Origin of the sequence: Caballeronia cordobensis (assembly GCF_001544575.2) — a bacterium.
Taxonomy (GTDB): domain Bacteria; phylum Pseudomonadota; class Gammaproteobacteria; order Burkholderiales; family Burkholderiaceae; genus Caballeronia; species Caballeronia cordobensis.
On record NZ_FCNY02000026.1, the window covers coordinates 1 to 55,749 of the forward strand.

A 55,749-nucleotide genomic window follows, 5' to 3' on the forward strand; every position below is an offset into this window, starting at 1 on the left:
CACGAAATGCAGAAGCGCGACGCGAAGAAGGGCCTGGCGTCGCTGTGCATCGGCGGCGGCATGGGTGTCGCGCTGGCACTCGAGCGTCCGTAACGAAAGCAGTACGCCGGCGCGGCGCAAATACGGCTCGACGCGACATCAAAACATAACGAGCGTCGAGGCAACATGGCAGCGCCGGTGGCATTCCGAGCTTCATTAACCTGAGAGAAACAACGAGGAGTATCAGCATGACTAAGCGAATCGCAGTGGTGACGGGCGGCATGGGCGGACTGGGCGAAGCGATCAGCATGAAGCTGCACGACGCCGGTTACGCGGTCGTCGTGACGCATTCGCCGGGCAACGCGAAAGCCGGCGAATGGCTCGCGGAACTGGACCGCAAGGGCTACAACTTCCGCGCGTATGCCGTGGACGTCGCCGATTACGATTCCGCACAGCACTGCGTGGCGAAAATTCGCGCCGAAGTCGGCCCGATTGATATCCTCGTGAACAACGCCGGCATCACGCAGGACACGACCTTCAAGAAGATGACCAAGGTGAACTGGGACGCCGTGCTGCGCACGAATCTCGACTCGGTCTTCAACATGACGAAGCCCGTGTGCGAAGAAATGGTGTCGCGCGGCTGGGGCCGCATCATCAACATTTCGTCGGTGAACGGCTCGAAAGGTCAGATCGGCCAGACGAACTACGCGGCGGCAAAGGCCGGCATGCACGGTTTCACGAAATCGCTCGCGCTCGAAGTGGCGAAGAAGGGGGTGACGGTGAACACGATCTCGCCGGGATACCTCGCGACCAAGATGGTGACGGCGATTCCGCAGGAGATCCTCGACACGAAGATCATTCCGCAGATTCCGGCAGGCCGTCTCGGCAAGCCCGAGGAAGTCGCGGCGCTCGTCGCGTTCCTGTGCTCCGAAGATGCGGGCTTCGTCACCGGCTCGAACATCGCGATCAACGGCGGCCAGCACATGTGCTGACGCTGGCGTAACGTCGCGCGGGCGCGGGTGAACCGTCGCCCGCGTGCGCCGAGCCTGACGCGCGGGACATCGCGCTCCCGCGTATCGATCCAATCCTCATTCGACATATCGCTTTCCAGACGGACCGTGCCATGAACAACCTCGGCGCAGGCACACATTTCTATAGCATCCGCCACCTCGACTCGGCGATCGAACATTTCGAACAAGTGCTGAGCCTCGAAGGCGCGAATTCGCTCTTCTCCAAGACCTACTGGCGCGGACGCGTCGTGCAGGCACTCTCCACGCCCGGCCTCGCACCGGCGCAGCATTCGCGCTTGCAGCGCCTCCTGGACCGCATCGCGCAGGCCTGAGCGGGAACACCGGAACACCCATGCGGTCGATCGTGACATGGCGCGCAGCATAGCCTCGCCGCCGCCCGAAACGGACCCGAAACACAGCGCCTTTCCTCTGATCCGTGAAGGATTTTGCTGGCGCTTGTACTATTCGGCCGTATCTCGAAATATTCACGGTTCACACGCATGTTCGAATTCCTACGATCATTCTTTTCCCTGCGGCGCGCGCCCGTTGCGTTCGCGTTCGCATCGTCCGTGTTGCTTGCAGCGTGCGGCACGACCAATGGCGTCACGGCCGGCGCGCAGCCCGACACCTACACCGTCACCGGCAAGGCGACCGGCACACGCATGTCGTGGGTGACTGCGCGCAACGCGGCGATGGACGCCGCCAACGACTACTGCAAGCAGCGCTCGCAACGTGTCGCGGTCCGGTCCGAAGCGACGCGCGGCGTGCGCTCGCTCGAAGAACAGACGTCGACGGTGTCCTTCAGTTGCGTGTCGGAGAACGACGCGCGCGGCTGAGCACTTCATCCGACGGAATCACTGCGGCGTACTTCTGCGCCATATCGAAGAGGCTCGCGTCGTGCGGTCCGAGCGCGCGATCGCCGACGCAATCGGACGCCACGACAGGCCGGAAACCGTACTGCATCGCATCGACGACACTCGCGCGCACACATCCGCTCGTCACCGCGCCCGCGACGACGAGCGTCTGCACGCCGCGCATCGCGAGCCACGCCGCGAGCGGTGTGCCGAAGAACGCCGATGGCACGTTCTTGCGCACGACGAGCTCGCCCTGTTCCGGCGCGAGCTGCGGCACGGTCGCGCTGCTGTGCGCGTGTTCCTTCAGCGTGAGCATGCCCGGAACTTTCAGCGAGAAGATGTTCGCGTCGGCGTCGTCGTCGGCATAGACGATGCGGCTGTGCGCGACCGGCCACCTCGACGCGCGCGCGGCGCGCAGCAGCGGCACCGTGCATTCGATCGCCTCCGCGATATTGCCGCCGCCGAACACGTCCGGATCGGCGAAACCGTTCACGAAATCGACGATGAGAAGTCCGATCCGGCCTTCGATATCGAGCGCGTTGCCAAAGCCCTGGCGCGTGTAGATTGCTTCGTTCATGGTGTGGCCTCGATGGTTTTGCCTTCGCGCACGACGTCCACGCCGTCGAGCGAAACGGTGCAGCGACGCAAGGGAATGTCGATGTGGCATGCCGTCGTGCGCGTGCCGCCGCCTTCGTTGTTCGGTCCGAGCGAGAACAGGAAGTTGCCGTCGAAGGCGCGCGCGTCCATGCCGAGCGTGGCTTCGCGATCGTAGAGACCGAGCGTCGACCAGTGCGCGCGCTTTTGCAGACCCCAGCCGATATGCGAGATCGCGAACGCTTCGGGATCGTCGAAGGACAGCATGTATTCGCGCAGCAGATCGGCATCGACGCCGCCTTCGATCTCGCGCGCATAGCCGCTTTCGACGCGCAGCACGATCGGCTCCGCGCAATAGCTTTTCTGCGGCAAAAGGATGTCGCCGCGATCGATCACGATGCGGCCGTTCGCGCCGCCTTCGTTCGGGAACGTGAGGGCGAACCCGCTTGGCCAGTGATCCCAGCGGCCGGGTTCATCGACGAAACCGTATTCGGAAATCGCGGGAAACTCGCCGAGCGGGCAACGCAGATCCGTGCCGGCGCGCGATGTCACGCGCATCTCGCGCGCGCCCTGAACACGCTGGGCGGCGGCGAGCACGCGCGCTTTATCGTCGAGTGTCGGTGTCATGCGCACGAGCACTTCGGGCGGCTCGACGGCGAGCAGGATCTTTGTGCCCGAGGCCAGGATCTCGTGCTGCTCGGGCGAGAAGAGCAGGGTCATCAGATCGAGCACGAGATCGCTCGCCTTCAACGCGGCGATGGCCGCGCGGTTGCCGGTGAGCGGCGTTTCGCCGAGATAGGCGAGGGCGTCGCGGGAGAGCGCGCGTTCGCCGTTGACGGGCGGCAGGTCGAGCCGGTTGACGATCGCGCCCATCGACTGCGTCGCGATCAGCGCGCACGCGAGCGTCTGCGGATGCGTGGCCGCGCCCGTGAGTACGGTGACGGTCTGGCCGGGTTCGAGGCGCGAGAGCGTGAGCACCGTTTTCCAGGCTTCGACCAGTTGATAGTCGCTGATAGGCATGTTGGTTCGCGTCGGTAATCAGTTGAGCGGTGCGCCGAAGAACGAACCGAGCGCGCGATAGAAGCCTGCTTCGTCGTCCCACGGAATCATGTGGCCTGCGCCGGGCACTTTGACGACTTCGAGTTGCGGCATCAGATCGCGCATTTCGGCGATATCTTCATCGCGGATCACGTCGCCGCGGCCTGCTGCCATCAGCAACGCGGGTTGCCGGACGTGCGGCATGTCGGCGTGAATGTCGTCGGTATGGAAGCCTTCGAAGCTCGTGCGGATCGCGCGTTCGTCGCAGGTGTGCAGCCATTGCGCGCGCAGTTGCAATTGCGCGTCGGTCCAGGTGGGGCAGAAGCGGCGCATGCCTTCCTTGTCGATGCCTTTGCGCGCGAGCGCGATCGAATCGATGTACCACGCGAGTTGCGCGGGATAGGCGCGGCGGTTTGGACCCGACATGGGCGGGTCGATGAGCGCGATTCGCGCGATGGATTGCGTTTGCCGCGCGGCGCGGATGGCGATGCGGGCGCCCATCGAGTGGCCCAGGATGCTGGCTTTCTTTATGCCGATGGCTTCGATGAATGCGATGACATCGGCGGCTTGTGCGTCGAGGCTGTAGTCGAGGGTGTCCGATGCTTCGGATAGGCCGCGGCCGCGGACATCGAGTACGTAAGTGTCGAATTGCTGGCTCAGGGTTTGGGCTACAAAGCCCCAGGTTATGGCTGGGCTGGTTATGCCCGGGATTAGCACGATGGGATCGTGGAGGCGGTTGTTTTCTCCATAGCGGAGGTAGTGGTGGCGGATGCCGTTGGCGTTGATGTTTGCTGCGTAGGGTTGGTGGGGTGATTGCATCGGCCTTCCTTTTGTTTGTGTGGAATCCTGAATTGTTGTCGGTTTATTAGCACTGCCCCTCCCCGGGGCGGGGGTAACTTTCTTTGCTGCTGCAAAGAAAGTCACCAAAGAAAGCAGCTTTCTCACCGCCCGCGGTCACACGCAGTTTGGCCACTCTTCTCCTCGGGGAACGGTCCTCGCCTAAAGAGTGCCCTCATAGGCCCAATCGGGCTTGGATCGCGCACGGTCCGTCACATCGCGCCGCTTAATGTACGGGTACAGCCATTTCAAGTTCCAGCCCGCTTCGCGGCCGATGGGTTAATCGGGTATGCGGGTGCATTCGTGTTCGCTGGTTTCCCTTGCATACCCCACGGCAGCGCGTAGCGCTGTGCCGAAGCTATTTCGTGCTGAACCAGCTCCCTTTGAGTACTAGCTTGTCAGACCGTGCGCGATCCAAGTCCAGTGCGGCAATGAGAACACTCGCTACTCTGGGTTCCATTCAGCCAATCGCCTGTGCCGCGGCCGGCGTGAAGTGCTTAGGCTGGGGATAGCTGCTTTCTTTGCCTACTTTCTTTGCAGCAGCAAAGAAAGTAGGTGCCGCCCCGCACAGGGGCAGTGCTAATAGACCGACGCGAAACCAAGCTCCACAAAAAAAACCTAAAAAACCCCCGACAACAACGCCCCCGCCCCCGGCACAACACACCGAAGATCCAACTCCCGCAACATCGCAAACGTAGTAGCAACAGCAGCAGTCAAAACCGGCTTCCCGGTCAAAGCCTCGACCATCGCCACAACGGGCAAGGAGGGCATCTGCACGCAGGCAGAAAGCACGATCACATCCGCCTCGTGATACTTGAGCGACCGCACGATCGCAGGCAACAACCGCGGATCATGCCGCGCAACATCGAGATTATCGGGAATCTCCAACGCACGAAAATCGACAACCTCAAACCCTTCACTAGAAATGTAATCAACGACAAGCTCAGTCAGCGGCTTCATATAAGGCGCCACCACCACGACGCGCTTCGCGTTCATCACTTTCAGCGCATCGATCAAAGCGCCCGCACTGGTCACGACCGGCGCAGCGCCGCCATTCGCCGCGGTATGCCGCGTCAATCGCTCCTGCGACACACGGTGATAACCACGCCCCATCGCCATGATCGCAACGAGGCACGCGTAACCGAGCACATCGACGCGCGCATCGGAAAGCTCGAGCGCGCATCGGTCGGACTCGGCATCCATCGCCGCAAGCTCCTCCTTCACGACCTTCTTCATGCGCATGCGGCTCGAATGAAACGTGAAACGCTCCGGCTCGATGGCTTGCCGCGCCATCAACATCGCGGGAATCTCGGTTTCCATCGTCGTGTTCGAACTCGGGACGATCTGCCCGATGCGATAAATCCTGCCCGTCATATCAAACCTCCAGGGAAACGTTGGACACCGCCGCGCGCGGCGCGAAATCGGTCGCGTTGTACGCATAGACCCAGTTGGCCTGGATGCCCGAAGCCTGCGGATTCAGATACGACTTGAACTTGTAGATGAGATCGCGCTTTCTCTGCGCGAACGCGCTCGGCAAGTGATACGTCTTGCCACGCTCGCGCGATTCGAGCTGCACACGGCTCGTGCGCGGCAAGCGCTCGGCTTCGTAATCGCGCAACGCACTCGCGATATCTCCGCCATGCGCGCCCAGCGAACGCGCGAGCACGTAGCCATCCTCGATCGCCATCGCCGCGCCTTGCGAGAGAAACGGCAACATCGGATGCGCGGCATCGCCGAGCAGCGTGACGTTGCCGCGCGACCAGGTGCGCATGGGATCGCGGTCGAACAAGCCCCATTTGAAGACCGAATCCGCGCGCTCGAACAGTCGCTGCAGATTCGGATGCCAGCCCTCGAACGTCGCGAGCAGTTCATCGCGGCTGCTTTTCGCATTCCACGATTCCTCGACCCAGCTTTGCGTCTCCGCCACCGCGACGATATTCACCGCCGCGCCGCCGCGCACGTAATACGTGACGACATGCGCATGCGGCCCGAGCCAGAACGACGAATCCGGACTGACGAACGCCGGCATCTCGTCGAAGGGCACGACCGCGCGAAAGCACATGTTGCCGGTGAAGCGCGGCGCCTCCTCGCCGAACAACGTCGTGCGCACGATGGAGCGCACGCCGTCCGCACCGACGATCAGATCCGCCTCGAACTCGCTGCCGTCGTCGAACACGGCGACAGCCGAGCCCGCTTCCTGCCGCACGTCGATGCAGCTCGTCGAAAGACGCGCGGCGCCGGCGGGGACGAGCGTCGTCAGAATGCGATGCAGGTCCGCGCGATGCACGTGATAAAACGGCGCGCCATACAGCGCCTGGCATTCCGATGCGAGCGGGATGCGGAAGTTCTCGCGCGCCGTCTCCCAGTTGCGCCCGACGATCGCCTGCGGCACGAACGCGGCTTCGCGCAATGCCTCGCCGGCGCCCAGGGCGTTCAGCACCTTCACCGCATTGGGCGTCATCTGAATGCCCGCGCCGACATCGCCGAACACGCTCGCGCGCTCGAAAAGACGCACCTCGATGCCTTGCCGCGCAAGCGCGCCCGTCAATGCCACGCCGCCGATTCCGCCGCCGATCACGCCGACGCGAAGTGTTCTGCTCATGATCTCGTCCCTTCCGAAAGTAAAGCCGTGTGGATTCGGAACATATATTATATGGCCGTATAAATAAATGCAACGGCGGATCGCGGCGCGGGCATTCCGGCTTACCATATCGAGACGCAGTTCGGACGAGCGGAAGCAAGGAGCGGCCATGATGCGGATACGAAGTGCAAGCCCGGGACGGCGCGATTTTCTCCGCAAGTCCTGCGCGGTGCCGTCGACGTTGCTGCTGCTGGCCTTCGGGCGCGCGAATGGCGCGGAGGCCAACGCCATGCCGCCGACACCCGCGTGCATCGACGGACACGAACCGACGCGGCGTCAGACGGCTGGCCCGTTCTTTCTGCCGAACTCGCCGCAGCGCGTATCGCTGCTGGAGCCGGGCATTGGCGGAACGAAGATTGTCCTGAGCGGACGCGTGTGGTCGTCAGGATGCAAGGCGGTGGCGGGCGCCATGCTCGATTTCTGGCACGCCGACGACGCCGGCGACTACGACGTCGACGGGTTCCGGCTGCGCGGGCATCAATTCGCGGACAGCGAGGGACGCTATCGGCTGGAAACCATCGTGCCGGGGCCTTATCCGGGCCGCACGCGCCACTTTCATGTCACGGTGCAGCCGCCCAACGGGGCGGTCCTGACCACGCAACTGTATTTTCCCGGCGAGCAGCGCAATGCGCGCGACGGGCTGTTCGATCGCCGCTTGCTGATGACGATCGACGAGGGCGGCGACCTGAAGGCCGCGCGCTTCGATTTCGTGCTCGCGCGGGCTTAGCGCGGGCGGCGTTGCGGCTTCAGTGCCGGTTGGCATCGCACCATTTGAGCGCCCATTGCCGGGCGGCTTCGACTGCATCGGCGTCGCTGCGATAGTCGCCGATGTCGCCGGACCATTTCACTTCGCTGGGCGTGTCGTCCTCCGAAAGTCGCCGGAAGATTTTCGCGCGGGCGTAGTAATGCCCGCCTTCCTCGAGACAGGATGCGTCGATGCGAAACTGCTGGTACTCGAATTCCATGATCCTCTCCAGTTTCATCCGCGAGTCGTAGTCTGCGTAGAATCGAATGGTCCTGCCCTTTGCGGAGCCCGACGATCATGACGACACGCGCGCGGTGGCTCTTCGTGGTCCTGGCGGCGGGGATTGTCGTCGTGGCCGTGCTCTTCGTTCCGTTGCCGCGCGGCACGTTGCCGGATACGCGAATCGTGAGCGTCGTCGTGATCCAGCGCGCGCCCGCGGCCGTGTTCGAATTCGTCACGACGCCGGCGCACTGGCCGCAATGGCATCCCTCGTCATTATCGGTTCAAGGAGAGACCGGTCATTCGCTCGGCGTGGGCGAGCAGGTCGTCGAAGAGTTCCGCGTGGCGAGCCGACGCGGGCGCGTCGTATGGACGGTCAGCGCCAGAACCTATCCCGCGAGATGGTCGATCGACGGCGTGATCGACGGGCGCCCCGCCGGCACCGTCACGTACACGCTCGCGCCGGAAGCGAACGGAACACGCTTCGTCCGCGAATTCACCTATCGCGCGTCTTCGCTGTGGTTCGCGCTCTTGAACCAGATTGCGCTGAAGGGCGCGATCCAGTCCGAATCGGACGAGGCGGTGACGCGCTTGAAGCGTCTGCTCGAGACCGGACCCTAATGCTCCTGCGCGTACGGATCGGATCGTTGAAACGGCGCGGCGGGGAGGGGGCGATCGTCGACGAAGGCCATCCCTGAGCGGATCGCGAACTGCACGGCCGCGGCCCGGCTCGCGAAGATGCCAAGGTTGCCCAGCGAGTTGACCTCGCCCTCTTTCCGCCGAACGATCACGCGCGCGACAAACGCGTTCCCGATCCGCACCGCGGACGGATGCACAGCGGCTCCATGATGGTAGAAAAGCATGACGGTATCGGATGCATCTCGGACACTTACGACTTTAGTCCGACGCAGGCGAGTCGCAAGGCCTTTTACGATTTGCACGTAACTGCTTCGTCGCGCGTGCCGGGAGGCTCGCGCAAGGCTCTCGTGTCAGGAGTTGCGTGAAGAACGCGCACGCGCGTTCGCTCTCGCCAGCTCACGTGCGCGCAGGTGTTCCGGCGAGCGCTTCGCGCCCAGGATCTTCGCCGGGCGCGGCAGGAAGATATCCAGCACCGCCACCAAAGCGAGCGATACGACAGCGACAAATACCAGCGTGCCGATGAATTCGAGGAAAGACATGTGCGTGGTCCGGTCGGAGAGGCGTTGCGTGGAACAATCTGCCGGACTTGAGTATGCGCAGCGCGCGCCAGAATCAATGCCGCAAGAAGCCGCCGAAACAGCCGTCTGTTCGACGCTTGAGCGCAGCGGCGGATCGAGAAACGCTATCGGTCGGCGAATTCCACGCGGTTGCGTCCGCCTCGCTTGGCGCGATACAGCGCCGCATCGGCCAGGCCATACGCCGCGTCGAAGCCGGTTCCGGCTACGTTGTTGCTGACGCCGAAGCTGGCCGTGATGCTTCGATCGACCGGCGGCACGACCAGCGATTCGGCGATGGCTTCCCGCATGCGTTCGGCGAGCAGTGCTGCGCTCGCCGGATCATGGCCCGGCAGCATCACCGTGAACTCCTCGCCGCCCACGCGCCCGATGAAGCCCCGTTCGCCGACGATGCGCCGCAGGCAATCGACGACGCCGAGAATGACCGCATCCCCCGTCGGATGGCCGAAGTCGTCGTTGATGCGCTTGAACTCGTCGATGTCGAGGACAATCATCGCCGCGTTCGTGCTGCGCAGCGTCTTGCTGGCCCGCTCGATGACCGCGCTGCGGTTCAGCACGCCCGTCAGCGCATCGTGCGACGCCCGATGCGCCAGTTGATGCGCAAGCGCCTGCATCTCGCGTTCGGCCCGGTCGCTGCGGCCGATCAGCCGCCGTGTTTCGCGCATGAGACGCTCGAAATGATCGATGAGCTCCCCCAGCGAATGACGATAGTGCGCGGCGTTCGCGTCGGCGCTCGCGTGCATGGCGCGCGCCTTGCGCAGCGCCGCGCTCTCGTTCTCGAACAGATCCGGCGCGGCGTCCGGCCCTACGTCTCGGGAGAATGTCGAAGGCACTTTACCGTCCCTGATGAGCGACAGGACGATCCGTGAACTCGATGGCGTCGAAATCGGCTTTCAGTTCCTCGCCGAATTCCGCGATGGTCTCGTCTTCCTCGTCGTGATACCAGTTCAAGAGCACGCGGCTGCCCGACTGCGCCGCCTCGTCGAGCGCGTCGAAGATGCTGAAGAGCATCTTGGTGCTGGAGCTGTTGAAGTACGTCAAAGCGACGTCGATGGTGATGACCGCGCCCGCGCTGCCTTCGAGATACTTGCGCAACTGCTCGATGACGGGCGCGTAAAACGCCGCCGCATTCTCGGGATACGACTCGCCCTTGATCAGCAGCGCATGTTCGTCGAAGCGAAAATCGACCTCAGGCGATGTCGTCGTGGCGGCAATGTGAAGGTTATCCATGATTCGTGCCTTCCTGCTTAGATGATGGCCATGAGGCAAAACAGCGTGGTGGCGGGTTCGTCCGCACGCGGATGAAAAGCGAATTCGAGCGGCGCGCTCGCATCGCGCGCCATCGTCAGAAAGCCGAGGCCCGCGCCCTTGCTGTCCTCCGGCGCGTCGGCGCGCAACGAGTGCTTGTACGCCTGCCTGATTTCTTCGAGCGACATGTTGCGCAGCGGTTCGAGCTTGTTGCGCAGGCTCTCGACTTCGGAAGTCGCCATGGGATTGACGCACAGCATGACGTGACGCTCGCCATCCTTCGAGATGCACACGGCGCCTTCGCGTATGGCGCCGGACCCCTCGCCGCCGGGCTGTAACGCATTCGACGAGTAATGAACGATGTTCTGCGACAGTTCGACGAACGACGAAAAGAGCTTGCGCCGCGTGGGGCCGCTCACGCCGGCGACTTCGAGTTGCAGTTTCACGACCTCGCCCATCGCCGCGACGATGTTGTTCGAGAAATAGCCCTTGTGATAGAAGAGCACGTTGCGTCGCTGCGCCAGATCGAAAAAGGCGCTGTCTTGATCGAGTAGTTGAGGCATGTGAGGTGACTAGATACGGGCACAAAAGAACGTGACGTCATCGCGGCGCGGCTGCACGCTTTGCCACTCGGCGAGCGTCAGCCGGAGCCGCTCGCAGATCGTCGAGGCGGCTTCCGCGCGATGCTCGCGAATCACGTCGAGCGCGCGGCGGCGGCCGAAGGAAATGCTGCGCGGGCCGCCGATCTGATCGGTCAGCCCGTCGGTGCAAATGAAGATCAGGCTGCCCGGCGGCAGCGCCACCGTGTGCAGGTTCCACGTGTAGTCCGCGCGGCTGTCGATATAACCCACGCCCATGCGATCGGCCGCGATGGTGTCGAACTGCTCCGCGCCGGGCAAAAGGACATGCAGCGCGATTCGTGCGCCGGCGAAATGCAACGCATTCTCCGACGCATCGAACCAGAAGAACGCGGTGTCCAGACCGTCGTTGGACTGAGGGCCGCCCGCCGCATTGTTCACCTGGCCCAGCAGGCCCTTGACGTTGCGATTGACGGCCGCAAGCAGCGCGGCCGGATCGCGCGGACCCATCTGTTCGAGCGCCTTCGAGAGCGACGCCGAAGCAAGCAAGGTCATGAACGCGCCGGGCACGCCGTGGCCCGTGCAATCGGCGAGCGCGCCGAACCAGCCCTGTGCGAAAGCGGCGAAATGATAGAAGTCGCCGCCGACCACGTCGCGCGGCTCCCAGACCATCGCGGCGCCCTGCAGCCGCGCCGAGAGGGTTTCGTCGGAAGCGCGCAGCATTGCACGCTGAATCACGCTGGCGTACTCGATGCTCTGCATGATCTGGCGGTTCTTCTCCGCCTGCATCTCGGCCACGGCGCCCACGAGTTCGAGGCCGCTGCCTACGCCGGAGAAGCGTCCGTCGCGCGTCACGATGAAACCATCGACGAGCGCCTTCTCGCCCGCCTCCACCGTTCTGAATGCGAGCGATTCGATGCTCACGTCCGCATCCACGATCAGCGGCTCCTTGTCCATGAATGCGATGCAGCTTTTCTTGTCGTAGAGTTCGCGATGAAACGGCTTGCTCATTTCCGACATGAAGATATCGCGATTGATGAGACCGATGGGTCGAAGTCCTTCGATGACCGCGAGGCTGCCCATGTCGCGACGCGCCGAGAAGAGCTCCATCACCAACGAGTTGGAATCTTCCGCATCGACGAACGGCACCTCCTGGCACAGGTCTGCCGCGGTACGTAGATCTCTTTGACCGGGGGAACGGCGGAAACGCGAAAAAGCTGGCTGCATGGCGACGCGGGTCGAGGTATGAAGAAACAGAGGAAGCTAAGGTTTCTGTATGTACCTTTTGTGACAACGCGCACTTCACTTCGCTATCCGATGCGAAAACGACGAACACATAGGATCGCAAACGTTTGCTCGTTTCCAGGCGACGTCGGTGGCTATTCGACCGACATGCCGTGAAATGAATTGAATCTCGACTCGTTCCTGGTTTCGCCTATCCTTAGTTTGGCTTTCGCGACAGGCCTTCCAATAAAAAAAACGACCGGTCGATGGTTTTGACCGGCTCAACCGCCGATGTCGAAAAAGCCGCAATTTAAAAAGAGTCCCCCACTCAATTTACTTAGGATAGCAAATCATGGACAGACGAGCGTTCATCAAGAAGACATCGGCGGTCGGCGCGGCGCTGGCAGCACCTCATGTCACGGCGCAAGGCGCCGAGAGCGGCAAACCCAATATCCTTTTCATCCTTCTCGACGAAATGCGGTTTCCCCGGGTCTTTCCGGACGGCATCACCGATGTGCGCGGTTTTCTCAAGACGTATATGCCGAACACGTTCGACCTCTGGCGCAAGGGCGTCAAGTTCTCGGGGCACTACACTGCAGCCTCCGCATGCAGCCCGGCGCGCGCGACGCTCGTCACGGGTCTTTATACGCATCAGAACTGGCTGCTCACGACGATCCTCGATTCGCCCGATACACGCGTCTCGATACAGCCTGTGCTCAACCGTGCTTTTCCGACTTACGGCAAGATCCTTCAGTCGCTCGGTTATGTCACGCCATACATCGGCAAATGGCATTTGTCGATCGTGCATAAAGGCCAGCGCCCGCTGTCGCTCTATGGCTTCGAGGGCATGACGTATCCCGACCCGACCGGCAGCAACCTGCAAGGCACGATCGGCGATCCGGGCGACGGTTATCTCAGCGACACGAATATCGCGGCGCAGGCGGTCCATTACCTTCAGCAACGCAAGCCGGGCGATACGCCCTGGTGCCTCACGGTGGGCTTCATCAATCCGCACGACAAGGAGTTCTTTCCCGCGGGCACGGAGTTCAAGCGTTTTACCGCGCTGTTCGGCTCGAATCGATACAACCCGAACGGCTATAGCCAGTGGATCGATTACACCGCCGGGCCGCCAGCCTATAACTGGGAATTCAATCCGCTGCGCAATCCGCCGCCGCTCAGCTATCCGTCGACTGCGCCGAACTGGGAATCCGGTTCGACACTCGCCGCGAACAAGCCGCCGATGCAAACCTTCAACCGCACGATTCAGGAAGCCGTATGGGGCGGCGTGCAGGACACGCGCGACGCGGGCTTCGAAATCTCGGCCTATCCGGCTACGCCGGGCTATCCGCCGCCGGCCGAGACGAAAGGCATCGCCAAGGCGCCGTTTCACTACTGGAAGCGCGGTCTCGATTCCTATACGCAGATCATGTCGATCGTGGACGAGAAAATCGGCGAGGTCGTCGGGGCGTTGCCGCCTGCCGTCGCGAAGAAGACCATCGTCGTGCTCACGTCGGATCATGGCGACTACGCGGGCGCTCACGGGCTGATTTCGGGCAAGACCGGAACGTGTTACGAGGAGGCGTTCAACGTGCCCCTGATCGTGGTCGATCCGACAGGGCAGTACAACGGCGATATCGACACCGTTCGCAGCGGGCTGACTTCATCGGTCGATCTCTTGCCGATGTTCGCCACCATCGGCAATGGCGGCGATCGAAGCTGGCTGACCGGAGACTATGCGCAGCTCTACGGCAGCCGCCACGATCTGATGCCGATGTTGAAGAGCGCCGCCGCGCCGGGCCGCCCGTATGTGGTGTTCGCGTCGGATGAAACCGTGCCGGAGTCGCTGAACTTCAATCAGTCGGCCTCGCACATCATCGGCGTGAGAACCGATCAGGGCAAGCTCGGCACGTATTCGCACTGGGCGCCGCAGACCACGACGATCACCGGCAAAAGCGATCTCGAATACTACGATTACGCGACCGAGCGCGGTCAGCTCGAACTCGATAACCGCGAACAGGCTCCGGCGGCGCGCGCGCTGTACCGGCAACTCATGCAGGACATTCTGCCGAACGAACTGCAGGCGCCATTGCCGGGCAATCTGGTGGCCGTGCAGAACCTCGCGCAGTCGCGGTATCTCGAGTACGTGGAGTTGATCAACAGCGGCGGCAACTTCGAACTGCCGTTCAGGATCGGGGATATCTGAGCGTCCGTCCGGGCCGCGTGACGGCCCGGACGTTCACGCCGTTACCGCATCAGTGCTTGTTGGTCGCGCGCGCCGCGCCGATGCCGGTCATCGAGCGGATGAACTGGCCGACGTAAAGCTGCTGCTCGCGCTGACCGCGTGCCGACGTGTCGAGCACCGAGAACAGCCACGCGGATGCGAACGCCAGCGTCATCGAGAAGAGGGCGGGGTTCGCATACGGGAAGATCGCGTGATCGTGCTTGAGGATCTGCACCCAGACGGTCGGGCCGAGCACGAGCAGCACGATCGCCGACAGCAAGCCGGTGAGACTGCCCGCCACCGCGCCGCGCGTCGTGAGTCCCTTCCAGAACATCGAGAGGAACAAGACCGGGAAGTTCGCCGATGCCGCGATCGCCAGCACGAGGCCGGACAGGAACGCGATGTTCTGATGCTCGAAGATGAGGCCGAGCAGAATCGCCAGCACGCCGATGACGAGCGTGGCGATCTTCGAGACGCGAATTTCCTTCGCTTCGCTGACGTCGCCCTTGCGGAAGGCATTCGCGTACAGATCGTGAGACACCGCGGACGCACCCGAGAGCGCGAGGCCCGCGACCACCGCGAGCACGGTTGCGAACGCCACCGCCGAGATGAAGCCGAGGAACAGGTTGCCGCCCACCGCGCCCGCGAGGTGCACGGCGACCATGTTGCTGCCGCCGATGATCTTGCCCGCCGTGTCGTGGAAATCACCGTTCGTGCCGACGATCACGATTGCGCCGAAGCCGAGCAGCAGAATCAGCAGATAGAAGTAGCCGATGAAACCCGTCGCGTAGAGCACCGACTTGCGCGCCTCTTTCGCGTTGGCGACGGTGAAGAAGCGCATCAGGATGTGCGGCAGACCGGCCGTGCCGAACATCATGCCGACGGCGAGCGAGACCGCATCCACTGGATTCGACACGAGCCCGCCCGGCGCCATGATCGACTGGCCTTTCGCGTGCGCATTGACCGCGCCCGAGAACAGCGCTTCGAGATTGAAGCCGAAATAGGCGAGCACCATGAAGGCCATGAAGGTCGCACCGCCGAGCAGCAGCGCCGCCTTGATGATCTGCACCCACGTCGTGGCCAGCATGCCGCCGAACATCACGTACAGCACCATCAGGCAGCCCACCAGCATGACTGCCGACAGATAGCTCGTCCCGAAGAGAAGCTGGATGAGCTTGCCCGCGCCCACCATCTGTGCGACGAGGTACATGATCGCCACCGTCAGCGTGCCGCACGCGGCGACGATGCGCACTGGGCGTTGCGCGAGCCGGTACGAAACGACATCGGCGAAGGTGTACTTGCCGAGATTGCGCAGCCGTTCGGCAATGAGAAAGAGGATGATCGGCCAGCCCGCGACGACGCCGAGCGCGTAGATCATGCCGTCGTAGCCCTTGTCGAAGATCATCGCGGAGATGCCGAGAAACGACGCCGCCGAAACCATGTCGCCCGCGATCGCGAGTCCGTTCTGAAAGCCCGTGAGCCCGCCGCCGGCCGCGTAGAAATCGGAGGCGGAGCGGGTGCGCTTCGCGGCCCAGCGCGTGATGCCGAGCGTCAGGAGCACGAAGACGAAGAACATCGAGATCGCGCTCCAGTTGAGCGGGCGCGCGCTGACCGGGCCTTGCAGCGCTTCGGCGGCGAAGGCGGGCTGGACCGTCAGGGCGAACGTCGCGAGCGCGGCGGAAATCGTCGGAAATGACTTCTTCATGCGTGCTGCTCCTTCAGGGATTCGTTCAGCGCGTCGACCGAGCCGTTGGCCTTCAGGACGTAGACGGCGGTCAGTGCAATGGCGAGCAGGATGAACGCGACGGCCACGGGAATGCCCAGCGTCACGGTGCCCGCGCCGATGCGCAGCGCGAGCGTCGAAGGAGAAAACGCGAGGAGGAGTACGAAGCTGAAATAGGCCGTCAACATGACGGCGGTGAGCGTCCAGGCGAGCCGCGTCTTGGTCGCGACGAGGCGTCTGAAGTCGGGATGTAGGCGAATCTGCTCCAACTGCTGCTCGTCCATGCATTTGTCTCCGAAAAAGATGGATGGTCGCGACGAATGTCTCGTCCGGTCGCCAGGGCTCGCGGGCGCTGGTCTTGTCGACGAGCAGCCATTCTATTAATAAACCGACCGGGCGGTATGTTTATTTTGAGATGAGTCTGAGCGGAATTTGATTCCAAAACGCGCCTTCGTGAGCGTTCTGTTTTTAAGCAATCGCCAAAAAGAGCGCTTTCGACGCCGGGTTTATCGGCGGGACGATATGACTGATATGCGGCATCGGTCCTTGCCCGCGATTTCCGTCCACCCTAATCTCGACCCATGCCCAACGCCGATTCGTTCATCGAATCATCTTTCGATTGCACAAGAGGCTCGATTCATCGGAGAAGACATGCGCGACAACCTGAATCCCAACACGCTATTCACCACGCTGAACAGCACGCGGGCGATGTCCGATCGCAGCGCGCGCGCCATTCTTTTCGCGGGCGGGACGGGCGCGGCGTCGATCGTCGGAATTGCGAGGCGGCTTGCGTTGGCGGGACAACGATTCGAACTGCATAACTTCGCGCGATCCGGCGAGCATGCGCCGTTGCACGATGAAATCGACGCGCTTCGCAGTCACGGAGCGGTCTATCACTACTTCGACCTGCCGCACGAGCTTTACGCCGAGAAAAGCGCGCATGCCATGAGTCCGGCGCGCGCGAATACGCAGGTTTATTGCAGCGGTCCGCCCGCGTTCACCGATCTCATCGCGCGTCAGGCGCGCGAATGGGTCTATGCATCGAACGTGCACACGATAGCGCAGGGCGACCGCGCCGCCTGATCAGCGCGAGTGCGTGAGGTATAGGCACATGTTCAGATCGTCGTCGGGCGCGTCGTCCGCGAAGATCGAACTGGCTTCGCGGTCTATCTCCTCGAAGCCGAATGACCGATAAAGCCGGATGGCGACGTCGTTGGCCGCCGCGACCGCCAGATGCACCTGCGTCACATCCGGCATGTTCTTAGCGAAGCCGATGGCATTTTCGAGCAGCATCCTGCTCACGCCCATGCCACGATGGCCCGGCGCGACATACATGCCCCACACGTACGCCTTGTGCCGTTGCTGCGGGAAAGGATCGCGCCGCACGCCCACGATGCCGGCCAGCCGGTCTTCCGCGAACGCGCCGAAGACCGCCTGATTCCCCGTGTGCGCTATCCGTGCGGCGACGTCATCGAGCGAGCGGTTCTTTTCGTCCTCGTAAGTCGACGCGAACGAAGCGGGCGATAGCGTCAGCGCCGAAAGCCTCAACGATTGGAACGACCACGCGTCTTCAGGGGTTAGCGCACGAACGAGCATGAAAGAAGGGGCGACGGGCACGAGACCTCATTATATGAGCCCGTTCAGCGCGCGCCGTGCGCAGCGATGAAAGCGACGACATCGGCGACCACCGGCGCGGCGGCGGACTGCTTCGCCGAAAACGCTTCGACGATCGTGTCGTGCCCGTAACCCGCATAGCTTTTCAGTTCGACGGTGTCGTGATGCGCGCGCAACGCGTCCGCGAAACGCACGCTGTTGCGCGGATCGACATCGGTATCCGCGGTGCCGGCGGCGAGCAGCATCGGCGGTTCGTCGCCGGTAATGCACGCGATCGGCAACGCACGCGGGCGCAACGCCGCCGGAAAGATCTCGTCCATGTGCGGGTCGGTGGTCTGAAAGGCGGCGTAGGGGCCCGCGAGGCCGATCATGCCCGCCAGCGCCTGCTTCGACATGCCCTGCGCGGCCAGATAGCGCGGATCGGTCGCGAGCATCGCGGCGATGTGCGCGCCGGACGAATGCCCCATCACGAAGATGCGCCGCGGATCGCCGCCGAATTCTTGCGCATGAAGGCGCGCCCAGCGCACGGCGGCGGCGGGGTCATCGAGAAAGCCGGGGAAAACGGTGTCCGGATAGATGCGGTAATCCGGCGCGATGGTCACGATGCCACGCGCCGCGAGCGCCTGCGCGACGCCGCGCGCATCCGAGCGATGACCGCTTTGCCAGCCGCCGCCATAGAAATACACGACGACCGGACGATTCGCCGCGCCATGCGAGGCGGGCGCGTAGACGTCGAGCCGTTGACGGCGCAACGCGCCATAGGCGACGCCATCGGCGAGTTCGCCTTCGTGCTCTTCCTCGCGCTTGCGCTCGCGCGATGCGAACACGCCTGCCGTTCCGACGAGGCACGCGGCCGCCGTCAGGTAAATGAATCGTCTTCTTGCCATCACACGCATGTTGCTATCGGCCAATTCTTTTTGCCAAATGATTAGACGACACGCTAATGTCGATGTCCGTACGGAAGCCATCGTTACGGGCGATCCGCCGTCATCCATACGAAAACGAATACGAACGACAGGAAAACGTAATGTCGCCCACGCCGACGCCCCGGCTGCTCGTCGAAACGCTGCGCGCCGTCGCGCGACGCTATCGGCTGCCGCCGCTCGATGCGATCGTATCCCGGATGCAGGACGCGAATCCATCGACGGCGCTCGCGCTCGCGATCGAAGAGGCTCGCAAGGCAATCGAAAGCGGCGTCGCGCCCGATGCGGCCGCGAAGCGCCGCTTCATCGAAGCGCTCGCGCACATGATTCGCGACGCGATGCGCCCGGATGCAGGCGATCCGGCGTTTCAGGCTGTGGTGCTTCGCCAACAGGCAGCGCAGGTGCGCGAGTATGCGGCGTTGTCGGAGCAGGCCGCGCAGGATCGTCGAGCGGTTCGCGCGGCCATCGTCGCGATCGCGCATCCGCGCAAACAGACGCGCATGCAGTCGGGCGCGCGACGCGAAGCGCTTGCGCGCCTCTTCGATGCGCCATCCACTGTATCGGCATCCGAACTTCGCGACACGATCCATTGCATCTCGGCCATGCCAGAAATTGCAAGCGATGTGTCATTGCTGCACGCTTTGACGCAGTTGCGCGACAGCGCTGCGCTGGGACGCCTGCTGCATGCCGAGAAACTGGAGTCGGATGAAGACGTGCGGCGGTATCGGTCGTTGCGGGATCGAAACGGGCCTCGCTCTGGCAGCGCGGCAGCCGTGGCGGATGGCGTCACGGCGCAGCGGCGCGGCGCAGACTCTGAGGCATCGGCTGAACGCGCCTTGAAAGCGCTGGCGCAATGCCTCGACGAAGCGGACGGAAAACCGGCCGCATACCGTGTCGTGACGTCGATGCGCGTGCCCGCTTCGCTCGCCGCCGGCCACGCGCGCGCGAAAACCGAATGGGATGCGGTGCTTCTACGCCGCGCGGGCACGCACGACGCGAAACCTTCCTGGGATGTGTGCCTGCTGGTCGAAGCCAAGGCTTCCGCCGATGCCGCAACGACCGACTTCGCACGCTTGCTGCGCGGACTGCGCCTGTTGTCTCGCGCCAACGAAAACGCCTGTTACGCATTCGAGACGCGCGAAGGCACGGTGCAGGTTCGCGGCGCGTCGCTGAGCGCGCTACGCACCGACGAAGCCGCGCTGGAACAGACAGTGCTCTACTGCTGCGACGCCTCCGACGCCGCCGCTTTGCGTCTGCTCGGCGCGGCGGGCCGCATGCGTCTCATGACCGCGCCGGCAAGCCTGGACTATGCCAGCAGACTCGCGGACCCGCAGGATCTCGAACCGGTGTGGGACGCATTGCTGGCGTCGCCTCAATGGGCGGCGACACTCGGCCAATACCCGGCGCTACGCCTGGTGCGCGAGTTGATGGTTCATCCAGACGACTTGCTGGAAGCCGTGAATGACGCTGCAAAAAGAATTGGTCATACAGAATAAAGCACCGCGCCCCGAAGCATTGTGCGCTAACCAACACACAGAACTTATTTGAAGTTATCGCACGTTTGACTCCATTTTTGACCGATACAAGCGATACGCTTGTTTCAATTTTCAGTGTCGCCATAACATCGCTGAACGTGGTTCAATCAACTGTGCGATGAAAAGTGCAGTACTTAAATAGTTAGTCGCTCAGACGGTCGTCAAGTATGAGGATTGCTTCCATCGCTCTGGCTTTCCAAGGCTATCGTAGCGTTCTAGACTGATAAGCGATCAACGCACATCGCTGGAGCGCGTACCTTCATGCGTTTTTTCAACGAGCCGTCGTAGCAGCCGACTGTCACGCCCCAGTCGCGCCGCTTTGGAGACAATAGCAAGGGGCGCGGCATCAAACGGGGAATTCGTGAAGATACTCATAGCGAACACACTCTACTTTCCGGATGAACCCGGAGGGGCCGAGGTATCGACGCGATTGCTCGCGGAAGGGCTGGTCAAGGCGGGCATGGACGTGTGCGTGGTCTGCGCGACCGGCACCGGAGTCGATCGCGTGGAGGAAATGAATGGCGTGAAGATTCACCGTCTGCGTTCGGTGAATCTGTATTGGCCGCATCAGCGGCAGAAGCGCGGTCGCGTCGCGAAGCTCATCTGGCATGCCATCGACGTGCATAACGTGATGATGTCGCGCAAGCTCCATAGCATCATCGAGAGCGAAAAGCCGGACGTCATCAGCACGAGCAATCTGTCGTGCCTGTCCATCGATATCTGGCGTCTCGCGAACCAGGCCGGCGTGCCGATCGTGCATACCGTGCGCGACTATTATCTGATGTGCCCCAACGCGCTCATGTACACGCGCGGCAAACCGTGCACGCGTCAGTGCGGCGTCTGTTCGGTGTATGCGATTCCGAAGCGGGCGGCGTCTTCGCGCGTGTCGGTCGCCGTCGGCGTGAGCCGTTTCGCGCTGCAGAAGCATCTGGATAGCGGCTACTTCCAGCAGGCGGCGCACACGGCCGTCATCCATAACTGCGCCGAGCCATACGAAGGCTCCGCGGTGTCGCCGCGCACGCGCCGGTACGAAGGCGGTCCCGTGCGGCTCGGCGTGCTCGGGCGCGTGTCGCAGGAGAAAGGTCTCGAACTCCTGCTCGAACAACTGCTCGCCGACAATACGCTGCAGTGGACGCTCGCCGTCGGCGGCGCGGGCGATGCGGCTTATCTGCGCGCCCTCAAGGCGAAATACGACGATCCGCGCGTCGAGTATCTGGGCCGGGTCAAGTCCGACGAGTTCTACGGCATGATCGACGTGCTCGTGGTGCCGTCGATCTGGAACGAGCCGTTCGGACGCGTGACGGTGGAAGCCTATTCGCACGGCGTGCCTGTCGTGGCCGCGGACACCGGCGGCATTCCCGAAGTCATCGAGCCGCGCACGAATCTCGTGTTCGAGATGGCGCGGCCCGAGACGATCATCGGCAAGCTGCATGAAGCGGTGGCGCTGCTCGGCGATCCGGGCGTGCATCAGCGCTTGCGCGACTACGCCGCGCGCTTCAATCGCGATGCGATGGTCGCGTCCTATCTCGCGTTGTATGAGAGCGTGCTCAACGATCGGCAATCGAGCGTCCTGTATGCTAGATCGCGCGGTTATACGGTCTGATGCCGCGACGCCCCTCTCACGCAACCGGAGTCCGTGACGCATGACGAGAACCAACGAATATCAGCAGGCCGTCGGGGAACCGGTGGCCGATTGGACCGCGCGCGAGCGGCCCGCGCGCATCGGCATCGACGGCACGCATTGCCGCCTCGAACCGCTCGACGCAGCGCGTCACGCGGCCGATCTCTTCGATGCCTATGGCAAGGCGTCCGACGGCAGCGACTGGACTTATCTCTTCGTCGGGCCCTTCACCGATTTCGACGCCTTTCGCGACTATCTGACGAAGGCCGCGGCGTCCGCCGATCCGCTGCATTACACCGTCATCGATACGAAGAGCGGCAAGGCGGTCGGCACGCTTGCGCTGATGCGCATCGAGCCGGCGCATGGCGTCATCGAAGTGGGAAGCGTCACGTTCTCGCCCTTGCTCAAGCAAACGCGCATCTCGACGGAAGCGCAGTATCTGCTGATGCGCTACGCGTTCGACCAGCTCGGCTACCGGCGCTACGAATGGAAGTGCGATAGCCTGAATGCGCCCTCGCGCAAGACGGCGCTGCGGCTCGGCTTCGAATTCGAAGGCATCTTCAGGCAAGCGATCGTCTACAAGGGACGCAATCGCGATACGGCGTGGTACGCGATCATCGATAAAGACTGGCCGCGCATCCGGAGCGCATTCGAGCGCTGGCTCGCCGACGATAACTTCGATACGAACGGCAAGCAGCGCGCGTCGCTCGCGGCGTTGCGCAATAAGATCGGCAATTGAAATGCTTTTTACTTTTCAGCGCGTCAGCTAAGCACTTTTCCTTCGTTTGATCGCCCCAAAGCTGGCGTGAGAATGATGAGCGCATGGCGCTGCCCGCACGGCAGCGCCGGATCAATCAACGTTCCGCTCATCATTCGATCTCATGAAGGCGTCTACCGCATATCGTTTCTACGCCGCCTGCGCGGCCGCCGCAACGCTCGTTCTGCTGGGCGGCTGCAAGCCGCATGAAGCGCCGGCCGAGACTTCCGCGACGCAAGCCTCGCCTCGCGCGCAGCAGGAAGTGACGTACTTCAAGTATCCCGACAACCCCGCGTTCGATCTCGTCTATCTCGCCGACAAGCTCGGCTATTTCGAAGGCACGAGCACGCGGCCGAAGTACGTCGGCAAGATCTCCGCGCCGCAGATCATTCCGCTCGTCGGCACCGGCGAGATCGATTTCGGCACGCGCATGGTGCCGCTCGTCATCTCGGCCATCGCGAGCGGCGCGGATATCAAGGTGATCTCGGCGGGCGGCGAGACCCTGCCCGACGCGCCGCATATGAAGTACTTCACACGCAAGGACTCGGGCATTCGCGCGCCGAAGGACTTCGAAGGCAAGACGGTTGCGTTCAACAGCTTCGGTGCGTGCGCGGAGTTCGTCACGAAGAAGTATCTGTCGCAGCATGGCGTCGATGTGTCGAAGGTCAACTGGCTCGTCGTGCCGGATAACCAGTCGCAGCAGGCGCTCGTCACGAAGAACGTGGATATCGCCATCATTCATCCGCCGTTTTCCGGCGCGGCCGAAGCCGATGCGCAACTGCACAAGCTCTGGAGCGACTGGGACGAAGACCACGGGCTCGGCGGCATGGCGCCGTACAGCGTGAACGGCGCGTTCGCGCGCGCGCATCCGCAGGCGGTCAAGGATTTCGTCACGGCTATCGCGCGCGCGGGCAACTGGGTCAACGCGCATCCGGACGAAGCGCGCCAGTTGACGGCGGAGCGGCTTGGCATCGACGTGAAGCTGGTCGAGCGGTATGCCTACGTGAAGGATCTCGTCGTGACCGAGCCGCCGATCCAGTACTACATCGACATACTGGAACAGGCGGGCAAGATTCCGAAGGGCAAGGTCGCGGTTCAGGACGTCTACACGAACGACTACAACGTGTTTGCCGCGAAGCAGGCGACGGCGAGCGCCGCCGCGCCCGCGAAGGCGAATCCGTCATGAGCGTGCGAGAGAAGATCGTCGCGCGGGATCTGTCGCTCACCTATGTCAACGAATCGACGGAATCGAGCCAGACGGTGCTCGAAGGCTTCGATCTGAGCGTGCGCGAAGGCGAATTTCTCGCGGTGCTCGGCCCGAGCGGCTGCGGCAAGTCGACCTTTCTCAATCTGCTCGCGGGCCTGACGCCGCCGACATCCGGCACGCTCACGGTCGATGGCGAACCGGTGAGCGCCGCGCGCCGCAAGCTCGGCTTCGTGTTTCAGGGCTATGCGCTGTTTCCGTGGCGCACGGTGCGCAAGAACGTCGAGACCGGTCTCGAAATTCGCGGCGTGAAGCGCGCGCAGCGGCGCAGCGAGGCCGAACGTTTCCTGCGTCTCGTCGGCCTGCTCGATTTCGCCGATCACTATCCGCATCAGTTGTCGGGCGGCATGCGCCAGCGCGTGGCCATCGCGCGCGTGCTCGCCTACGGTCCCGAAATCCTGCTGATGGACGAGCCTTTCGGCGCACTCGATGCGCAAACGCGCGAGTTGCTGCAGCAGGAATTGCTCGGCATCTGGGAGCAGAGCGCGAAGACGGTCGTGTTCGTCACCCATAGCATCGACGAGGCGATCTTTCTCGCGGATCGCGTCGCGGTCGTGGGGCGCAGGCCGGGCCGCGTGAAGGAGATCATCGAGGTCGATCTGCCGCGTCCGCGTCCCGCATCGATACGGCACGACGCCGCGTTCGTCGCCTTGCGGCAGCGCGCGTGGGCGAGCCTGAGCTCGGAGCTGGGCGCATCGCGCGAAGACATCGCCGAATCACTGACAGGAGCGTGACGTGGCAGAGCAAGAAAGCATTCGCAGTCTTCCGATGTTCGCGGCGGCGGCAAAACGCGACGACGCACTCAGACGCCGCCTGCGATGGTCGATCGCCTTCGAGCGTTCCATCGCGCTGATCGCGTTCGCGGCGCTGTGGGAGTTGTTGCCGCGTCTTGGCATCGTGAGCACGGCGTATCTCAGTCCGCCGTCGCAAGTCGCGCTCGCCATCGCCCGGCTGGTCGACGGCGGCGACGTGTGGAAGCACCTCGGCGCAAGCGCGCTGCGCTCGATCAGCGGCCTGCTGCTGGCCGTCGCGGGCGGCGTCGTCTGCGGTTTCGCGCTCGGCTGGTTCCGGCGCGCCGAACGCATCGTCGATCCGCTTTACCAGTTGTTGCGGCAAGTCTCCGCGTTCGCGCTGTTTCCCGTGTTCATGCTGTTTCTCGGCATCGGCGAATCGTCGAAGATCGCCATCATCGTCTGGGCCGCGTTCTGGCCGGTGCTGCTCAATACGATCTCGGGCGTGAAGCAGGTCGAGCGCGTGTTCATCGATTGCGCGCGTTCGATGGGCGCGTCGCAAGGATTCATCTTCGCGAAGGTCGTGCTGCCCGCCGCGCTGCCCGAAATACTGACCGGCATCCGTCTCGCGGGCGCCTACAGCATCACGGCGCTGGTCGCGGCTGAGATGATCGGCGCGCGCTCGGGGCTCGGCTTCTACACGCTCAACTCACAGGAGACGTTCCAGATTCCCGACATGTACGCGGGCATCGTGCTGCTTGCGCTCTTCGGGCTGCTGATCAACAAGAGCCTGTCGCTGCTGGAGCGGCGTCTTTTGCGCTGGCGCGTCGGGCTTGCGCAGAATGGCTAGGAGCGCACTCGCGGCGGCGCGCTCATCCGGCGGGCGACTGCGCGGGCTCGCAGCGCTTTCGATGCTATGCGTGGCGCTCTCGTCGCTGTCGATCCGGGATCGTGAGGATGACCGCCCGTTCGCCGCCGCGGTCGCGCGCGGCGCGTTGATCGTCGCGGTGCCGTCGCGTCCCGCGCCGACGCTCAACGTCGGCAAGGTCGATCGTTTCGCGCGCGTGCCGGATGGCTTCGCGGCGGCGCTCGCGCAAGACATCGGGCGGCGCGTGGGTTTGCCGGTCACGTTTGTGCTCGCCGGATCGCGAGACGCACCGAACGCAACCAAGGCGGACATCGCGATCACGGGACACGGTTTCGCCGACGACCGCGCGCTCGCCTATGCGCCGACGGCGTACACGTCCGGCCACGGCATGGCGCTCGTGCTGCGCCATGGCACGGTGCGCGCGTGGCGTAATCTCGCGGGCAGCACGGTGTGCGCATCGCGCGGCAGTCCGTTCGCGCGGGACGCCGCGCGCCGGGCGCGGGCGAATGTGCGCGAGTACGACCGTCCGCTCGATGCGTTGCTCGCGTTCCAGGCAGGCGAGTGCGCCGCGCTTGTCGACGACGAGCTTGCCATCCGCAAACTGCTGAAGCAGCCGGACTGGGCGTATTACCGCAGCTTGCCGGGCACGCTCGATGCGGCGCCCGCCTACATCGCGGCGCGCGGCGGCGATATCGAAGGCGCGGCGTTCATCGAACGCACCGTGCAGGACTGGCGGCGGCAACGCTGGCTGTCGACCGTGCGCGAAGATCAGGCGACACAACTCGCGTTCGACATGTTCAACGCGCAAAACGATCTGTATTGCCACTGACATCGCCTGGGGTCAGCGGCCCTTCCAAGGCACGAGTTTTTTCTCCAGCGCGCGCATGCCGAAATCGAAGATCCACGCGATCGCGCCGATCAGCACGATGCCCATCACGACGACATCGGTGCGCAGGAAGCTCGACGCGTTGAGCACCATCTGGCCGAGGCCCGCGGTGGCCGCGACCATTTCCGCGGCGACGAGCGTCGTCCAGCCGAAACCGACGGCGATACGCAGCCCCGTCAGAATTTCCGGCAGCGCGGCGGGCAGCACGACGTGCCACACGACCTGGCGGAAATTCGCGCCGAGCGACCACGCCGCGTTCACCTGCTCAGCCGTCGCGCTTTTCACGCCCGCGCGGGCGGCCATCGCGATCGGGGCGAAGCAGGCGAGCCAGATGACGACGAGTTTGGCCGTCTCGTCGATGCCGAACCAGATCACCACGAGCGGCAAATAGGCGAGCGGCGGCAGCGGCCGGTAGAACTCCAGCGGCGGATCGAGCACGCCGCGCGCGATACGGCTCACGCCCATCGCGATGCCGACCGGCACCGCCGTCACGACCGCGAGCGCGAACGCGCCGAACACGCGGATCGCGCTCCACAGCAGATGTTCGGACAGCGGCAGCCCGCCTTGCAGACGTCCATGAACGGCGTCGAGAAACGCGCGCCACACCGCGCCGGGCGAGGGCAGAAAGAGCGGGGCGATCCAGTGAAAGTGCGTCGAGGCCCACCACGCCGCGCCGATCACGGCCACGCACAGCGCGCTCGGCAACGCGGTCGATCCCGCGCCGGGCATGCCGCGATAGCGCCGCTTCGTGCGTTTCGACCCGGCGGCGCGCGGCGCCTCGGTCATCGCGTGCGCGCGCTGGTTCATGCGGCCTCCGTTTCGGTGCGATGCAAACGGCGCGTCAGCCGCTCGCGCCATTCGATGAAAGCAGGCGACGACTTCACCGCGCGCGCATCGCGGCCGCGGATGTATTCGCGCGAGAACGGCAGCTCGTGCACGTCCTCGATGCGTCCGGGACCGGGCGTCATCAGCACGAGACGCGTCGCCAGAAAGAGCGCCTCCTCGACGCTGTGCGTGATGAAGAACACTGTCTTGCGCGTGCGCGACCAGACATCGAGCACGAGTTCCTGCACGTTTTCGCGCGTGAGGGCGTCGAGCGCGCCCATCGGTTCGTCCATCAGCAGCACTTCGGGGTCGCTCGCGAGCGCCCGCGCGATGCCCACGCGCTGCTGCATGCCGCCCGACAGCGCGTAGATTTTCGCGTGCTCGTGCTGCGCGAGACCGACGAGCGCGAGCGTGCGGCGCGCGATCTCGCGGCGCGCGTCGCGCTTCATGCCGCGAAAGCGCAGGCCGAGCGCGACGTTGTCGAGCACGTCGAGCCACGGCATCAGCGCGTGCTTCTGGAACACGACGCCGCGTTCCGCGCCGGGACCGGCGATCGGCTCGCCGTTGAGCGTCGCCGTGCCTTCGGTCGGATCGATGAAACCGGCGAGGCAGTTGAGCAGCGTGGTCTTGCCGCAGCCCGACGCGCCCAGCGCGACGACGAACTCGCCGCTGCCGATGTGCAGATCGACGCCTTTTAACGCAGGCGTGCTCGCGCCTTCATACGTCACGCCCAGATTGCGGATCGACAGCGAGGTCATTTCGCGGCCTGCTGCACGAAGCGCGGATCGACGCCCGCGGAATAATCGGCGAGCACGTTCTGGATCGTGCCCTGCTGCTTCAGGAATTGCGCGGTGGCGGTGAGCGACTTGGCCGCGCCAGACTGCTTGCCGCCGCCGAGCCACGTCGCCGACGCCTGTTCGCCCGCCGACGGAAACGCGTAGAGCGCGAGGCTCGCGGGCACATCGGCGGCGGCGGCGCCCGATTCCTGCGCGACCGCGCGCACCTCTTTCGAATCGACGGTCCAGGCGGCCTTGTTGTCGCGGTATTGCGCGTCGGTGTCCGCGAGCACTTTGACGAGACCGGCGAGGAACGCGGCATTGTCCTGGGCGAACTTGCGCGACGCGACGAGGCCGTCGAAGGTCGCCGTGCCGCTTTCCTTCGCGACTTCGCCGGACGTGATCAGCACGCGGCCGTTCTGCTTGGCCTTCGCGAGCACCGGGTCCCAGATGTAGGTCGCGTCGATGTTGCCGCGCTCCCACGCCGCCGCCACTTCCGGCGGACGCAGGTTGACGATCTTCACCGAGGAAGGATCGATGCCCGCCTGCTTCAACGCGACGAGCGCATGAAAGTGCGACGTCGATACATACGGCACGCCGAGCGTCTTGCCCTTGAGATCGGCGAGCTTGTTCACGCCCGAGCCGTTGCGCGCGACGAGCGCTTCGGCGTCGTTGATGTTGTCGAGAATCCAGAAGAGCGACAGATCGACACCCTGCGACAAACCGGCCGCGATTGGGCTGGAGCCGGCTTCGCCCACCTGTATCGAGCCGGATGCGAGTGCGCGGATCACATCGGCGCCGCTGCCGAGCTTGCGGTACGTGACCTTGTAGCCGGTCGCCTTTTCGACCGCGCCGCTCGCCTGCGCATAGCGCCACGGCACGACCATGTCCTGATAGCCGATGACGACCTCGCGCGTTTCCGCCTGCGCGTGAAGCGGCGCGAGCGCCGTGGCGGCGAATGCGAAGGAGGCGAGACCGGCAATCAGACGACGGCGGCGAATGGATGATTTCATGGCGCGAAGAGAAGAGGTTTCGAAGCCTCCGACTATAGGCACTTCGCATGCCGCGCCTACCAATCTTTTGTGCGTAGCAAATGAACCGGCGATCGCTTTCTTATTCAGCGCGATGGCCCCGATTTCGCGAGCGCCGCGTCAAACGCCCGTAAAATAGACGCGGCATCTCACTTCACCGGCAGCATCGCCCAGGCATGACGAAAGACGACACCACTCACGTCCGCGCGCATGGCGCATCGGGCAAGCGCAAGCGGCTCGGCCGCCCGGCGGGCAACATCAATCAGCGCGAGAACATCCTCGATGCCGCCGAGGTCGATTTCTCGCAGCGCGGCTACGCGGGCACGTCGCTCAAGGAAGTGGCCGCGTCGTGCGGCGTCACGCAGGCGCTCATCACGTATTACTTCGGCACGAAGCAACTGCTTTTCGAGCAGGTGTTCCTGCGCCGCGCGCTGCTCGTTTCCGAAGAGCGCGTGACGCTGCTGCGCGAACTGACCGATGCGAAAAGCGCGAATGTGCGCGATATCGTGCGCGCGTTTCTGCTGCCGCTCGTCGCGCTGCGCGGCACCGATGGCGGGCGCGCGTTCATTCGCCTGCAGGCGCGGCTGCACACCGAGCCGCCCGAGATTTCGTACAACCTGCGCAGCACCGCATACGGCGATTCGACCGATGCCTACGTCGAAGCGCTGCGCGCGGCGCTGCCCGGCCTGCCCGCGAAAGACCTCTACTGGCGCGTGACGATGATGATCGGCGCGTATCTCTACGCCTTCTCCGACACGCATCGTCTCGACGTGCTCGCCAAGGGCGCGTGCGATCCGTGGGACGCGAACGAAACGCTGGAGCAGTTGACGAGCTTCATCGTCGGCGGGCTGGAAGCGCAGGCGTGCGCGCAGCCGGCCGCCGCGAAGAAAGCGAAGCCGAAGGCGGCGCGCACCGCCCGCGCGGCGTGAAGGGATTCAGCGCCGCAAGCCGATTTCCATCGACTCGATGACCTGCGCGATGGTCGAGTGCATCGACGCGAGCGTGGCTGCGGCGAGGTCCGACGCCGCCGTTTCGCCGATCATGTCGCGCAGCGTTTCCTGCACATCCGCCGATGCCTGGGGCGGCAGCGCCGCCGCGATCACGCTGAGCGCGGCGGTGAGGCCGTGCAGCTTGCCCGTCAATACTTCCAGTTCCTGACTCATCTTGGCTTCCTGTCGTTGCGGTGAAATGAAGCGCGCGGGCCGCGTGCGCGACGCGGCCCGCGCGCGGAAAATCAGCGGCGTTGCGGCTCGGGATGCGCCTTCAGCTTCACGAACAACGCGATGCCCGCAATCACGGACGGCACCGCGAGCAGCGCGAACACGGCCGGCAGGCCGAGCTTCCACGCCGAGAACAACCCGCCGAGCGCGACGCCCGCGATGCCGCCGAAACGCCCGACGCCGTACATCCACGAGACGCCGGTCGCGCGGCTTTGCGTCGGGTAGAACATGGCGGCGAGCGAGGGCATCGAGGATTGCGCGCCGTTCATCGTCGTGCCGGCGAGAAAGATCAGCGCGCTCACGAGTCCGATGCTGCCGATCGCCTGCCCGACCACGAAAATGAACGCGGCGGTCAGCAGATAGCCGAGCATCACGACCACGTTCGCGTTCCAGCGATCCATGAGCCAGCCGGACGCGATCGTGCCGATGCCGCCGCCGAGCGGGAACAGCGCAGTAAGCAGCGCGGCGCGCTCCGGCGTGAAACCGGCTTCGTTCATGAGCAGCGGCATCCAGCTCATCAGCAGATAGAAGATGACGAGGCCCATGAAGTACACGAGCCACAGCATCAGCGTGCCGACGAGATAGTTGCGCGACAGGATCGCGCCGACCGAGGTTTTTGCCTGCGTCGCGGTGCGCTCCGACAGGCGGAAGGAGTCGATGCGCCGTAGATCGAGCGGCGCGATCTTCGAGAGCGGTGCCCAGATCTTTTCCTTCGGCGCGTTTCGTTTGACGAGATAGCGCACCGATTCCGGCACGAGCATCGCGACGAGCAGCGCGAGCACGAGCGGGATCACGCCGCCGACGAGGAAGAGGCTGTGCCAGCCGAACGCCGGGATCAGCCACGACGAAATGAAGCCGCCGAGCGCCGCGCCGACCGTGAAGCCGCAATACGTCGTGTTGACGATGATCGAGCGGTTGCGCGCGGGCGCGTACTCGGAGACGAGCGTGATGGCGTTCGGAATCGCCGCGCCGAGACCGATGCCGGTCAGAAAGCGCAGCGCGACGAGCGATTCGAGCGAGCCGCTGAACGCGGTCGCGAGACTCATCGCGCCGAAGAACGCCGTCGCCGCGATCAGCACGGCGCGCCGCCCGAAGCGGTCGGCGGCGGGGCCGGAGATGACCGCGCCCGCCGCGAGCCCGAAGAGCGCGGCGCTCAGTACCGGCCCGAGCGCGGCCTTCGTGATGCCCCAGCCCTTGACGAGCGACGGCGCGATATAACCGATGGCCGCGGTATCCATGCCGTCGATCAGCACGATCAGAAAGCACACGCCCATCAGCGTCCATTGAAAGCGCGAGAAGCGGTGTTCGTCGATGAACTCCTCGACGGGCACGCTCCCGGTCCACGCATCGCCACGGTCCGAAGCCGTCGAATGCCCGGCGCGCGGCTCGAACGCCGGGCCGGTGTGAAGCTCTGCTTGCGACATGTACAACTCCTCGTTGTCGACGGCTCCCGCCGTCCATCAATGCCACTCGGCCGGCGACATGCCGGTGTTCACGCGAAGCGGGGGCCCGCCGTTTTCGACGCTGGTTTATTATATGTACCTATAATTAATAAACGCAACGCGGAAAAAAATAGTTGGGTCGGCGGGTGAGTGGTCGCGAGGAGGAGGTGTGCAGCCGCAAAAAGGAAGCCGGACATCGACGTGGTGTCGATGTCCGGCCTGGAGGGGGTAAAGCGATGCGGCGCATCCGCGAGGATGCGCGCTTCAGGACGCGTTCAGATATTCAACGCGCGTTTGTCGACAGCCAGCGCCGCTTCGCGCATGACCTCGGAAAGCGAAGGATGCGGATGGCAGATGCGCCCGATATCCTCGCTCGCCGCCTTGAACTCCATCGCGACCACGGCTTCCGCGATCAGATCCGAGGCGTCCGCCGAGATGATGTGCACGCCGAGAATCTCGTCGGTTTTCGCATCGGCGATGACCTTGATGAAGCCGTCCGTCTCGCCGATGCCCATCGCGCGGCCGTTCGCGAGCATCGGAAACTGGCCGGCCTTGATGTCGCGGCCTTCGGCTTTCAGCGCCTGCTCGGTTTGTCCGACCCACGCGATTTCCGGATGCGTGTAGATCACCCACGGAATGCAGTTGTAGTCGATATGCGGCTTCTGCCCGTCGATGATCTCCGCCACCAGCACGCCTTCGTCCTCCGCCTTGTGCGCGAGCATCGGACCGCGCACGACATCGCCGATTGCGTAGACATTCGGCACTTTCGTCGCGCAATGTCCGTCGACGGGAATGAATCCGCGTTCATCGGCCGACAGACCGATGGCATCGAGCCCGAGATTGTCCGTGTTCGGCACGCGGCCGATCGACACGATCAGGCGGTCCGCATCCAGGGTTTGCGCGTTGCCGTCCTTGTCCTTGTAGGAAATGGAGACGTTCGAATCGGTCGTCTTCACGCCGTCGATCTTCACGCCGAGATGAATCGTGAGACCTTGCTTCTTGAAGAGTTTCGCGGCTTCCTTTTGCAGCGCCGTGTCCGTGGTGCCGAGAAATTCGGGCAGCGCTTCGAGAATCGTCACTTCCGCGCCGAGCCTGCGCCACACGGAGCCGAGCTCCAGCCCGATCACGCCCGCGCCGATCACGGCGAGCTTTCTTGGCACGGCGTCGAAGGCGAGCGCGCCTTCGTTGTCGGAGACGATCTTGTTGTCCACGGGCACGCCCGGCAGATGCCGCGCCTTCGAGCCCGTCGCGATGATCACATGTTGCGCCGTGTGCGTTTCGCTTTTGCCGTCGCCGCTCACTTCGATCCTGAAGTTGCCGCCGTCCTTGCCCGCGAACTTGCCGTGCCCTTTGAGCCAGGTGATCTTGTTCTTGCGGAATAGGAATTCGACGCCGCCCGTGATCTTCTCGACGATCGCTTCCTTGCGCCCGACCATCTTGCCGACATCGACGGAAAGGTTGTCGATGCCGCCGATGCCGTGATCGGCGAAATGCAGCTTCGCGTTCTCGAATTTTTCCGACGACGCGAGCAGCGCCTTCGACGGAATGCAACCGACGTTCAGACAGGTGCCGCCGAGCTTCGGCTTGCCCGCATGATTGATCCATTCCTCGACGCACGCCACCTTGCGCCCGAGCTGCGCCGCGCGAATCGCGGCGATATAGCCGCCCGGCCCGGAACCGATCACGATGACATCGAAATCGGCCTTCTGACTTGGCGCCGCGGCGGGCGAGGGCGCAGGCGATGGCGATGGCGCAGGCGCGGCGGCCTGAACCGGCGCAGGCGCAGCAGCAGGAGCGGGCGCGGGAGCAGGCGCGGCGGCCGACGCTTTCGCTTCCGTATCGACGATCGCGAGCACTTCGTCCGCGTGGACGATATCGCCTTCCTTCTTCACCACTTCCACGAGCGTGCCGGCGGAGGGCGCGGGCACTTCGAGTACCACCTTGTCCGTTTCCAGTTCGACAAGGATTTCGTCTTGCGTCACCGCGTCGCCCGCTTTCTTCTTCCACGGCAGCATCGTCGCCTCGGTGACGGATTCGGAAAGCTGCGGAACCTTGACTTCAATCCTGGCCATTCAGATTCTCCTTGTGAGCGATCTCTCGCGATTGGAAACGTCCGGCGACCCGCGCCCCGTGGACGGACAGCCTTGGAGGACGGGCCCGGCGCGCCGAAGTCGTAGGATACGCCCTGTCCGGACCGTGCGCGCGCAAAGGCGCGTGCACATCGGCCCGCCGTTTCGTCGTCGTTATATTCAGTGGTATATTACGAACCAGCCGACCGAGCACGAGGTGAACATGCAGAGCCCTCCGTTTCAACTCGCCCGCACGAGCGCGCATGTGCGCCCCGACGCGTGCTGCCAGCCGACCGAGGCGAGCTTGCGCGCGTCGCAGCGCCGTTCGCGTCTCGCCGAACTGGACCCGCATCTGCACTGCTCGATCATCGGCACCTGCCTTTCGACGGGCGAATTGCGCAAGCTCGTGCCGAAGTTCACCGATCTCGACCGTCATCACGCGAGCGATCTGGAGATCCATCACGCGGCGGTGGAACTGGCGATCGCGGGCGGCGCGGGCGCGAAAGCGCTCAACAAGGCGCTCGACGAACGTTACGCGGGCGCGATCCGCCGCTTCGACACCGCGCGCGATCCCGCCGCGCTGCTCGATCTGTGGAACGAGGCGCTGAAGTCCGGCGATATTCCACCCGCGTACTGGGCGGTGATGTCGCATCCGCACGCGACCATCGACGTGCGCCAGTCCGCATTCGGCGAGTTGCACATGCTGTCGCATCTGGTCGGCGCGGCGAATCGCGCGGATATTCGCCGGCTGGTCGCGCTCGAAGCGGAGAATCAGGCACTGCGTGAGAAGATCGACCGTCAGCAGGCGCGTCTTCTCGAAGTGAGCGCCGAGCGCGATGCGTCCGCCCGGCAGTTGCACGAGCAGGCGCTGCATATCGACCGCAAACCCGGCGCGACGCCCGCGCAACTCGAAGCCGAAGTCGAGCGTCTGCGTGAAAAAGTCGAGGACGGCGAGCGCCGCCTCGCGCTGCATACGAGCCGCCGCGAAGCCGCCGAGCAGCGGGCGCAGCAGGAAGAGAACGAGACGCGCGTGTTGCGCAACAGGCTCGGCGAGGCCCACGCGCTGCTGAAGGTCGTCCAGGCCGAATGCGCGGCCTTGGAACGCGCCACGCTCGATGCCGCCGATCGGCCCGACGCGCGCCAACGCGCCGTGCAATGGGTGAGCGGCAAGCGTGTGGTCTATGTCGGCGGCAGGCCGAATTCGAATGCGGTGCTGAAGTCGCTGGTGGCGGCGGCGGGCGGCGAGCTGATCGTTCACGACGGCGGTATCGAAGATCGCAAGGGCTTGCTCGCCGCCGCGCTGCCGAACGCGGATGTCGTGCTCTTTCCCGTCGACTGCATCGATCACGATTCGATGAGCATGCTCAAGCGCGTCTGCGAGCGGCACGGCGTCGAGTATGCGCCGCTGCGCACCGCGAGCGTCGCGAGCTTCGTGGAGTTCGTCGCGCGGCTCACCGCGAGCGCGCAAGCCACGCCCGCGAGCGGTCCGCCGCGGTCCGCGTTCTGCTTGCGGCACGGTTAGCGATTCAGGGTTTCAGCAGCTTAGTAAGCGCTTCGATCTGCGTGGCGCACGCGGCTTGCGCCTGCGTTTCGACCTCGCGATAAAGCTGGACGATGCGCTCGCCGACCGGCGTCAGCACGCAGCCGCCGCCGCTTTGGCCGCCTTGCTCGGAAATCGTCGCGGGCGATTCGAGCGCGCGATTGAGCTCGTCGATGAGCAGCCACGCGCGCCGGTACGACATGTCGAGGCTGCGCGCCGCCGCCGATATCGAGCCGTGCCTGCGCACCGCTTCGAGCAGCGACACCTTGCCCGGACCGATCGCGATGGTCTCGCCTTTCGTGACGCGCATGCGAAAGCGCACTTCGGCCGGCGCGCTTGCCGCGTCCGCCGTGTTCGCCGCGTTCCGCTCGTTCGCGCCTGCCGTCGTTTTGTGGGTCGTCGCCATGCCCGAGAGAATACACGAACGAAAGCGGCCCGCGCGCACGTCACCGGTTGTCGGGATAGCAGAAAGCGTAATCCTCGCAACCCGGACAGCCCGGCGCGCACGTCGGCGCTTCGCCGCGTGCGTGCGCCACCTCCTGCGCGAGAAATTTCTTCCAGCGCAGGTTGGCCACGTTGCGCGCAACGAGCGCCGGATAGTGTCGATCGAGCATGTCGGTGACGTCTTCGCGGCCGGAGAGACCGAGATCGCGCCACAAATGGTCCGGGCGCAGCGACGCCGCGCAAATAATGGCCGCGAGACACCGCGCGTCGTCGCGATGCCGCGTCGCCGTGCGGTCGTGCCACATCAAAAGCGCGTGCAGGTCGCGCGTGAAGGCGGTGCGCGGCGCGAGATGCAGAAAATGCCCGAACGTCGCGCCGGGAAAATGCCGGCCGATGAGTTTCGCAAGCTCGCCGGCGTCGAGCCCGAGCACAGGCAAATCGCCTCCTTCGATGCGCGCGCCCACGAGCCGCGCGAACAGCACGGTATCGGGCGCATACGGATCGATCGCGCGGCCGAGCAACGCGCGCGCTGCCGGATTCATCGATGCGGCTGTGCGAGCACGTGCGCATCGACGCGCACGAAGCGCTTCATGTGGCGCGGCGCATGCACGTTGTCCGCGCCCGAAACGAGCACCGGCAAGCCGTCCGCGATGCCGAGTTCGCGATCCTCGCATTCATACGCGACGATCACCCGCTCGCCGACCGGCGTATTGAAAAGCTCGTGCCACGAGTAGGTGACGGCGTAACCGTCGTGCGCCTGCGCGAGGAATACGGTGCGCTTGAAATCCGTGCTGTCGGGACGCCGCACGCCGGCGGCGTCGAGCAGCACGCGCAACTGCACGCCGCGATAGCTTCCCATCGGGCGAATGTAGCGGCCCGTGGAAAAACACACCAGATCGAAGGGCGCGATGCTCACGCGCGCGTACTCGCGCAATGCGGCGACGTCGAGCGTGAGCGGCGTCTGCACCGCGCCGCCGATCTCGATGGCGACCTGCGGGCTCTCGATGTCCTGGCCGAATACCGGCATCGTTTCATGACTGAATGACATGGGGCGATCTGGGTGACGGGTTATATCCGCGACTATATTACGCTTGCGCGGATATGACATGCCCATTCGCGCATGTCGGTCATCGTCTAACGAAGCTGCTCGTCGCGCTTTTGCTTGCATAGCTCGATGAAGCGCTGCACCGGCGCGGTCGCGGTGGCGCCGCGCCGCGTCGCGATGCCGTACGGCGCGCCGCGGCGTTCGATCTGAATCGGCAGCACCGCCATCATGCCGTGCGCCTGGAAGTACTGCGCGACTTTCAGCGGCATCAGCGCGACGGTGCCGTCGCTCGCCCGCAGCAGCGACAAGGTCGCGAACGTCGACGACGTTTCGATGGCGTAGCGCGGGAACGGAATCTCGGCGTCGTCGAAAAGCTGTTCGAGCAGCGAGCGCATCGGCAGGGCGGCTTGCGGCACGATCCACGGATTGTCGGCAAGATCCGCGAGCGACAGGTGCTGCACGTTCGCCAGCGGATCGGCGCCGTCCGTCACCAGACAGACTTCCTCCACTTCGAGCGGAATGAAATCGTAAGCCTCCGGATGGACGCTGATGCTCGGACGCCCAATGACGAGATCGAGCAGGCGCTGATCGAGCATCGACAAAAGCCGCGCGCTGTTGTCCTCCCAGACTTCGACGGACACATCCGGCTGAACCTGCCGCAACGAGCGCAGGATGGGCGCGAGCCATTCGGGCATCGAGCCCATGACCGCGCCAATGGCGAGCATGCCGCCGCCGCCGCGCATGATGGCCGCGAGCTCGTCGCGCAGCGCGCCGATCTCGGAACGCACCGCGCGCGCGTGACGGATCACGCAGCGTCCGAGCTCGTTCGGCACGATGCCGCGCGGCGAGCGCGCGAACAGTTCCGTGCCGAACATCGCCTCGATTTCGCGCAGCGATTTGGTCGTGGCGGGCTGCGAGAGCGACACCTGCTGCGCTGCCTTGCGCAGCGAGCCGTGGTCGTCTAGCGCAATCAGGAGCGCGACGTGATTGCCGCGCAGCCGCCTCAATATCGCATCGATACTGGTTATCACCGATATAACTCCAGGGTCTCACCTGATCGGAAGGTTTCATTATCTGGCCGCGTCGATGCCTCTTTAAACTGGCTCGGTCGAAGTTCGTCACGGCCCGGCGCTCGACGGCGCGGCTCGATCATGCCGGAACACACGCGGCGTGGGCAAGCGAACCGGAAATCAGGCATCCACATGGAGAGAAGCAAATTGAAAAGAATCGGACTCGATGTCGGCGGCACCTTCACCGATGTCGTGATGGTGGACGATGAGACAGGGCGCATCTGGTCGACCAAGGTGCCGACGACGCCGAAGGATCGCGTCATCGGCACCATCGAAGGCTTTCGCAAGATTCTCGAACTGTCGGGAGCCGATAGCGCGGAGGTCGCGTTCCTCGGCCACGGCACGACGATGGCGACCAACATGGTCGTCGAAGGCACGGGCGCGAAGACCGCGCTCGTCACGACGCGCGGCTTTCGCGACATCCTCGAACTGCGGCGCGTCTCGCGTCACGATCGCGCCGATCTCTACGATCTGCTGTTCGACAATCCGCGTCCGCTCGTCGAGCGGCGCTGGCGGCTCGAAGTGAACGAGCGCCTGCGCTACGACGGCAGCGTCGAAACGCCGCTCGATCACGCGCAGCTCGAAGCGCTCGCCGATCAGATCCGCGCGTCGGATGTCGAAGCCGTCGCCGTGTGCTTTCTGCACGCGCATGTGAATCCGGCGCACGAACGCGAAGCCGTCGATACGCTGCGCCGCCTGTTGCCGGACCACTTCATCTGCGCTTCGCACGAAGTGAATCCGGAGTCGATGGAATACGAGCGCGCGAGCTCGACCGTCATCAACGCGATGCTCGGCCCCGTGTGCGGGCGCTACATCGGCCGCCTCATTGGCGCGCTGGCGCAACATGGCTTCGCGGGCAAGTTCCTTTTCATGCAGTCGAACGGCGGTCTCGCAAGCCCGGCGATGGTCGCGGACAAACCCATCGTGCTGCTCGAATCGGGGCCGGCGGGCGGCGTGTCGGCGGCGATCCGCAACTGCGAGAAGAGCGAACTGAAGAACGCGATTCTCGGCGACATGGGCGGCACGACGTTCGACGTCTCGCTGATCCGCGACTTCCGCCCCGAACTGCGCAACAAGAGTCTGCTGCATACCTATACGGTACGCTCGCCCAGCATCGACATCGATTCGGTCGGCGCGGGCGGCGGCTCGATCGTGTGGATCGACGCGGGCGGCGGCGTGCGCATCGGACCGGAAAGCGCGGGCGCGGACCCCGGCCCCGCGTGCTACGGACGCGGCGGCACGCGGCCGACCGTCACCGACTGCAATCTCGTGCTCGGCTATATCGATCCCGACAGCTTCCTCGGCGGCGAATTCAAGCTCGACGCGCAAGCCGCATGGCGCGTCGTCGACGAAGTCATCGCCCAGCCGCTCGGCGTCTCCGTGCCGGAAGCCGCGCAAGTCGTGCGCTCCGTCGCCAACGCGCTGATGGCGCAGGCCATCCGCATCATGACGGTCGAGCGCGGCTACGATCCGCGCGAGTTCTCCTATATCTGCTACGGCGGCGCGGGGCCGGTGCACGCGGTCGATCTGGCGCACGAAATGGGTATCCGCCGCGTGGTGATTCCGCCGCTGCCGGGCCTTTTCAGCGCATTCGGCATGACGGTCGCGGACCAGCAATACGACTATCAGCGCCCGCTCGAAAGCGATCTCGCGATGATCGACGACGCCGCGCTGCACGCCGCGCTCGACGAACTGACCACGCAAGGCATGGACGAACTGCAGCGTCACGGCGTGGACGCGGAGGGCGTGAAGGTCGTGCGCCTCGCCGATTGCCGCTACGCGGGCCAGCCCGACGTCATCACGGTCGAAGTGCAGGGCGAGGCGCAAGGCATTCGCGAAGCGCTCGCGCAGGCTTTCGAGGACGCGCATCTGCGGCAATGGAACTTCGTCAGCAAGGACAAGCCGGTGGTGGTCGCCAACGTGCGCCTGCAACTCGTGACGACGACCGGCTGGCGCGGCGGCGTCGCGAGCGCGGACGGCGGCGAGTTGCCCAAGCCGGTGCGCACCCGCGAAGTGTATTTCGACGGCGGCGTGCGCACCTTGCCCGTATTCGCCCGCATGCAGATTCCGGTCGGCGCGACGATCGAAGGGCCGGCGGTCATCGAGGAACACAGCAGTTGCGCCGTGCTGAAGGCGTCGCACGTCGCGCGCGTCGATTCCGATCTCAATCTCGTCATCGAACTGGCAGCCTGAATATATGGACATCGTCACTTACGAAATTATCCGCAGCAGTCTCTTCGCGGTCGCGCGTGAAATGAAGATCGCGATGATGCGCACCGCCGGCAGCCCGCTCATGCACGCGAGCGGCGATTCGTCGGCCGCCATCTTCGACGCCGACATGCAACTCGTCGCGCAAGGCAACGACATTCCGACGATGCTCGGCTCAGCCGTCATCTCGACGCGCGTGTCGGTCGAAGCGGTCGGGCGCGAGAACCTGCGCCCCGGCGACGTGATCGTCAGCAACGACGCCTATGTGGGCGGCGGCAATCATCAGCCGGACGTGCAGTTCACGCGGCCCGTGTTCGCGGGCGGCGAGATCGTCGCGTTCGTGATGACGCGCGGCCACTGGACGGATATCGGCGGGCAGTCGCCGGGCAGCTATACCGTCACGACGTGGGACGTGTTCGCCGAAGGCATCCGCATTCCGCCGGTGTTTCTGTATCGCAACGACGAGCCGGTGCAGGACATGCTCAACCTGCTCACGCGAAACAGCCGCAACGCGCACGAACTGCGGCTCGACATTCAGGCGCAGTACGCGGGCACGTATGTGGGCGACCGCCGCATCGGCGAACTCGTCGCGAAGTACGGCGCCGAAGCGCTGCGCGACGTGATGAGCCAGAGCCTCGATCATTCCGAAAAGCTGATTCGCGCGGAGATCGCGCGCATTCCCGATGGCATCTACGAAGCGGAGGAGTATCTCGATCCGATCGAAGCGCCGGGCTGGAAGCAGGAGCGGCCGCTGCTCAAGGTGAAGATCACCAAGACGGGCGATCAGATTACCTTCGACTACACCGGCACCGGCCCGCAGGCGCGCGGCGGCATCAACTGTCCGCTTTCGGTGACGTGCAACAGCACCTGGTTCACCGTGAAGGCGCTGACCGATCCCGGCATTCCGATCAATCAGGGCTGCTATCGGCCGGTGACGATCATCGCGCCCGAAGGCAGTGTGCTGAACTGCCGCTATCCGGCGTCGGTCGTCTCGGGCAATACGGAGACCTCGCCGCGCGTGATCGATCTGTTGCTGAAGGCGCTCGCGCCGGCGGTGCCGGAGCGCATCACCGGGCAGAGCAACTGCGCGTCGTGCGCGGGGATTTTCAGCGGACGCGATACCGATCCGGCGCGCATCGCCCGCACCGGCCAGGAATTCGTCACCATGCACGACGTCCACGCGGGCGGCATGGGGGCGCGCGCGGGCAAGGACGGCGTGAGCGGCGTGCGCGTCTATGTGGGCAACGCGGGCAGCCAGTCGGTCGAGATGATCGAAGCGACCTCGCCGCTGATGGTCGAGGAATGGTCGCTCGTCACCGACAGTGGCGGCGCGGGCCGCCGGCGCGGCGGGCTGACATCGCGGCGCGTGTATCGCGTCGAGTATGACGAAGCCACCTTCACCGTTTCGGGCGAACGCGGACGGTCGGCGCCCGAAGGCCACTTCGGCGGCGAGCCCGGCACGCGCTTTCACTGCGTCGTGGCGCGCGCGGACGGCAGCGAGCACAAGGTGGCGGCGAAGGGCGGGCAGACGGTCGTGTATCGCGGCGATCGCGTGACCGTGCAGCCCGCGGGCAGCGGCGGCTATGGCGACCCGCGCGAGCGCGAGCAGGCGCGCATCGACGCCGATATCGCCGATGGCTACGTCAGCGCCGAAGCCGCCGCGCAACGCTACGGTCAGGCGCAGCAAAACGTCGATGCACCGCTCGAAGTCACCGCCGAATGAGCATGAACGAAACCATGAGCCAGTCCCTGCCGCTCGCGGGCGTGTGCGTGATCGAGATCGGCCACAGTCTCGCCGCGCCGTATGCGGGCATGATCCTGGGTTCGCTGGGCGCGGAGGTCATCAAGATCGAGAGCGCGGAGCACGGCGACTATGCGCGCGACTGGGGCCCGCCCTTCGTCGATGGCGCGGCCGCGCTGTTTCATGCGGTTAATCACGGCAAGCAGAGCATCGCGATGTCGCTGTCGAATCCCGATGAAGCGCAGGCGTTGCGCGAGCTGATTGCGCGCCGCGCCGATGTCGTGCTGCAGAACCTGAAGGCGGGCGGCACCGAGAAGTACGGTCTCGGCGGCGAACAGATGCTGCGCATGAAGCCGTCGCTCGTCTACTGCAATCTCGGCGCGTTCGGCACGGCGGGGCCGTTGCGCGACAAGCCCGGCTACGACCCGCTCGTGCAGGCGCTGTCCGGCCTGATGAGCTTTCTCGGCCAGCCGGGCGAGCCGCTGTCGCGCATTCCGGTGTCGGTGAACGATATGGGCACGGGGCTCTGGGCGGCTATCGGCGTGCTCGCCGCGCTCTTCCGGCGGCAGGCGACAGGCGCGGGCGAAGTCGTGTCGGTATCGCTGTACGAGACCGCGATCAGCTGGGCGGGCATCCAGATCGCCGACTATCTCGCGTCTGGCGTGCTGCCGGGGCGCTGGGGATCGGGAACGGCCGCGATCGTGCCGCATCAGGCCTTCGAATGCGCGGACGGCACCATCATGGTCGCGGCGGGCAACGACCGCCTGTTCCGCCGCCTGTGCGACGTGCTCGCGGTCCCCGCGCTCGCCGACGACGCGCGCTTCGTCACGAACGGCGCGCGCGTGAGCAACCGGGTCGAGCTGATCGACCTGCTGCACGCCGAGTTCGGCAAGCAGAGCAGCGCGCACTGGCTCGATGCGCTCGACCAGGCCGGCATTCCCTGCGGGCCGATCCAGACCATCGATCAGGTCGTGGAGCACGAGCAGACCCGCGCGCTCGACCTGTTGCGTACCACCGACGACGGCGCGGCCACGGTGGTCGGCGTGCCGATCTCGTTCGGCGGCGCGCGGCCCGCGCACACCGGCGTCACGCCCAAGCTCGGCGAACACAACCATCTGCTGACGAAGAAACCCCTGGAGACATCTTGAAACTTGCATCGCAACTGGTCGGCGCGCTCGGCACGCTGACGCTCGAAGAGATCGACGAGCAGATTCTCGTCGTCAAGCTGAACCGCCCGGAAGTCTCGAACGCGATCAGCACGACGATGGGCGAGGAAATCATCCGCGTATTCGGCGCGCTCGAAGCGGACCCGGCGCTGTATCGCTGCGTGATCCTGACGGGCGCGGGCGAGCGCGCGTTTTGCGGCGGCGCGGACCTCAAGCAGCGCGAAGGGATGACCGACGAGCAATTCGGCGTGCAGCACTATCTGTTCGAGCGCATGAACCGCGCGCTCACGTATTGCCCAGTGCCGGTCATCTGCGCGGCGAACGGCGCGGCGGTGGCGGGCGGACTGGAACTGCTGCTCGCCTGCGACTTCGCGTATGCCGCGGCGAACGCGGTGTTCGGCTTCACCGAAGTCAAGCGCGGCATCATGCCGGGCGGCGGCGGCACGCAGCAACTGCCGCGCACCATCGGCACGCGGCGCGCGAAGGAACTGATTTTCCGCGGCGCGAAGTTCACGGCGCAGGAGGCGCTCGCGTGGGGCGTCGTCAACCGGCTGTGCGAGCCGGGGCGCGTGCTCGCCGACGCCATCGAAGCGGCGCGCGATATCTGCACGAGCGCGCCGCTTTCGGTCGCGCAGGCGAAGAAGGCAATCGACCTCGGCATGCAGGGCGATTTGCGCACCGGGCTGTATCTGGAAATCGAAGCGTACAACCGGCTGATTCCGACCGAGGACCGTCTCGAAGGCATCAGCGCCTACAACGAGAAGCGCTCGCCCCGATTCAAAGGCCGCTAGACCAAGACCCGGATTCACCGGAGGAGACACATACATGACACCCGAAATCGGCAGCTTCGACAGGCCAAAGGCCGAAGCGACCTACGGCAAGATCACGCGCAGGCTCATACCGTTCCTGTTCCTGTGCTACGTGTTCGCGTTTCTCGATCGCATCAACATCGGCATCGCGCAGCTCGACATGAAGCACGACGTGGGCTTCAGCGACCTCACGTACAGCATCGGCGCGGGCATCTTCTTTCTCGGCTACGTGCTGATGGAAGTGCCGAGCAATCTGCTGCTCGCGCGCATCGGCGTGAAGCGCACCTTCTCGCGCATCATGATCCTGTGGGGCTTGATCGCGGCGGGCACGGCGTTCGTCACGCTGCCTTCGCATCTCTACACCGTGCGCTTCTTTCTCGGGCTCGCGGAGGCGGGGCTTTATCCCGGCGTGATCTTCTATCTCACGCGCTGGTATCCGGTCGAGCGGCGCGCCAAGGTGATCGCCATCTTCACCTGCGCGACGGGCATCGCGGGCCTGTTCGGCGGGCCGCTGTCGGGCGCGCTGATGACCTACTTCAACGGCTACGGCGGCCTGCACGGCTGGCAGTGGATGTTCATCGTGCAGGGCTTGCCGGCGAGCGTGCTCGGCGTGATTGCGTTCTTCTTTCTCGACGACGGCCCGCAGCAGGCGAAGTGGCTCACCGAAAGCGAAAAGGCCGTCGTGCTCGCCGATATTCGCAAGAGTTCGAGCGTCTCGGCCAAGCACGCGGAGCACACGTTCGGCCGTGCGCTGAAGGACTTTCGCGTCTACGTGATGGGCTTCGTCTGGTTCACGCAGATCGCCGGCGTGTTCGCGATCGGCTTCTGGCTGCCGACGCTCATCAAGAGCGCGGGCGTGTCGAGCGCGCTGCAGATCGGCTGCTATTCGGCGATTCCGTATTTCGTGAGCTGGATCGCGCTCATCATGCTGAACCGTCATTCGGACCGCACCATGGAGCGGCGCTGGCATTGCGCCGTCGCGATGGTGTTCGGCGCGGCGGGTCTCGTCGTCGCGGCGTTCACGACGGGCAATCTCGCGCTCTCGCTGGTAGCGCTTTCAGTGGCGACGGCGGGCATTCTCGCGCCCAATCCGCTGATCTGGGCGATCTCGACCGACTACATCCGCGGCAGCGGCGCGGCGGGCGGCGTCGCGGTGATCAACTGCGTGGGCCTGCTCGGCGGCTTCGTCAGCCCGATGATCATCGGCTCGATCAAGACCATGACCAACAGCATGGCGGGCGGTCTCGGCGCGATCGCGTTTCTGATGGTGCTCGGCGCCATCGCCGCCGTGGTGCTCGCGCCTTCGACGTCGGGCGTCGCGGCTGCCGTCGGGCATGCGGACGAAGGCAGCGATGCCGTCGCGGACCCGACCATCTGAACTGGAGAGCACATGAAAGACAACGAAAGAGACGTGGAGATTCGCGAAGTCGGCCTGCGCGATGGCTTGCAGATGGTGCGCACCATCCTCACGAGCGCGCAGAAGCTGGAATGGTGCGCGCGGCTGGTCGATGCAGGCGTGACCGATATCGAAGTGACTTCGTTCGTGCCGCCGAAAGTCGTGCCGCAATTCGCGGACGCGGTCGAAGTCGCCGCGGGCGCGCTCGCCATCGAGGGCCTTCACGCCGCGGCGCTGGTGCCGAACCTGAAGGGCGCGCAACGCGCCTTCGACGTGGGCCTGAACAAGGTGCATTACGTGCTGTCGGCGAGCAACGAGCACAACCTGAAGAACGTGCGGCGCAGCACGGCGGAGTCGGTCGAGGACTTCGTGCGCATCGCGGGGGCGCGCGACGAACTGGGCCGCCATATCGTGCTCGGCGCGGGCGTGGCGACCGCGTTCGGCTGCACGATCGCGGGCAAGGTCGAGGAAAGCATCGTGCTCGGCCTCGTCGAAACGCTGATCGAGGCGGGTGCGCGCGAAATCACCATCGCCGATACGGTGGGCTACGCCAATCCCGCGCAGGTGTATGCGCTCATGCGGCAGGTGCTGACGCTTGCCGGGCCGGTGCCCGTCGCCTGTCACTTTCACGATACGCGCGGTCTGGGCCTCGCCAACGTCATGGCCGCGCTCGATGCGGGCGTGCGCGCGTTCGATGCCTCGCTCGGCGGGCTTGGCGGCTGTCCGTTCGCGCCCAACGCGACGGGCAACATCAATACCGAAGACACGGTGTTCATGCTCGAAGCGCAAGGGCTCAGCACCGGCATCGATATCGACAGGCTGCTGGCGATTCGCGAGACGATCGCCGCATGGCTGCCGGGCGAGCCGTTCACGGGCGCGATCGCCCGCGCGGGGCTGCCGAAGACTTTCGTGCATCCTGAGGCGATCGCCGCTTAGGTTCGCCGATGGCTCAGGTCGCCGCGGCGAGCCGTTCGAGCAGATTGGCGAGCAGGCCGGGCGCGAGCACCATCGCGTCATGGCCTGTGTCGATGCTTTCCCAGCCCCAGTCCGGATAGTGCGAGCGCACATGCTCGCGCACGGGCGCGAGCGTCTCGTACGAAGGATTGGCGCAATGCACGTAGGTGCAGGGCAGCCCGTTGCCGAGCGGATGGTCGAGCCGAAGCGGCGTAGCATACGTTGCAAGCGGATGCGGCGTGAGCCGCCGATGCACCCACGCCGCACGCGGATGATCGTCCGGAATGCCGGTGCCCTTCAACCCATTGACGGGCATCCCGAGCGGCTGGCCGCTCGCCCTGACCGATTCCTTGCGCTCCTCGACGACGCTCGCGGGCAGCACATCGAACGCGCATTGCCCGCTTTCGACGAGCAGGCTGTCGAGAAACACGACCGTGCGCAGCGCGTGCGCAATGCGGTCGGCGACGCCCGACGCAACCAGTCCGCCGTAGCTGTGGCCCACCAGCACGACATCGCGCAATTCCTCCGCCTCGATGACGTTGACGATATCGGCGATATTCACATCGAGCGACGTCGCCGATGCCACCAGATGATGGCGCTCGCCGAGTCCGGTCATGGTCGGCGCGACGACGCGATGGCCGCGCGCGCTCAGTTCGTCCATGACGGATCGCCAGACCCAGCCGCCGTGCCACGCGCCGTGAATCAGAACGAAGTTGAGCGAGTTGTTCGGTGCACTGCTGTTCAAGTCGGTCTCCTGATCGATGTGGGCGCGAGAGATGAGGCGGACAAATCGTCTCAGAGATGGAGCCGCTGCGCAACGGCGCCAATTACTGGTTATCACCGATATAACCCGCGCGTCTCACCTGATCGGTACTTTTCATTATCGTCGCGCATCGATGTTTCTTAGACTGGCGGCATTGCTGGAACCTCGCGTTGTCGCTTCCGGCGAAGCATGTAGGGATGGAGCAGAAGTGAATCGATCACATTAATCCAAGCCGCAAAAACATGGAGACAGCGAGTGAACCAGTCCGTTCTAGATTCCGATCCGACGTCAGCCGATACGCTGACGTCCGGCCCGATAGCGAGCGCCGAAGAGCGCGCGCTCTACCTGCGGGTCACGCTTCGCATCGTGCCCCTGCTGTTCGTGTGTTATGTCGTCGCGTTTCTGGATCGCATCAATGTCGGCTATGCGAAGTTGCAGATGCAGGACGCGCTCGGCTTCAGCGATAGCGTGTACGGCCTCGGCGCGGGCATCTTCTTTCTATCGTACTGTCTGCTGGAAGTGCCGAGCGCCATGCTGCTGAGGCGCATGGGCGCGAAGAAAACCATCGCGCGCATCATGATCTGCTGGGGCATCGTCGGGGCGTGCTCGGCTTTCGTCACGAACGTCACGCAGTTCTATATCGTCCGCCTGCTTCTGGGCGTGTTCGAAGCGGGCTTCTTTCCTGGCGTGATTTTCTATCTGAGCTCGTGGTTTCCGGAAAGACGGCGCGGCGTGATCATCGCCTGCTTCATGGTCGGGTTTCCGGTTGCGGGTATCGTCGGCGGCCCGGTGTCGGGATGGGCGATGACGAGTCTCGCTCACGTCGCCAATCTCGCCGGTTGGCAATGGCTTTATATCGTCGAGGCATTGCCGGCGGTCGTGCTCGGCCTCGTCACCTTGCTGCTGCTGGACGACAACATCGACAAGGCGAAATGGCTGACCGATGCCGAGAAGGGCGTGCTTCGGCAGGGCTTCGAAATCGAGATGGAGCGCAAGCGCAAGATCGGGCAGCACGGCCATGCGAAACTCGCCGAGGCGCTCGCGGACCCGAAAGTCTATATGCTCGCCTTCATCGATTTCGCGTTTGTCTGCGGAACCTATTCGGTGACGTTCTGGCTTCCGACTGTCATGAAAGACTCGGGCATCTCGAATCTTTCCCTGCTCGGGTGGCTCTCCGTCATTCCTTACGGCATGGGCGCAATCGGCATGGTCGCGATCAGCCGAAGCTCGGATCGCATGCTCGAACGCCGGTGGCATGCGGCCATCGCGGGTTTCATCGGCGCGGCCGCCTTGCTGCTGGTCTCGCATCCGACCAATTCTCCCGCCTTGACCGTCGCGCTGTTGACGGTGGCCTGCGTCGGCATCTTCGCGACCAATGTGCTCATCTGGTCGCTCGCGGCGGATTATCTGAACGGCGCGCCGGCGGCTGCGACGAGCATCGCTTTCGTCAACTGCATCGGCTTGCTCAGCGGCTTTTGCAGCCCCTTCGTGATCGGATGGCTCAAGACCATGACGGGCTCGCTCAACAGCGGCCTTTACGTGATGACGGCCATACTCGTGTCGGGGATCTTCGTCATGCTGTTTGGCTTTCGGCGCCATACAGAAGCGCGGGCCTGATCCGCATTGAACGGACTGAAAACACATGCACAACATTGCCATTCTCGATGATTTCCAGAACACCGCGCTGCGGTTCGGCGACTGGAACGGCTTGCGCGAGCGCGCCAATATCACCGTTTTCACGAACACCATCGGCGACGAGGACGCGCTGGTCGAGCGTCTGCAACCCTTCGACATTCTTTGCGTGATGCGTGAGCGCACCTGGTTCACGCGCAGCGTCCTGTCGCGGCTGCCGAATCTGAAGCTGCTGGCGAGCACGGGACCGTGGAACGCGGCCATCGATATCGAAGCGGCCCATGAACTCGGCATCACGGTGTGCGGAACGGCATCGTCGCCAACGGCCGCGGCGGAACTTGCGTGGGCGCTCATTCTCGCCGCGACGCGGCATATTCCGGAGGAAGTCGCGTCGTTCAGGAAGGGCGGCTGGCAAGTCTCGGTGGGCGGCGACCTGCATGGCAAAACCATCGGCCTGCTGGGTCTGGGCTACACCGGCGGCGCGACCGCGCGGGTGGCGCAGGCTTTCGGCATGCGCACGATCGCATGGAGCCAGAACATGACGCAGGAGTCGGCGGCGCAGCATGGCGCGCTGTACGTGTCGAAGGAAGAACTGCTTGCGACAAGCGATATTCTTTCGGTTCACGTGCGCTTGTCGGAGCGCACGCGAGACCTGATCGGCCGCGCGGAACTGGCGTCGATGCCGCGGCACGCGCTGCTGGTGAACACGGCACGCGGACCGATCGTCAACGAGCAAGCGTTGATCGAGGCTTTGCGTGAGAAGCGGATTGCAGGCGCGGCGCTCGATGTTTTCGATCAGGAGCCGTTGCCCGCGGAGCACCCGTTCCGGACGCTGGACAACGTGATCGCGACGTCGCATATCGGTTACGTGACCGATGAGTCTTATCGCTTTTACTACGGCGAATCGGTCGAAAACATCCGGGCCTGGATCAGCGGCGCGCCGGTGCGCGTACTGACGCCCACGAAACGCGAGATCAGTTATTTCGCCGCGAGTCCGGCTTAAAGCGTCGCACAAATGAAAAGGGCCTCCGGAAGGAGGCCCCATGAACCGGGTTCGCGATCGGAACCCGTGTCCTGCGACGATCAGAGCGGCTTGATGTTCGCAGCTTGCAGTCCCTTGGGACCGCGCTTCGTCTCGTAGCTCACCTTCTGGTTTTCAGCCAGGGTCTTGAAGCCATCGGCGCGAATTTCGGAAAAGTGAGCGAAAAGATCTTCGCCGCCGTTGTCGGGCGTAATGAAGCCAAAGCCCTTCGTGTCATTGAACCATTTGACGATACCGGTATCCATCTGGAATCCTTAGATAATTTTGATGTTAAACATGCGTTCCGCAAGGGAACTGGAGAAGCAGCAAGGAGGGAGTGGACAACGAATACCGCCAGGGAAAAAACGGACATTGATGAGCAGCAATCGAACTTCTTGGGCACTTCTGGGCCAGCAGTGTACCAATTCTGACAAAATCGGTCAAGCGCGCGGCAGCGCCGCGCGCTTCATTCAATGGCGACGAGGGTGTTGCAGGAAGAATCGCACCATCTCGGCGCTGGCGTCGGGCCCGGCGGGGTCGGTATAGCTGCCGCTCGAAGAGCCGCCGGACCACGCGTGGGGCGCGCCGTGGATTGTCCAGAGTTCGGCGTCCACGCCGGACCGTGACTTCATGTGCCGAACCGTGTGTTTTCGTGCGCTGCCATGACCGGCCGATGCCCCTTCCGCTATTACTTCATTCGCGGAGAATTCGCGTAATAGTTCGGTCGCGTTGGCGGGATGAACCGTCGCATCCGCATCGCCGTGAAACACGATGAGCGGGGCTCGGGAAGTCCGGCTATCGTCGGTGTCCGCGCGCCCGGCCTTGCGCGCCTTGGAATGCGCCTTGCCGCCGCGCATCGCCGCCAGCGCGGACGGCAAGTCGTGCGCGCACCCGACCGGCAGGCCCGAATGAACGCCTGCCGCCGCATACAAATCGGGATACGTCTGCGCGAGGATCGCCGCCATGGCGCCGCCCGCCGACAGGCCCGCCACGTAGACCCGTTCCGGATCGGCGTTGCAATTCGCCATCACCTCGCGCGTGATGCCCGCGATCAGCGCAGGCTCGCCGTGGTCGCGCTGCTGATCGGCGCGTCTGAACCAGTTCCAGCACTTCGACGCGTTCGCGCCCTGCGGCTGGATCGGATAGACGACGATAAACCCGTGTTTCTCGGCAAGCGCGTTCATCCGCGTGCCGGCTGCGAAGTCGTCCGCGTCCTGTGTGCAGCCATGCAGCATGACGATGAGCGGCAGAGGCTCGCCGCCGGAATGGGCGGGCACGTAGAGCTTGTAATCGCGCTGGCCAGCGGCGCTCGCATAGCGCCGCATGCTGAAATGCCCGCGTTCCTCCACGTCGGGCGCGGTGTGCGTCGAACGCGCGTGGGGGCGGGGTGACAGGACGTCGGCGAAGGGTGTCGCGACTGCGTCCGTCTGTTCGCCGCGCATGGCGCGCTTCACGATCTCCGCCGCCGCGGCGGGGTCGTTGCTGCGAAAGCGGGCGAACGCCGCTTTCATCGAGTCCAAAAAGCCTTCGTTGAGTTTCATGTCGGTTCCGTTGTCGGGCAATGAGTCGGGCGCGCTACCGGATTCGATCCGCGAGCGCCGCCTTGAGTGCCGGTGATGCATGGAGCGCGCCGCGAACGACGATCGAATCGATCGTCGCCAGCGCGAGTTCGGGCGAGACGTCAGTGGCGATGCTGGCGAGTCCCAGCACCTGAATCCTGAGCCGCTGATGGGCCGCGAGCGCCGCTTCGAGGTCGTGTTTCGAGAAATGCTGAAGGCCCAGCACGAATTCGCGGCGCGTCACCGTCTCCTTGACGGCCGGCGCGTGAATCGACAACTGATTGCGAATCGCCGTACGAATCAGGTCCGTGCGATTCGAGTAAAAGCCTTCTTCCACGAGCAGATCGATCTGGCCCAGATCGACCGGACCGAGATTGATCGTGATTTTTTCGGTTTCGCTGCCTCGCGAGCGATCCAACGCCTCTTTCTTCATTCAAACCTCCCGTTACCATCCATATGGATGGTTTTAGGCTGGTTTCAAGAGGGTGTCAATTTTTTTCGCCCGGACCGCGATTGCGCGGAACATTCGCCGCTGGATTACGATGTTTCGTCCCTCACGGCATGTTTTCGGGAGAATTCGCATGAATCGGCGGGCGATGGCGGCGGCGGCAATGTCCATGTTTCTTGCGGCGTGCGGCTCGGTCGCGCCGGGCACGAGCGCGCAGCAAGTGCCGCTTTCCGGCACGCCGAACGGCGTCGCGGTGCGCGATGCGGACGGCGCGGTATTCGTCACCGACGATAAATCGAACGGCATCGTGATGACATCGGATATCGGCGGGGGCGACTTTTCGCTGTACGCGCGCATTCCGGCCGCCGAGGGCGAGCGCACGGGCCTGAGCCAGATCGCGTTCGCGCCGAACGGGCATCTGCTGGTCGAGCGCTTCGGATTCGGCGCGGCGAGCGCGGTGTTCGATGTCGCGCCGAGCGGGCAGGTCGCGCTCGCATCGGACACGAACGCGGCGCGGCGGCGGCTGGGTCTGCTCGTGCTCGACGGCGGCACGTTCCTGTCGAGCTGGTTCGTGAAGGAAGGCGATGCGCCCGCGAGGGGCGGCGTGAGCGTCATTACGCGCGGCACGGCGCCGCGGCAGGTGATCGAGCGCGATATCGTCACCGGCCTGGCGAAGCCCGTGGGTCTCGCCGCGATCGCCGACGCGCTTTATATCAGCGATCAGGCCGCGAACCGCATCTATCAGGTGGATTTGCAGGCGGCGCGCGCCGCAAGCGCGCCGGTTCCCGCGAGCGATGTCTTCGCGACCGTCGATGCGCCCGACCTGCTGGCCGCGTCGCCCGACGGCACGCTCTACACGAAATGCGGCGCGCACGCCGTATGCAGCATTTCGAAGCGCGGCCGTCCGGCGGTCATCGCGGACGGCATCGGCGCGCCGCGCGGCGTCGCGGTGGATGTCGCGCGCAAACGGCTCATCGTGGTGGACCGGTCGAGCGCGCCGGACAAAACCGGCGCGCTGCGCATCGTGCCGCTCAGATAGCTGCTCAGCGAGTCTTTAGCGCGGCGACGACCAGCCCTTGTAGCTGCCGACGTTCTCGCGCGTGACGAGCGTGGACGGCAGCAGGATCGTCGTGTTGCCCGGCTTCTTGCCGTTCATCAGGTCATAGCCCACGCTCACCGCTTGCTGCGCCATGGCCCACGGGTCCTGACTCGCCGACGCCTGCACGAGCGTGTCGCTTTTCAGCGCCGTTTCGATATCCGGCGCGCCATCCACCGACGTAATCACGATATTCCCGCGATGCAGCTGCTTCGCCGCGAGGTCGGTGCCGATCGCCTGCGGATCGTTGATCGCGAACACGCCGTCGAGCTTCGGGAAACGCGTGAGATAGCCCTGCATCGCGTTCATGCCGCCTTCGCGCGAGCCTTTCGCGTCCTGATCGTCGGACAGGATCTTGATGCCGGGATTCTTCGCGAGGACCGACTTGCAGCCCTTCACGCGGTCGATCACCGCCGACACCTGCGGCCCGTTTTCGATCACCACGTTGCCCTTGCCGTTCAGCTTCTTCGCCAGAAAGTCGCAGGAAATCTCGCCGGCCTGCACGTTGTTGGTCTGCACGGTCGCGTCCGCGCCCGCCGCCGCGACATCCACCGCGACCACGACGATGCCCGCCTTCTGCGCCTTCTTCACCGCCGGCTCGATCGCCTTCGGATCGACGGCGTTCAGCAGAATCATGTCGACGTGCGCCGAGATGAAGTTGTCGATCTGCGTGAACTGCTTGTTCATGTCGTAATCCGACGATACCGCCGTCACCTTGGCGTTCGGATTGATCGACTTGGCCTTGGCTTCCGCGCCCTTCGAGATGGTCACGAAATACGGATTGCCCAGCGATCCGACCGTGATGCCGATGGACTTCAGCTGCTTGTCGGCGGCTTGCGCGGATAGCGACATCGTGAATCCGAGCGCGAGTGCGACGCTGGCGAAAAGCTTATTGTGCTTGCGCATGTTGTTGTCTCCAGTTGGTCCGTTTTTTGGGGCGGGCGCACGCGGACCCGAATGCGCCCGAATAGTGAATCAGGTACGAGCCGAGCCGCGCTGGCGATACCGGTCGAGCGCCACCGCGCCGATGATCACGAGGCCCTTGATGATGTACTGCCAGATATCCGACACGCCGAGCAGCACGAGGCCGTTGGAGAGCACCGCGATGATCAGCGCGCCGACCAGCGTGCCGACGATCGAGCCCACGCCGCCCACGAAGCTCGTGCCGCCGAGAATCACCGCCGCGATGGCGTCGAGTTCATAGGACTGGCCGAGTTGCAAACCGTTCGCCGCATAAAGACGCGCCGCCGACATCACCGCGCCGAGACCCGCGAGCAGGCCGGACATCGCGTAGACGAAGAGCTGAATGCCCCACACCTTGATGCCCGACAGGCGCGCCGCTTCCGGATTGCCGCCGACCGAATAGATGCGCAGGCCGAGCACGGTGCGGCGCAGGATGAACCACGACACGAGCACAACGAGCAGCGCGATGATCACGAGCCAGGGCACGCCGAAGAGCGTGTCGTTGCCGATGAACGCGAACGGCAGTTGCGGATTGAAGATCGTCGTGTCGTTGCCGATCAGCCGCGCGATGCCGCGCACGGCGGTGAGCGAGCCGAGCGTCACGATGAAGGGCGGCAGTTTCAGCAGCGCGATCAACAGGCCGTTGATGACGCCGAAACCCAGGCCGACCGCGAGCGCCGCCGGAATGCCGAGCCATCCCCAGCCCGGAATGTTCGATGCGAGCAGCGCGGCGACCGCGCCCGCCGACAGAATCGAGCCGACCGACAAGTCGATGCCGCCCGTCAGAATGACGAAGGTCATGCCCGCCGCGAGCACGATGTTGATCGAAGCCTGCTGCGTGACGATCGACAGATTCTGGAAGCTGAAGAAGCCGTCCGTCACGACGCCGAAGCCGATGCACAGCAGAATCAGCACCGGCAGCATGCCCGCCGTGCGCATCAGCACCTGCATGCGTTCCTTGTGTTCGATGCGCGTCTGCCGCTGCGCCGTGCTTTCCGCCTTTGCAACCGGCGCCGTGTCGTGGTGTTTCGTCGTGTTAGCCATGTCTCTCTCCAGATTGCCTGACTCAAGCCGCCAGCGCGGCCTTCGAGCCCGTCGCCAGTTCGATGATTCCTTCCTGCGAAATCGGCTTGCCCGAATGGCCGCCGAGTTCGCCCGCGATTTCTCCTTCGCGCATCACGAGCACGCGATCCGCCACGCCGATCACTTCCGGCAGCTCGCTCGAGATGACGATCACGCCGACGCCCGAGCGCGCCAGATCGTTGATGATTCGATAGATTTCCGACTTCGCGCCGATATCGACGCCGCGCGTCGGCTCGTCGAGGATCAGCACTTCGGGTTGGGTTTCGAGCAAACGCGAGAGCAGCACCTTCTGCTGATTGCCGCCCGACAGCGCCCCCACGTTCACGCGCATGTTCGGCACGCGAATCGTGAGCGCGGCGATCGCGTCTTTGGCGCGCGTGTTGCCGCGCGCGAGGTCCATGACGCCCGCTTTCGCATCGCGGCCCGCAATCGTGATGTTGATGTTGTCGCGCACGCTCATGTCGAGGAACAGGCCTTGGCCCTTGCGGTCTTCGGTCAGATAGACGAGGCCCGCGTCGATGGCGTCGCGCGGCGTGCGCAGCCGCAAGGGCTTGCCGTGCATCGACACTTCGCCGCGCGTTTTCTCCTCCGCGCCGAAAATGAGACGCGCAAGCTCCGTGCGCCCCGCGCCGACCAGGCCCGCGATGCCCAGCACTTCGCCCTTGTGCAGATCGAGGCTGCAGCCTTTCACGCGGTTGCCGTCGGCGATATCGCGCACCGAGAGCACGACGTTGCCCGGATCGTAGGGCGCGTGCTCCTTCTTGTAGAAGCCGGAAATGTCGCGGCCGACCATCATCTTCACGAGGCTTTCGGCGGAGAGTTCGTCGCGCATCAGCGTGCCGACATACGAGCCGTCGCGCAGCACGGACACGCGGTCGCTGAGTTCGTAAATCTCCGCCATGCGATGGCTGATGTAGATGATCGCGATGCCTTCCTCGCGCAACTGGCGCACGAGTTCGAAGAGGCGGTCGGTTTCGCGCGACGACAGCGGCGTCGTCGGCTCGTCCATCACGAGGATGCGCGCCTTCGCGTGCACGGCGCGCGCGATTTCGACGAGTTGCCGCTCCGCGATCGACAGATCGCCGACGAGCGTATGCGGCTTGAACGAGGCCCCGAGGCGTTTG

At 64.5% G+C, this 55,749-nt stretch carries 58 protein-coding genes and 2 pseudogenes (1 of these 60 only partly in view); 26 read left to right on the forward strand and 34 right to left on the reverse strand.

All coding sequences use genetic code 11. The features are described 5' to 3' along the window. The 4 genes from AWB70_RS32865 to AWB70_RS32880 all read left to right on the forward strand — a co-directional run. Positions 1–93: hypothetical protein (locus tag AWB70_RS32865; protein WP_143281732.1), on the forward strand; the 93-nt coding region annotated here is incomplete at its 5' end. 134 nt (positions 94–227) lie between these two features. Then, complete coding sequence (phbB, locus tag AWB70_RS32870) at positions 228–971, forward strand: acetoacetyl-CoA reductase (protein ID WP_014252898.1); 744 nt, start codon at positions 228–230, stop codon at positions 969–971. Positions 972–1,102: 131 nt separating this feature from the next. After that, positions 1,103–1,321, forward strand: coding sequence for a hypothetical protein (locus AWB70_RS32875; RefSeq protein WP_014252897.1), 219 nt, complete (start codon positions 1,103–1,105; stop codon positions 1,319–1,321). A gap of 168 nt (positions 1,322–1,489) precedes the next feature. Continuing rightward, positions 1,490–1,825, forward strand: a complete 336-nt coding sequence (locus AWB70_RS32880; RefSeq protein WP_050878630.1) for a hypothetical protein — start codon at positions 1,490–1,492, stop codon at positions 1,823–1,825. On the opposite strand, the gene AWB70_RS32885 is transcribed toward AWB70_RS32880, so the two are convergent. The 5 genes from AWB70_RS32885 to AWB70_RS32905 all read right to left on the reverse strand — a co-directional run bounded on the left by AWB70_RS32885 (position 1,791) and on the right by AWB70_RS32905 (position 6,914). Continuing rightward, entirely contained in the window at positions 1,791–2,420 is a 630-nt protein-coding gene (locus AWB70_RS32885) for an isochorismatase family protein (RefSeq protein WP_053571737.1), read from the reverse strand. The genes AWB70_RS32880 and AWB70_RS32885 overlap by 35 nt on opposite strands. Continuing rightward, the gene (locus tag AWB70_RS32890) at positions 2,417–3,457 is read right to left on the reverse strand and encodes a 2,5-dihydroxypyridine 5,6-dioxygenase NicX family protein (RefSeq protein ID WP_053571736.1); all 1,041 of its coding nucleotides are present in this window, start codon (positions 3,455–3,457) and stop codon (positions 2,417–2,419) included. The genes AWB70_RS32885 and AWB70_RS32890 overlap by 4 nt, the downstream gene beginning before the upstream one ends. Positions 3,458–3,475: 18 nt before the next feature. Continuing rightward, positions 3,476–4,294: an alpha/beta fold hydrolase gene (locus AWB70_RS32895; RefSeq protein ID WP_053571735.1), complete on the reverse strand. Its 819-nt coding sequence runs from the start codon at positions 4,292–4,294 to the stop codon at positions 3,476–3,478. Positions 4,295–4,930: 636 nt separating this feature from the next. Then, a complete protein-coding gene (locus AWB70_RS32900; protein WP_053571734.1) occupies positions 4,931–5,686 on the reverse strand; it encodes a maleate cis-trans isomerase family protein in 756 nt (251 codons plus the stop codon). Position 5,687: 1 nt separating this feature from the next. Continuing rightward, positions 5,688–6,914: an FAD-dependent monooxygenase gene (locus tag AWB70_RS32905; protein ID WP_053571733.1), complete on the reverse strand. Its 1,227-nt coding sequence runs from the start codon at positions 6,912–6,914 to the stop codon at positions 5,688–5,690. 148 nt (positions 6,915–7,062) lie between these two features. Between AWB70_RS32905 and AWB70_RS32910 the strand changes: the two genes are divergently transcribed. Further along, positions 7,063–7,680, forward strand: coding sequence for a dioxygenase family protein (locus AWB70_RS32910; RefSeq protein ID WP_235024401.1), 618 nt, complete (start codon positions 7,063–7,065; stop codon positions 7,678–7,680). A 19-nt stretch (positions 7,681–7,699) separates the two neighbouring features. Here AWB70_RS32910 and AWB70_RS32915 read toward each other — a convergent pair whose 3' ends face one another. Further along, the gene (locus AWB70_RS32915; RefSeq protein WP_053571732.1) at positions 7,700–7,918 is read right to left on the reverse strand and encodes a hypothetical protein; all 219 of its coding nucleotides are present in this window, start codon (positions 7,916–7,918) and stop codon (positions 7,700–7,702) included. A gap of 77 nt (positions 7,919–7,995) precedes the next feature. Here AWB70_RS32915 and AWB70_RS32920 point away from each other — a divergent pair, with 77 nt between their 5' ends. Beyond that, positions 7,996–8,538, forward strand: coding sequence for an SRPBCC family protein (locus tag AWB70_RS32920; RefSeq protein ID WP_053571731.1), 543 nt, complete (start codon positions 7,996–7,998; stop codon positions 8,536–8,538). Here the strand turns inward: AWB70_RS32920 and AWB70_RS32925 are convergent. The 6 genes from AWB70_RS32925 to AWB70_RS32950 form a co-directional block, all read right to left on the reverse strand. Next, positions 8,535–8,780: a hypothetical protein gene (locus AWB70_RS32925; protein WP_014252887.1), complete on the reverse strand. Its 246-nt coding sequence runs from the start codon at positions 8,778–8,780 to the stop codon at positions 8,535–8,537. The genes AWB70_RS32920 and AWB70_RS32925 overlap by 4 nt on opposite strands. A gap of 126 nt (positions 8,781–8,906) precedes the next feature. Further along, entirely contained in the window at positions 8,907–9,095 is a 189-nt protein-coding gene (locus AWB70_RS32930; RefSeq protein WP_053571730.1) for a hypothetical protein, read from the reverse strand. A 143-nt stretch (positions 9,096–9,238) separates the two neighbouring features. Then, a complete protein-coding gene (locus tag AWB70_RS32935) occupies positions 9,239–9,964 on the reverse strand; it encodes a GGDEF domain-containing protein (protein ID WP_053571729.1) in 726 nt (241 codons plus the stop codon). A gap of 1 nt (position 9,965) precedes the next feature. Beyond that, positions 9,966–10,361: a DUF1987 domain-containing protein gene (locus AWB70_RS32940; protein WP_053571728.1), complete on the reverse strand. Its 396-nt coding sequence runs from the start codon at positions 10,359–10,361 to the stop codon at positions 9,966–9,968. A 17-nt stretch (positions 10,362–10,378) separates the two neighbouring features. Next, a complete protein-coding gene (locus AWB70_RS32945) occupies positions 10,379–10,942 on the reverse strand; it encodes a SiaB family protein kinase (RefSeq protein WP_014252884.1) in 564 nt (187 codons plus the stop codon). Between the two features lie 9 nt (positions 10,943–10,951). Further along, on the reverse strand, positions 10,952–12,067 hold the full coding sequence (locus tag AWB70_RS32950; RefSeq protein ID WP_053572128.1) for a SpoIIE family protein phosphatase: 1,116 nt from the start codon (positions 12,065–12,067) through the stop codon (positions 10,952–10,954). A 466-nt stretch (positions 12,068–12,533) separates the two neighbouring features. On the opposite strand from AWB70_RS32950, the gene AWB70_RS32955 reads away from it, so the two are divergent. After that, on the forward strand, positions 12,534–14,384 hold the full coding sequence (locus AWB70_RS32955) for a sulfatase-like hydrolase/transferase (protein WP_053571727.1): 1,851 nt from the start codon (positions 12,534–12,536) through the stop codon (positions 14,382–14,384). Between the two features lie 49 nt (positions 14,385–14,433). Here AWB70_RS32955 and AWB70_RS32960 read toward each other — a convergent pair whose 3' ends face one another. After that, a complete protein-coding gene (locus tag AWB70_RS32960) occupies positions 14,434–16,107 on the reverse strand; it encodes a cation acetate symporter (RefSeq protein ID WP_053571726.1) in 1,674 nt (557 codons plus the stop codon). Continuing rightward, positions 16,104–16,409, reverse strand: coding sequence for a DUF485 domain-containing protein (locus AWB70_RS32965; RefSeq protein WP_014252880.1), 306 nt, complete (start codon positions 16,407–16,409; stop codon positions 16,104–16,106). Before AWB70_RS32965 ends, AWB70_RS32960 begins: the two co-directional genes overlap by 4 nt. Before the next feature lie 367 nt (positions 16,410–16,776). Between AWB70_RS32965 and AWB70_RS32970 the strand changes: the two genes are divergently transcribed. Continuing rightward, positions 16,777–17,208, forward strand: a complete 432-nt coding sequence (locus AWB70_RS32970; RefSeq protein ID WP_235024402.1) for a ferredoxin reductase domain-containing protein — start codon at positions 16,777–16,779, stop codon at positions 17,206–17,208. On the opposite strand, the gene AWB70_RS32975 is transcribed toward AWB70_RS32970, so the two are convergent. Further along, on the reverse strand, positions 17,209–17,742 hold the full coding sequence (locus tag AWB70_RS32975; protein ID WP_235024403.1) for a GNAT family N-acetyltransferase: 534 nt from the start codon (positions 17,740–17,742) through the stop codon (positions 17,209–17,211). 23 nt (positions 17,743–17,765) lie between these two features. Next, complete coding sequence (locus AWB70_RS32980; protein ID WP_053572127.1) at positions 17,766–18,626, reverse strand: alpha/beta hydrolase; 861 nt, start codon at positions 18,624–18,626, stop codon at positions 17,766–17,768. A gap of 140 nt (positions 18,627–18,766) precedes the next feature. Between AWB70_RS32980 and AWB70_RS32985 the strand changes: the two genes are divergently transcribed. The 7 genes and pseudogenes from AWB70_RS32985 to AWB70_RS33015 all read left to right on the forward strand — a co-directional run bounded on the left by AWB70_RS32985 (position 18,767) and on the right by AWB70_RS33015 (position 26,267). Then, positions 18,767–20,158, forward strand: coding sequence for a hypothetical protein (locus AWB70_RS32985; protein ID WP_053571724.1), 1,392 nt, complete (start codon positions 18,767–18,769; stop codon positions 20,156–20,158). A 400-nt stretch (positions 20,159–20,558) separates the two neighbouring features. Next, positions 20,559–21,800, forward strand: a complete 1,242-nt coding sequence (locus tag AWB70_RS32990) for a glycosyltransferase family 4 protein (protein ID WP_053571723.1) — start codon at positions 20,559–20,561, stop codon at positions 21,798–21,800. A gap of 40 nt (positions 21,801–21,840) precedes the next feature. Beyond that, positions 21,841–22,542: pseudogene (locus AWB70_RS32995) on the forward strand (GNAT family N-acetyltransferase); the annotation flags it as partial. Between the two features lie 157 nt (positions 22,543–22,699). Next, complete coding sequence (locus AWB70_RS33000; RefSeq protein WP_053571721.1) at positions 22,700–23,761, forward strand: ABC transporter substrate-binding protein; 1,062 nt, start codon at positions 22,700–22,702, stop codon at positions 23,759–23,761. After that, a complete protein-coding gene (locus AWB70_RS33005) occupies positions 23,758–24,573 on the forward strand; it encodes an ABC transporter ATP-binding protein (RefSeq protein ID WP_053571720.1) in 816 nt (271 codons plus the stop codon). The genes AWB70_RS33000 and AWB70_RS33005 overlap by 4 nt, the downstream gene beginning before the upstream one ends. Before the next feature lie 34 nt (positions 24,574–24,607). Beyond that, complete coding sequence (locus AWB70_RS33010) at positions 24,608–25,420, forward strand: ABC transporter permease (RefSeq protein WP_053572126.1); 813 nt, start codon at positions 24,608–24,610, stop codon at positions 25,418–25,420. Continuing rightward, positions 25,413–26,267 carry a type 2 periplasmic-binding domain-containing protein gene (locus tag AWB70_RS33015; RefSeq protein ID WP_053571719.1) on the forward strand — a complete coding sequence of 285 codons (855 nt, stop codon included), beginning with the start codon at positions 25,413–25,415 and terminating at the stop codon, positions 26,265–26,267. The genes AWB70_RS33010 and AWB70_RS33015 overlap by 8 nt, the downstream gene beginning before the upstream one ends. Before the next feature lie 12 nt (positions 26,268–26,279). Here AWB70_RS33015 and AWB70_RS33020 read toward each other — a convergent pair whose 3' ends face one another. From AWB70_RS33020 to tauA, 3 genes are read right to left on the reverse strand one after another with little or no spacing between them, the layout of a single operon-like run. Next, positions 26,280–27,110, reverse strand: coding sequence for an ABC transporter permease subunit (locus tag AWB70_RS33020; protein ID WP_087086372.1), 831 nt, complete (start codon positions 27,108–27,110; stop codon positions 26,280–26,282). A 17-nt stretch (positions 27,111–27,127) separates the two neighbouring features. After that, a complete protein-coding gene (locus AWB70_RS33025; protein WP_053571718.1) occupies positions 27,128–27,907 on the reverse strand; it encodes a taurine ABC transporter ATP-binding protein in 780 nt (259 codons plus the stop codon). Further along, entirely contained in the window at positions 27,904–28,938 is a 1,035-nt protein-coding gene (tauA, locus tag AWB70_RS33030; protein ID WP_053571717.1) for a taurine ABC transporter substrate-binding protein, read from the reverse strand. Before tauA ends, AWB70_RS33025 begins: the two co-directional genes overlap by 4 nt. Positions 28,939–29,132: 194 nt before the next feature. On the opposite strand from tauA, the gene AWB70_RS33035 reads away from it, so the two are divergent. Further along, positions 29,133–29,885: a TetR/AcrR family transcriptional regulator gene (locus tag AWB70_RS33035; RefSeq protein ID WP_053571716.1), complete on the forward strand. Its 753-nt coding sequence runs from the start codon at positions 29,133–29,135 to the stop codon at positions 29,883–29,885. A gap of 6 nt (positions 29,886–29,891) precedes the next feature. Here the strand turns inward: AWB70_RS33035 and AWB70_RS33040 are convergent, their stop codons facing one another. The 4 genes and pseudogenes from AWB70_RS33040 to AWB70_RS39585 all read right to left on the reverse strand — a co-directional run. Then, positions 29,892–30,119, reverse strand: a complete 228-nt coding sequence (locus AWB70_RS33040) for a hypothetical protein (protein WP_014252865.1) — start codon at positions 30,117–30,119, stop codon at positions 29,892–29,894. Between the two features lie 71 nt (positions 30,120–30,190). Then, entirely contained in the window at positions 30,191–31,600 is a 1,410-nt protein-coding gene (locus AWB70_RS33045) for an MFS transporter (RefSeq protein ID WP_053571715.1), read from the reverse strand. Positions 31,601–31,893: 293 nt separating this feature from the next. Continuing rightward, entirely contained in the window at positions 31,894–33,306 is a 1,413-nt protein-coding gene (lpdA, locus tag AWB70_RS33050; protein WP_053572125.1) for a dihydrolipoyl dehydrogenase, read from the reverse strand. 168 nt (positions 33,307–33,474) lie between these two features. After that, a pseudogene (locus AWB70_RS39585) lies at positions 33,475–33,690 on the reverse strand (biotin/lipoyl-containing protein); the annotation flags it as partial. A gap of 220 nt (positions 33,691–33,910) precedes the next feature. Between AWB70_RS39585 and AWB70_RS33055 the strand changes: the two are divergent. Then, the gene (locus tag AWB70_RS33055; RefSeq protein ID WP_053572124.1) at positions 33,911–35,209 is read left to right on the forward strand and encodes a DUF2325 domain-containing protein; all 1,299 of its coding nucleotides are present in this window, start codon (positions 33,911–33,913) and stop codon (positions 35,207–35,209) included. Between the two features lie 4 nt (positions 35,210–35,213). Here the strand turns inward: AWB70_RS33055 and AWB70_RS33060 are convergent, their stop codons facing one another. From AWB70_RS33060 to AWB70_RS33075, 4 genes are all read right to left on the reverse strand, one after another. Further along, complete coding sequence (locus AWB70_RS33060) at positions 35,214–35,633, reverse strand: winged helix-turn-helix domain-containing protein (RefSeq protein ID WP_082378221.1); 420 nt, start codon at positions 35,631–35,633, stop codon at positions 35,214–35,216. Positions 35,634–35,673: 40 nt separating this feature from the next. After that, positions 35,674–36,213: a nitrogen fixation protein NifQ gene (locus AWB70_RS33065; RefSeq protein ID WP_053571714.1), complete on the reverse strand. Its 540-nt coding sequence runs from the start codon at positions 36,211–36,213 to the stop codon at positions 35,674–35,676. Then, entirely contained in the window at positions 36,210–36,698 is a 489-nt protein-coding gene (locus AWB70_RS33070) for a molybdopterin-dependent oxidoreductase (RefSeq protein ID WP_053572122.1), read from the reverse strand. The genes AWB70_RS33065 and AWB70_RS33070 overlap by 4 nt, the downstream gene beginning before the upstream one ends. Positions 36,699–36,805: 107 nt before the next feature. Beyond that, entirely contained in the window at positions 36,806–37,747 is a 942-nt protein-coding gene (locus AWB70_RS33075; RefSeq protein WP_045461822.1) for a LysR family transcriptional regulator, read from the reverse strand. Positions 37,748–37,933: 186 nt separating this feature from the next. Between AWB70_RS33075 and AWB70_RS33080 the strand changes: the two genes are divergently transcribed. The 6 genes from AWB70_RS33080 to AWB70_RS33105 are packed head-to-tail and all read left to right on the forward strand — an operon-like array spanning position 37,934 to position 46,042. Then, the gene (locus AWB70_RS33080) at positions 37,934–39,979 is read left to right on the forward strand and encodes a hydantoinase/oxoprolinase family protein (protein WP_053572121.1); all 2,046 of its coding nucleotides are present in this window, start codon (positions 37,934–37,936) and stop codon (positions 39,977–39,979) included. Between the two features lie 4 nt (positions 39,980–39,983). Beyond that, positions 39,984–41,717, forward strand: coding sequence for a hydantoinase B/oxoprolinase family protein (locus tag AWB70_RS33085; RefSeq protein ID WP_053571713.1), 1,734 nt, complete (start codon positions 39,984–39,986; stop codon positions 41,715–41,717). Continuing rightward, complete coding sequence (locus AWB70_RS33090) at positions 41,714–42,883, forward strand: CaiB/BaiF CoA transferase family protein (RefSeq protein ID WP_082378201.1); 1,170 nt, start codon at positions 41,714–41,716, stop codon at positions 42,881–42,883. The genes AWB70_RS33085 and AWB70_RS33090 overlap by 4 nt, the downstream gene beginning before the upstream one ends. Then, a complete protein-coding gene (locus AWB70_RS33095; RefSeq protein WP_053571712.1) occupies positions 42,880–43,692 on the forward strand; it encodes an enoyl-CoA hydratase-related protein in 813 nt (270 codons plus the stop codon). The genes AWB70_RS33090 and AWB70_RS33095 overlap by 4 nt, the downstream gene beginning before the upstream one ends. Before the next feature lie 34 nt (positions 43,693–43,726). After that, positions 43,727–45,088, forward strand: a complete 1,362-nt coding sequence (locus tag AWB70_RS33100; RefSeq protein ID WP_053571711.1) for an MFS transporter — start codon at positions 43,727–43,729, stop codon at positions 45,086–45,088. A 12-nt stretch (positions 45,089–45,100) separates the two neighbouring features. After that, entirely contained in the window at positions 45,101–46,042 is a 942-nt protein-coding gene (locus AWB70_RS33105) for a hydroxymethylglutaryl-CoA lyase (protein WP_053571710.1), read from the forward strand. A 13-nt stretch (positions 46,043–46,055) separates the two neighbouring features. On the opposite strand, the gene AWB70_RS33110 is transcribed toward AWB70_RS33105, so the two are convergent. Next, complete coding sequence (locus AWB70_RS33110) at positions 46,056–46,805, reverse strand: alpha/beta fold hydrolase (protein ID WP_053571709.1); 750 nt, start codon at positions 46,803–46,805, stop codon at positions 46,056–46,058. Positions 46,806–47,078: 273 nt separating this feature from the next. On the opposite strand from AWB70_RS33110, the gene AWB70_RS33115 reads away from it, so the two are divergent. Together AWB70_RS33115 and AWB70_RS33120 are read left to right on the forward strand one after the other, a co-directional pair. Then, positions 47,079–48,440 carry an MFS transporter gene (locus tag AWB70_RS33115; RefSeq protein WP_045461807.1) on the forward strand — a complete coding sequence of 454 codons (1,362 nt, stop codon included), beginning with the start codon at positions 47,079–47,081 and terminating at the stop codon, positions 48,438–48,440. A gap of 25 nt (positions 48,441–48,465) precedes the next feature. Next, positions 48,466–49,458 carry a D-2-hydroxyacid dehydrogenase family protein gene (locus AWB70_RS33120; protein WP_053571708.1) on the forward strand — a complete coding sequence of 331 codons (993 nt, stop codon included), beginning with the start codon at positions 48,466–48,468 and terminating at the stop codon, positions 49,456–49,458. An 80-nt stretch (positions 49,459–49,538) separates the two neighbouring features. Here AWB70_RS33120 and AWB70_RS33125 read toward each other — a convergent pair whose 3' ends face one another. The 3 genes from AWB70_RS33125 to AWB70_RS33135 all read right to left on the reverse strand — a co-directional run bounded on the left by AWB70_RS33125 (position 49,539) and on the right by AWB70_RS33135 (position 51,468). Then, on the reverse strand, positions 49,539–49,742 hold the full coding sequence (locus tag AWB70_RS33125) for a cold-shock protein (protein WP_014252848.1): 204 nt from the start codon (positions 49,740–49,742) through the stop codon (positions 49,539–49,541). Between the two features lie 204 nt (positions 49,743–49,946). After that, positions 49,947–51,017: an extracellular catalytic domain type 1 short-chain-length polyhydroxyalkanoate depolymerase gene (locus tag AWB70_RS33130; protein WP_053571707.1), complete on the reverse strand. Its 1,071-nt coding sequence runs from the start codon at positions 51,015–51,017 to the stop codon at positions 49,947–49,949. A 34-nt stretch (positions 51,018–51,051) separates the two neighbouring features. Further along, the gene (locus AWB70_RS33135; protein WP_014252846.1) at positions 51,052–51,468 is read right to left on the reverse strand and encodes a ribbon-helix-helix domain-containing protein; all 417 of its coding nucleotides are present in this window, start codon (positions 51,466–51,468) and stop codon (positions 51,052–51,054) included. Positions 51,469–51,646: 178 nt separating this feature from the next. Here AWB70_RS33135 and AWB70_RS33140 point away from each other — a divergent pair, with 178 nt between their 5' ends. Then, positions 51,647–52,522: an SMP-30/gluconolactonase/LRE family protein gene (locus tag AWB70_RS33140; protein WP_235024405.1), complete on the forward strand. Its 876-nt coding sequence runs from the start codon at positions 51,647–51,649 to the stop codon at positions 52,520–52,522. 15 nt (positions 52,523–52,537) lie between these two features. Here AWB70_RS33140 and AWB70_RS33145 read toward each other — a convergent pair whose 3' ends face one another. The 3 genes from AWB70_RS33145 to AWB70_RS33155 all read right to left on the reverse strand — a co-directional run. Continuing rightward, entirely contained in the window at positions 52,538–53,485 is a 948-nt protein-coding gene (locus AWB70_RS33145; RefSeq protein WP_014252844.1) for an ABC transporter substrate-binding protein, read from the reverse strand. A gap of 69 nt (positions 53,486–53,554) precedes the next feature. Continuing rightward, positions 53,555–54,586, reverse strand: a complete 1,032-nt coding sequence (locus AWB70_RS33150; protein ID WP_014252843.1) for an ABC transporter permease subunit — start codon at positions 54,584–54,586, stop codon at positions 53,555–53,557. Positions 54,587–54,608: 22 nt separating this feature from the next. After that, positions 54,609–55,749, reverse strand: the 3' portion of a protein-coding gene (locus tag AWB70_RS33155) for a sugar ABC transporter ATP-binding protein (protein ID WP_053571705.1). Its footprint extends 398 nt past the window's final position; 1,141 of the gene's 1,539 nt are visible here — the last part of the coding sequence; the start codon falls outside the window, past its right edge — the gene reads right to left on this strand; the stop codon is at positions 54,609–54,611.

Coding starts and splice junctions, on each gene's coding strand:
- phbB (WP_014252898.1), top strand. CDS start 228: ATGACTAAGCGAATCGCAGTGGTGACGGGCGGCATGGGCGGACTGGGC.
- AWB70_RS32875 (WP_014252897.1), top strand. CDS start 1,103: ATGAACAACCTCGGCGCAGGCACACATTTCTATAGCATCCGCCACCTC.
- AWB70_RS32880 (WP_050878630.1), top strand. CDS start 1,490: ATGTTCGAATTCCTACGATCATTCTTTTCCCTGCGGCGCGCGCCCGTT.
- AWB70_RS32885 (WP_053571737.1), bottom strand. CDS start 2,420: ATGAACGAAGCAATCTACACGCGCCAGGGCTTTGGCAACGCGCTCGAT.
- AWB70_RS32890 (WP_053571736.1), bottom strand. CDS start 3,457: ATGCCTATCAGCGACTATCAACTGGTCGAAGCCTGGAAAACGGTGCTC.
- AWB70_RS32895 (WP_053571735.1), bottom strand. CDS start 4,294: ATGCAATCACCCCACCAACCCTACGCAGCAAACATCAACGCCAACGGC.
- AWB70_RS32900 (WP_053571734.1), bottom strand. CDS start 5,686: ATGACGGGCAGGATTTATCGCATCGGGCAGATCGTCCCGAGTTCGAAC.
- AWB70_RS32905 (WP_053571733.1), bottom strand. CDS start 6,914: ATGAGCAGAACACTTCGCGTCGGCGTGATCGGCGGCGGAATCGGCGGC.
- AWB70_RS32910 (WP_235024401.1), top strand. CDS start 7,063: ATGATGCGGATACGAAGTGCAAGCCCGGGACGGCGCGATTTTCTCCGC.
- AWB70_RS32915 (WP_053571732.1), bottom strand. CDS start 7,918: ATGGAATTCGAGTACCAGCAGTTTCGCATCGACGCATCCTGTCTCGAG.
- AWB70_RS32920 (WP_053571731.1), top strand. CDS start 7,996: ATGACGACACGCGCGCGGTGGCTCTTCGTGGTCCTGGCGGCGGGGATT.
- AWB70_RS32925 (WP_014252887.1), bottom strand. CDS start 8,780: ATGCTTTTCTACCATCATGGAGCCGCTGTGCATCCGTCCGCGGTGCGG.
- AWB70_RS32930 (WP_053571730.1), bottom strand. CDS start 9,095: ATGTCTTTCCTCGAATTCATCGGCACGCTGGTATTTGTCGCTGTCGTA.
- AWB70_RS32940 (WP_053571728.1), bottom strand. CDS start 10,361: ATGGATAACCTTCACATTGCCGCCACGACGACATCGCCTGAGGTCGAT.
- AWB70_RS32945 (WP_014252884.1), bottom strand. CDS start 10,942: ATGCCTCAACTACTCGATCAAGACAGCGCCTTTTTCGATCTGGCGCAG.
- AWB70_RS32950 (WP_053572128.1), bottom strand. CDS start 12,067: ATGGAGCTCTTCTCGGCGCGTCGCGACATGGGCAGCCTCGCGGTCATC.
- AWB70_RS32955 (WP_053571727.1), top strand. CDS start 12,534: ATGGACAGACGAGCGTTCATCAAGAAGACATCGGCGGTCGGCGCGGCG.
- AWB70_RS32960 (WP_053571726.1), bottom strand. CDS start 16,107: ATGAAGAAGTCATTTCCGACGATTTCCGCCGCGCTCGCGACGTTCGCC.
- AWB70_RS32965 (WP_014252880.1), bottom strand. CDS start 16,409: ATGGACGAGCAGCAGTTGGAGCAGATTCGCCTACATCCCGACTTCAGA.
- AWB70_RS32970 (WP_235024402.1), top strand. CDS start 16,777: ATGCGCGACAACCTGAATCCCAACACGCTATTCACCACGCTGAACAGC.
- AWB70_RS32980 (WP_053572127.1), bottom strand. CDS start 18,626: ATGGCAAGAAGACGATTCATTTACCTGACGGCGGCCGCGTGCCTCGTC.
- AWB70_RS32985 (WP_053571724.1), top strand. CDS start 18,767: ATGTCGCCCACGCCGACGCCCCGGCTGCTCGTCGAAACGCTGCGCGCC.
- AWB70_RS33000 (WP_053571721.1), top strand. CDS start 22,700: ATGAAGGCGTCTACCGCATATCGTTTCTACGCCGCCTGCGCGGCCGCC.
- AWB70_RS33005 (WP_053571720.1), top strand. CDS start 23,758: ATGAGCGTGCGAGAGAAGATCGTCGCGCGGGATCTGTCGCTCACCTAT.
- AWB70_RS33010 (WP_053572126.1), top strand. CDS start 24,608: ATGTTCGCGGCGGCGGCAAAACGCGACGACGCACTCAGACGCCGCCTG.
- AWB70_RS33015 (WP_053571719.1), top strand. CDS start 25,413: ATGGCTAGGAGCGCACTCGCGGCGGCGCGCTCATCCGGCGGGCGACTG.
- AWB70_RS33020 (WP_087086372.1), bottom strand. CDS start 27,110: ATGACCGAGGCGCCGCGCGCCGCCGGGTCGAAACGCACGAAGCGGCGC.
- AWB70_RS33025 (WP_053571718.1), bottom strand. CDS start 27,907: ATGACCTCGCTGTCGATCCGCAATCTGGGCGTGACGTATGAAGGCGCG.
- tauA (WP_053571717.1), bottom strand. CDS start 28,938: ATGAAATCATCCATTCGCCGCCGTCGTCTGATTGCCGGTCTCGCCTCC.
- AWB70_RS33035 (WP_053571716.1), top strand. CDS start 29,133: ATGACGAAAGACGACACCACTCACGTCCGCGCGCATGGCGCATCGGGC.
- AWB70_RS33040 (WP_014252865.1), bottom strand. CDS start 30,119: ATGAGTCAGGAACTGGAAGTATTGACGGGCAAGCTGCACGGCCTCACC.
- AWB70_RS33045 (WP_053571715.1), bottom strand. CDS start 31,600: ATGTCGCAAGCAGAGCTTCACACCGGCCCGGCGTTCGAGCCGCGCGCC.
- AWB70_RS33055 (WP_053572124.1), top strand. CDS start 33,911: ATGCAGAGCCCTCCGTTTCAACTCGCCCGCACGAGCGCGCATGTGCGC.
- AWB70_RS33060 (WP_082378221.1), bottom strand. CDS start 35,633: ATGGCGACGACCCACAAAACGACGGCAGGCGCGAACGAGCGGAACGCG.
- AWB70_RS33065 (WP_053571714.1), bottom strand. CDS start 36,213: ATGAATCCGGCAGCGCGCGCGTTGCTCGGCCGCGCGATCGATCCGTAT.
- AWB70_RS33070 (WP_053572122.1), bottom strand. CDS start 36,698: ATGCCGGTATTCGGCCAGGACATCGAGAGCCCGCAGGTCGCCATCGAG.
- AWB70_RS33085 (WP_053571713.1), top strand. CDS start 39,984: ATGGACATCGTCACTTACGAAATTATCCGCAGCAGTCTCTTCGCGGTC.
- AWB70_RS33090 (WP_082378201.1), top strand. CDS start 41,714: ATGAGCATGAACGAAACCATGAGCCAGTCCCTGCCGCTCGCGGGCGTG.
- AWB70_RS33100 (WP_053571711.1), top strand. CDS start 43,727: ATGACACCCGAAATCGGCAGCTTCGACAGGCCAAAGGCCGAAGCGACC.
- AWB70_RS33105 (WP_053571710.1), top strand. CDS start 45,101: ATGAAAGACAACGAAAGAGACGTGGAGATTCGCGAAGTCGGCCTGCGC.
- AWB70_RS33120 (WP_053571708.1), top strand. CDS start 48,466: ATGCACAACATTGCCATTCTCGATGATTTCCAGAACACCGCGCTGCGG.
- AWB70_RS33125 (WP_014252848.1), bottom strand. CDS start 49,742: ATGGATACCGGTATCGTCAAATGGTTCAATGACACGAAGGGCTTTGGC.
- AWB70_RS33130 (WP_053571707.1), bottom strand. CDS start 51,017: ATGAAACTCAACGAAGGCTTTTTGGACTCGATGAAAGCGGCGTTCGCC.
- AWB70_RS33135 (WP_014252846.1), bottom strand. CDS start 51,468: ATGAAGAAAGAGGCGTTGGATCGCTCGCGAGGCAGCGAAACCGAAAAA.
- AWB70_RS33140 (WP_235024405.1), top strand. CDS start 51,647: ATGTCCATGTTTCTTGCGGCGTGCGGCTCGGTCGCGCCGGGCACGAGC.
- AWB70_RS33145 (WP_014252844.1), bottom strand. CDS start 53,485: ATGCGCAAGCACAATAAGCTTTTCGCCAGCGTCGCACTCGCGCTCGGA.
- AWB70_RS33150 (WP_014252843.1), bottom strand. CDS start 54,586: ATGGCTAACACGACGAAACACCACGACACGGCGCCGGTTGCAAAGGCG.